The organism is Haloarcula taiwanensis, assembly GCA_002844335.1.
In the GTDB taxonomy this organism is placed as follows: Archaea; Halobacteriota; Halobacteria; order Halobacteriales; family Haloarculaceae; genus Haloarcula; species Haloarcula taiwanensis.
Map to the genome: position 1 here is coordinate 2,209,917 of CP019154.1, position 56,991 is coordinate 2,266,907.

At 64.4% G+C, this 56,991-nt stretch carries 53 protein-coding genes and 1 tRNA gene (2 of these 54 running past the window's edge); 33 read left to right on the forward strand and 21 right to left on the reverse strand.

Going from position 1 to position 56,991, the window contains the following annotated elements; all coding sequences use genetic code 11:
* The 4 genes in view from BVU17_11275 to BVU17_11290 are tightly spaced (each overlapping or abutting the next) and all read left to right on the forward strand, a layout consistent with a single transcriptional unit that may run on beyond the window.
* On the forward strand, window positions 1–985 hold the 3' portion of the coding sequence (locus BVU17_11275; protein AUG48072.1) for a urocanate hydratase. Its footprint begins 764 nt before the window's first position; 985 of the gene's 1,749 nt are visible here — the last part of the coding sequence; its start codon lies off the left edge, out of view; the stop codon is at window positions 983–985.
* Window positions 982–1,905, forward strand: coding sequence for a formimidoylglutamase (locus BVU17_11280; GenBank protein ID AUG48073.1), 924 nt, complete (start codon window positions 982–984; stop codon window positions 1,903–1,905). The genes BVU17_11275 and BVU17_11280 overlap by 4 nt, the downstream gene beginning before the upstream one ends.
* Window positions 1,902–3,164: an imidazolonepropionase gene (locus tag BVU17_11285; protein AUG48074.1), complete on the forward strand. Its 1,263-nt coding sequence runs from the start codon at window positions 1,902–1,904 to the stop codon at window positions 3,162–3,164. Before BVU17_11280 ends, BVU17_11285 begins: the two co-directional genes overlap by 4 nt.
* Window positions 3,161–4,735: a histidine ammonia-lyase gene (locus BVU17_11290; GenBank protein ID AUG48075.1), complete on the forward strand. Its 1,575-nt coding sequence runs from the start codon at window positions 3,161–3,163 to the stop codon at window positions 4,733–4,735. Before BVU17_11285 ends, BVU17_11290 begins: the two co-directional genes overlap by 4 nt.
* Window positions 4,736–4,742: 7 nt before the next feature.
* Here BVU17_11290 and BVU17_11295 read toward each other — a convergent pair whose 3' ends face one another.
* Both BVU17_11295 and BVU17_11300 read right to left on the reverse strand, forming a co-directional pair.
* Window positions 4,743–7,295, reverse strand: coding sequence for an endonuclease (locus BVU17_11295; GenBank protein ID AUG48076.1), 2,553 nt, complete (start codon window positions 7,293–7,295; stop codon window positions 4,743–4,745).
* Entirely contained in the window at window positions 7,292–8,041 is a 750-nt protein-coding gene (locus BVU17_11300) for a hypothetical protein (GenBank protein AUG48077.1), read from the reverse strand. Before BVU17_11300 ends, BVU17_11295 begins: the two co-directional genes overlap by 4 nt.
* Before the next feature lie 134 nt (window positions 8,042–8,175).
* Between BVU17_11300 and BVU17_11305 the strand changes: the two genes are divergently transcribed.
* The 10 genes from BVU17_11305 (at window position 8,176) to BVU17_11350 (ending at window position 19,576) form a co-directional block, all read left to right on the forward strand.
* Window positions 8,176–9,087, forward strand: a complete 912-nt coding sequence (locus tag BVU17_11305) for a PhzF family phenazine biosynthesis protein (protein AUG48078.1) — start codon at window positions 8,176–8,178, stop codon at window positions 9,085–9,087.
* Between the two features lie 121 nt (window positions 9,088–9,208).
* Window positions 9,209–11,518 carry a phosphoenolpyruvate synthase gene (locus BVU17_11310; GenBank protein ID AUG48079.1) on the forward strand — a complete coding sequence of 770 codons (2,310 nt, stop codon included), beginning with the start codon at window positions 9,209–9,211 and terminating at the stop codon, window positions 11,516–11,518.
* Between the two features lie 55 nt (window positions 11,519–11,573).
* A complete protein-coding gene (locus BVU17_11315) occupies window positions 11,574–12,476 on the forward strand; it encodes a chemotaxis protein CheY (GenBank protein AUG48080.1) in 903 nt (300 codons plus the stop codon).
* 136 nt (window positions 12,477–12,612) lie between these two features.
* A complete protein-coding gene (locus tag BVU17_11320; GenBank protein ID AUG48081.1) occupies window positions 12,613–13,665 on the forward strand; it encodes a tyrosine decarboxylase MnfA in 1,053 nt (350 codons plus the stop codon).
* Window positions 13,666–13,778: 113 nt separating this feature from the next.
* Entirely contained in the window at window positions 13,779–14,363 is a 585-nt protein-coding gene (locus BVU17_11325) for a hypothetical protein (protein ID AUG48082.1), read from the forward strand.
* A gap of 66 nt (window positions 14,364–14,429) precedes the next feature.
* On the forward strand, window positions 14,430–16,577 hold the full coding sequence (locus BVU17_11330) for a methionine--tRNA ligase (GenBank protein AUG48083.1): 2,148 nt from the start codon (window positions 14,430–14,432) through the stop codon (window positions 16,575–16,577).
* 45 nt (window positions 16,578–16,622) lie between these two features.
* Window positions 16,623–16,991 (forward strand): hypothetical protein, encoded by a 369-nt coding sequence (locus tag BVU17_11335; GenBank protein AUG48084.1) that lies wholly within the window; start codon window positions 16,623–16,625, stop codon window positions 16,989–16,991.
* Window positions 16,992–17,061: 70 nt separating this feature from the next.
* Complete coding sequence (locus tag BVU17_11340) at window positions 17,062–17,658, forward strand: protease (GenBank protein AUG48085.1); 597 nt, start codon at window positions 17,062–17,064, stop codon at window positions 17,656–17,658.
* Between the two features lie 71 nt (window positions 17,659–17,729).
* Window positions 17,730–18,920: a phosphoesterase gene (locus BVU17_11345; GenBank protein AUG48086.1), complete on the forward strand. Its 1,191-nt coding sequence runs from the start codon at window positions 17,730–17,732 to the stop codon at window positions 18,918–18,920.
* A 50-nt stretch (window positions 18,921–18,970) separates the two neighbouring features.
* The gene (locus tag BVU17_11350) at window positions 18,971–19,576 is read left to right on the forward strand and encodes a MarR family transcriptional regulator (GenBank protein AUG48087.1); all 606 of its coding nucleotides are present in this window, start codon (window positions 18,971–18,973) and stop codon (window positions 19,574–19,576) included.
* Between the two features lie 37 nt (window positions 19,577–19,613).
* Here the strand turns inward: BVU17_11350 and BVU17_11355 are convergent, their stop codons facing one another.
* Window positions 19,614–21,482, reverse strand: a complete 1,869-nt coding sequence (locus tag BVU17_11355) for a hybrid sensor histidine kinase/response regulator (GenBank protein AUG48088.1) — start codon at window positions 21,480–21,482, stop codon at window positions 19,614–19,616.
* 160 nt (window positions 21,483–21,642) lie between these two features.
* The gene (locus BVU17_11360; protein AUG48089.1) at window positions 21,643–21,885 is read right to left on the reverse strand and encodes a hypothetical protein; all 243 of its coding nucleotides are present in this window, start codon (window positions 21,883–21,885) and stop codon (window positions 21,643–21,645) included.
* Window positions 21,886–22,133: 248 nt separating this feature from the next.
* Between BVU17_11360 and BVU17_11365 the strand changes: the two genes are divergently transcribed.
* On the forward strand, window positions 22,134–22,532 hold the full coding sequence (locus BVU17_11365) for a deoxyribonuclease (protein AUG48090.1): 399 nt from the start codon (window positions 22,134–22,136) through the stop codon (window positions 22,530–22,532).
* 2 nt (window positions 22,533–22,534) lie between these two features.
* Here the strand turns inward: BVU17_11365 and BVU17_11370 are convergent, their stop codons facing one another.
* Genes BVU17_11370 through BVU17_11380 form a run of 3 tightly spaced genes read right to left on the reverse strand, consistent with a single transcriptional unit; the run spans window position 22,535 to window position 24,358 of the window.
* On the reverse strand, window positions 22,535–23,260 hold the full coding sequence (locus BVU17_11370) for a zinc/iron-chelating domain-containing protein (protein AUG48091.1): 726 nt from the start codon (window positions 23,258–23,260) through the stop codon (window positions 22,535–22,537).
* A gap of 33 nt (window positions 23,261–23,293) precedes the next feature.
* Window positions 23,294–24,079, reverse strand: coding sequence for an MBL fold hydrolase (locus tag BVU17_11375; protein ID AUG48092.1), 786 nt, complete (start codon window positions 24,077–24,079; stop codon window positions 23,294–23,296).
* A gap of 9 nt (window positions 24,080–24,088) precedes the next feature.
* Window positions 24,089–24,358 carry an ArsR family transcriptional regulator gene (locus tag BVU17_11380; GenBank protein ID AUG48093.1) on the reverse strand — a complete coding sequence of 90 codons (270 nt, stop codon included), beginning with the start codon at window positions 24,356–24,358 and terminating at the stop codon, window positions 24,089–24,091.
* Between the two features lie 249 nt (window positions 24,359–24,607).
* Here BVU17_11380 and BVU17_11385 point away from each other — a divergent pair, with 249 nt between their 5' ends.
* Together BVU17_11385 and BVU17_11390 are read left to right on the forward strand one after the other, a co-directional pair.
* Entirely contained in the window at window positions 24,608–25,312 is a 705-nt protein-coding gene (locus BVU17_11385; protein ID AUG48094.1) for an SAM-dependent methyltransferase, read from the forward strand.
* Between the two features lie 93 nt (window positions 25,313–25,405).
* On the forward strand, window positions 25,406–26,311 hold the full coding sequence (locus BVU17_11390) for a glycosyl transferase family 2 (GenBank protein AUG48095.1): 906 nt from the start codon (window positions 25,406–25,408) through the stop codon (window positions 26,309–26,311).
* 44 nt (window positions 26,312–26,355) lie between these two features.
* On the opposite strand, the gene BVU17_11395 is transcribed toward BVU17_11390, so the two are convergent.
* Window positions 26,356–27,165 carry an amidohydrolase gene (locus BVU17_11395; GenBank protein AUG48096.1) on the reverse strand — a complete coding sequence of 270 codons (810 nt, stop codon included), beginning with the start codon at window positions 27,163–27,165 and terminating at the stop codon, window positions 26,356–26,358.
* Between the two features lie 176 nt (window positions 27,166–27,341).
* Between BVU17_11395 and BVU17_11400 the strand changes: the two genes are divergently transcribed.
* Window positions 27,342–28,901 (forward strand): thermosome subunit, encoded by a 1,560-nt coding sequence (locus BVU17_11400; protein AUG48097.1) that lies wholly within the window; start codon window positions 27,342–27,344, stop codon window positions 28,899–28,901.
* Window positions 28,902–28,974: 73 nt separating this feature from the next.
* Here the strand turns inward: BVU17_11400 and BVU17_11405 are convergent, their stop codons facing one another.
* On the reverse strand, window positions 28,975–29,406 hold the full coding sequence (locus tag BVU17_11405) for a hypothetical protein (GenBank protein AUG48098.1): 432 nt from the start codon (window positions 29,404–29,406) through the stop codon (window positions 28,975–28,977).
* 308 nt (window positions 29,407–29,714) lie between these two features.
* Here BVU17_11405 and BVU17_11410 point away from each other — a divergent pair, with 308 nt between their 5' ends.
* From BVU17_11410 to BVU17_11420, 3 genes are all read left to right on the forward strand, one after another.
* Window positions 29,715–31,559, forward strand: a complete 1,845-nt coding sequence (locus BVU17_11410) for a hydrolase (protein ID AUG48099.1) — start codon at window positions 29,715–29,717, stop codon at window positions 31,557–31,559.
* A gap of 265 nt (window positions 31,560–31,824) precedes the next feature.
* Window positions 31,825–32,715, forward strand: coding sequence for a phosphoserine phosphatase (locus BVU17_11415; GenBank protein ID AUG48100.1), 891 nt, complete (start codon window positions 31,825–31,827; stop codon window positions 32,713–32,715).
* Window positions 32,716–32,752: 37 nt separating this feature from the next.
* On the forward strand, window positions 32,753–33,451 hold the full coding sequence (locus BVU17_11420; GenBank protein AUG48101.1) for a lysine transporter LysE: 699 nt from the start codon (window positions 32,753–32,755) through the stop codon (window positions 33,449–33,451).
* Here the strand turns inward: BVU17_11420 and BVU17_11425 are convergent.
* On the reverse strand, window positions 33,446–34,162 hold the full coding sequence (locus tag BVU17_11425; protein AUG48102.1) for a phosphohydrolase: 717 nt from the start codon (window positions 34,160–34,162) through the stop codon (window positions 33,446–33,448). The two genes, BVU17_11420 and BVU17_11425, sit on opposite strands and share 6 nt — an antisense overlap.
* Before the next feature lie 275 nt (window positions 34,163–34,437).
* Here BVU17_11425 and BVU17_11430 point away from each other — a divergent pair, with 275 nt between their 5' ends.
* Complete coding sequence (locus BVU17_11430; GenBank protein AUG48103.1) at window positions 34,438–34,635, forward strand: hypothetical protein; 198 nt, start codon at window positions 34,438–34,440, stop codon at window positions 34,633–34,635.
* Here BVU17_11430 and BVU17_11435 read toward each other — a convergent pair whose 3' ends face one another.
* The 4 genes from BVU17_11435 to BVU17_11450 form a co-directional block, all read right to left on the reverse strand.
* On the reverse strand, window positions 34,636–35,364 hold the full coding sequence (locus tag BVU17_11435) for a GNAT family N-acetyltransferase (GenBank protein ID AUG48104.1): 729 nt from the start codon (window positions 35,362–35,364) through the stop codon (window positions 34,636–34,638).
* 376 nt (window positions 35,365–35,740) lie between these two features.
* Window positions 35,741–35,813: transfer RNA gene (locus BVU17_11440), tRNA-Gln, on the reverse strand.
* A gap of 134 nt (window positions 35,814–35,947) precedes the next feature.
* Window positions 35,948–36,382, reverse strand: coding sequence for a transcriptional regulator (locus tag BVU17_11445; GenBank protein AUG48105.1), 435 nt, complete (start codon window positions 36,380–36,382; stop codon window positions 35,948–35,950).
* Window positions 36,379–36,861, reverse strand: coding sequence for a rubrerythrin (locus BVU17_11450; protein AUG48106.1), 483 nt, complete (start codon window positions 36,859–36,861; stop codon window positions 36,379–36,381). The genes BVU17_11445 and BVU17_11450 overlap by 4 nt, the downstream gene beginning before the upstream one ends.
* Window positions 36,862–37,017: 156 nt before the next feature.
* On the opposite strand from BVU17_11450, the gene BVU17_11455 reads away from it, so the two are divergent.
* The gene (locus tag BVU17_11455; GenBank protein ID AUG48107.1) at window positions 37,018–38,649 is read left to right on the forward strand and encodes an alpha amylase; all 1,632 of its coding nucleotides are present in this window, start codon (window positions 37,018–37,020) and stop codon (window positions 38,647–38,649) included.
* A gap of 88 nt (window positions 38,650–38,737) precedes the next feature.
* Here the strand turns inward: BVU17_11455 and BVU17_11460 are convergent, their stop codons facing one another.
* From BVU17_11460 to BVU17_11475, 4 genes are all read right to left on the reverse strand, one after another.
* Window positions 38,738–39,949: a Fe-S cluster assembly protein SufD gene (locus tag BVU17_11460; GenBank protein ID AUG48108.1), complete on the reverse strand. Its 1,212-nt coding sequence runs from the start codon at window positions 39,947–39,949 to the stop codon at window positions 38,738–38,740.
* Between the two features lie 2 nt (window positions 39,950–39,951).
* Window positions 39,952–41,382, reverse strand: coding sequence for a Fe-S cluster assembly protein SufB (locus BVU17_11465; protein ID AUG48109.1), 1,431 nt, complete (start codon window positions 41,380–41,382; stop codon window positions 39,952–39,954).
* 36 nt (window positions 41,383–41,418) lie between these two features.
* Window positions 41,419–42,348, reverse strand: a complete 930-nt coding sequence (locus BVU17_11470) for an ABC transporter ATP-binding protein (protein ID AUG48110.1) — start codon at window positions 42,346–42,348, stop codon at window positions 41,419–41,421.
* A 125-nt stretch (window positions 42,349–42,473) separates the two neighbouring features.
* Entirely contained in the window at window positions 42,474–45,281 is a 2,808-nt protein-coding gene (locus tag BVU17_11475; protein ID AUG48111.1) for a DNA polymerase elongation subunit, read from the reverse strand.
* 107 nt (window positions 45,282–45,388) lie between these two features.
* Here BVU17_11475 and BVU17_11480 point away from each other — a divergent pair, with 107 nt between their 5' ends.
* Genes BVU17_11480 through BVU17_11490 form a run of 3 tightly spaced genes read left to right on the forward strand, consistent with a single transcriptional unit; the run spans window position 45,389 to window position 46,472 of the window.
* Window positions 45,389–45,580: a hypothetical protein gene (locus BVU17_11480; GenBank protein ID AUG48112.1), complete on the forward strand. Its 192-nt coding sequence runs from the start codon at window positions 45,389–45,391 to the stop codon at window positions 45,578–45,580.
* Window positions 45,581–45,620: 40 nt separating this feature from the next.
* The gene (locus tag BVU17_11485) at window positions 45,621–46,022 is read left to right on the forward strand and encodes a hypothetical protein (GenBank protein AUG48113.1); all 402 of its coding nucleotides are present in this window, start codon (window positions 45,621–45,623) and stop codon (window positions 46,020–46,022) included.
* 27 nt (window positions 46,023–46,049) lie between these two features.
* Entirely contained in the window at window positions 46,050–46,472 is a 423-nt protein-coding gene (locus BVU17_11490) for a hypothetical protein (protein ID AUG48114.1), read from the forward strand.
* A gap of 25 nt (window positions 46,473–46,497) precedes the next feature.
* Here the strand turns inward: BVU17_11490 and BVU17_11495 are convergent, their stop codons facing one another.
* The 3 genes from BVU17_11495 to BVU17_11505 form a co-directional block, all read right to left on the reverse strand.
* Window positions 46,498–49,173, reverse strand: coding sequence for a chromosome segregation protein (locus tag BVU17_11495; protein ID AUG48115.1), 2,676 nt, complete (start codon window positions 49,171–49,173; stop codon window positions 46,498–46,500).
* A 13-nt stretch (window positions 49,174–49,186) separates the two neighbouring features.
* The gene (locus BVU17_11500) at window positions 49,187–50,443 is read right to left on the reverse strand and encodes a DNA repair exonuclease (GenBank protein AUG48116.1); all 1,257 of its coding nucleotides are present in this window, start codon (window positions 50,441–50,443) and stop codon (window positions 49,187–49,189) included.
* An 84-nt stretch (window positions 50,444–50,527) separates the two neighbouring features.
* Window positions 50,528–50,893 carry a hypothetical protein gene (locus BVU17_11505; protein ID AUG48117.1) on the reverse strand — a complete coding sequence of 122 codons (366 nt, stop codon included), beginning with the start codon at window positions 50,891–50,893 and terminating at the stop codon, window positions 50,528–50,530.
* Window positions 50,894–51,291: 398 nt separating this feature from the next.
* Here BVU17_11505 and BVU17_11510 point away from each other — a divergent pair, with 398 nt between their 5' ends.
* The 7 genes in view from BVU17_11510 to BVU17_11540 are tightly spaced (at most 34 nt apart) and all read left to right on the forward strand, a layout consistent with a single transcriptional unit that may run on beyond the window.
* Complete coding sequence (locus tag BVU17_11510; GenBank protein ID AUG48118.1) at window positions 51,292–51,792, forward strand: hypothetical protein; 501 nt, start codon at window positions 51,292–51,294, stop codon at window positions 51,790–51,792.
* A complete protein-coding gene (locus BVU17_11515) occupies window positions 51,789–52,262 on the forward strand; it encodes a hypothetical protein (protein ID AUG48119.1) in 474 nt (157 codons plus the stop codon). The genes BVU17_11510 and BVU17_11515 overlap by 4 nt, the downstream gene beginning before the upstream one ends.
* Window positions 52,255–54,117, forward strand: coding sequence for a type II secretion protein (locus BVU17_11520; protein ID AUG48120.1), 1,863 nt, complete (start codon window positions 52,255–52,257; stop codon window positions 54,115–54,117). Before BVU17_11515 ends, BVU17_11520 begins: the two co-directional genes overlap by 8 nt.
* The gene (locus tag BVU17_11525; protein AUG48121.1) at window positions 54,114–55,859 is read left to right on the forward strand and encodes a type II secretion system protein; all 1,746 of its coding nucleotides are present in this window, start codon (window positions 54,114–54,116) and stop codon (window positions 55,857–55,859) included. Before BVU17_11520 ends, BVU17_11525 begins: the two co-directional genes overlap by 4 nt.
* A gap of 34 nt (window positions 55,860–55,893) precedes the next feature.
* On the forward strand, window positions 55,894–56,355 hold the full coding sequence (locus BVU17_11530; GenBank protein ID AUG48122.1) for a hypothetical protein: 462 nt from the start codon (window positions 55,894–55,896) through the stop codon (window positions 56,353–56,355).
* The gene (locus BVU17_11535; protein AUG48123.1) at window positions 56,336–56,731 is read left to right on the forward strand and encodes a hypothetical protein; all 396 of its coding nucleotides are present in this window, start codon (window positions 56,336–56,338) and stop codon (window positions 56,729–56,731) included. Before BVU17_11530 ends, BVU17_11535 begins: the two co-directional genes overlap by 20 nt.
* Window positions 56,732–56,739: 8 nt before the next feature.
* Window positions 56,740–56,991 carry the 5' portion of a hypothetical protein gene (locus BVU17_11540; GenBank protein AUG48124.1) on the forward strand. The gene runs 609 nt beyond the window's last position, so 252 of the gene's 861 nt are visible here — the first part of the coding sequence; it begins with the start codon at window positions 56,740–56,742; its stop codon lies off the right edge, out of view.

Genomic DNA, 56,991 nt, shown 5'->3' on the forward strand with positions numbered 1-56,991 from the left:
CATGAACGCCGCCGACATGCTCGCGGAGATGTTGGACATGGGGTTCGTCCCCGATGTAGTGACCGACCAGACGAGCGCACACGACGAACTCGAAGGGTACTACCCCGCTGGCTACACTGTCGAGGACGCCGACCGGCTCCGCGAACGCGACCCCGAGACGTATGTCGCAGAGAGCCTCGATACGATGTCGCGACACGTCGAGGGCATTCTGGAACTGCAAGACAGGGGAGCCATCGCCTTCGAGTACGGCAACAACATCCGTGGACAGGTCGAGGACCAGCGCGACCTCGACAGCGCGTTCGACTTCCCGGGGTTCGTTCCCGCGTACATCCGCCCACTGTTCTGTGAGGGCAAGGGGCCGTTCCGCTGGGCCGCGCTCTCGGGCGACCCCGCGGACATCCATCGGACTGACGACGCAGTCAAGGAGCTGTTCCCGGAGAAGGACGACCTCCACCGCTGGATCGACCTCGCTCAGGAGCAGGTATCCTTCCAGGGGCTCCCCTCGCGAGTGTGCTGGCTTGGGTACGCGACCGAGGACGGGCTGACCGAGCGTGCCCGCCTCGCGCTCCGCATCAACGAACTCGTCGCTGACGGGGAGATTTCGGCACCCGTCGTCGTTACGCGGGACCATCTGGATGCCGGGAGCGTGGCCTCGCCGAACCGGGAAACCGAGGCGATGAAAGACGGCACTGACGCCGTCGCCGACTGGCCGATTCTGAACGCCCTGCTGAACTGCGCCGCCGGCGCGGACATCGTCAGCGTCCACGACGGCGGCGGCGTCGGCATCGGCAACTCCCTGCACACGAACAACCACGTCGTCCTCGACGGGTCTGATCTCGCAGCCGAGAAGGCCCGCCGTGTGTTCACGACCGACCCCGGGATGGGCGTCATTCGCCACGCCGACGCCGGTTACGAAATCGCACAGGAAATGGCCGACGAGAACGACGTCGCGGTCCCGATGCGTGACCGCAACCGCGACCGATGACTGACCTGACAGCCCCGTCGCCGTGGACCGGCCCCTCCGGCGACCCAAACGACGAGCAGTTCGGCGGCATCGTCGAGACGGCCACGCTCGCGACCGCGTCTGAGTACGACGCTGTACTGGTGGGAGAGCCGTACGATAGGGCCGTCATCGGACGGTCGGGCGCGCGTGCCGGTCCGGCGGCTCTCCGACGCGAACTCGGCGGAGCGAAGACGCATCACATCGAACGCGGACCGGTCCGCTCGGTCGCCGACCTCGGCGACATCGAGATTCCGGCCGGCGGCGTCGAACGGGTCCAGAGCGCTGTCCGCTCGATGACTGCCGAGATTCACGCGACGGGCGCAGTACCGGTGTTTCTCGGTGGCGATAACTCACTGACGTTCCCGAACGCCGCGCCGCTGGTGGCTCACGAAACGGTCGGCGCAGTCAGCTTCGACGCCCACCTCGATTGCCGCGCCGTTCGGGACGAGCCGACGAGCGGGACGCCGTACCGGCAGCTGCACGATGCAGGCCTCGACGCACTGGCCGTTGTCGGCGCGCGCCACTTCGAAACCTCGACGGCGTACCACGACTACCTCGCCGAGCAGGGCGGGACAGTCCTGCCGCCGGCGTCGGTGGCCGGTGATCCAGCCGGCGCGGTGGACGACGCGCTCGACGCGCTTGGTGACGTAGACGCCGTCTATGTTAGCTTAGACCTCGACGTGCTCGACGCCACAGCCGCGCCGGGCGTGAGCGCGCCGACGCCGGGCGGCATCTCGACACGGGAACTGTTCCGGATGCTGGGCCGCGTGGCGTCGGACAATCGTATCGCCGGCTTCGAGGTGGTCGAGTGCGCGCCGCCGCTGGACGCCGGGGACCGGACCGCCCGCGCCGGGGCCCGCGCCGTCGCACACTTCCTCAGCGGCTTAGGAGGGAGCCGATGACAACCCTCGATGCGGTGGTCTACGGTGCGGCTGAACTCGTCGCAGGCCCAGCGGCGGACGGCCGCGGCCTAGAAGCCTATGAGGACGGCGCAGTCGCCATCGTGGACGGCACTGTCGCCGCTGTCGGTCCAACCACGGAGGTGACTGCCGAGTACCCGCCGGAGAACGCCGGGCACGCTGTCAATGCCGACGGTCAGGCCGTCGTTCCGGGCTTCGTCGACCCCCACACCCACGCGCTGTTCGCCGGCGACCGCTCGGACGAGTTCGCCGCCAAACTGCGCGGCAAGTCATATCAGGATCTCCTCGCAGCGGGCGGCGGCATCCTCAGAACGGTCCGAGCGGTCAGGGAAGCCGACGAGGAAACGCTGCTGTCGAACCTGCTGGCCCATCTCGACACCATGCTCGCTCACGGGACGACGACAGTCGAGGTGAAGTCCGGCTACGGACTCGACACGGAGACGGAGCTACGGATGCTCCGAGTTATCGACAGGGCCGACGACGTCCATCCCGTCGACGTGGTCCCGACGTTCATGGGCGCACACGCTGTTCCCGAGGGGTGGGACGCCGACGACTACACCGCGGCGGTCGTCGACGAGCAGCTTCCGGCTGTCGAATCGCAGGGCATCGCCGAGTTCTGCGACGTGTTCTGCGAGGAAGGGGTCTTCTCGGTCTCGCAGTCCCGACGGGTCCTCGAAGCAGGCGCGGCCGCGGGGCTGACACCGAAGGTCCACGCCGAGGAACTGGCCCATATCGGCGGGACGCAGTTGGCGGCGGACGTGGGCGCGGCCAGTGCCGACCACCTCCTGCACGCGACCGGCGAAGACATCGACGCGCTTGTCGACGCTGGCGTGACGCCGGTGTTGCTACCCGGGACAGCGTTCGGTCTCGGCGCAGCGTACGCGGACGCGACGGCGTTCCGCGACCGGGGTGCGCCCGTCGCGGTGGCGACGGACTTCAATCCGAACTGCCACAGCCACAGCATGGGCTTTGCGCTGTCGCTGGCCTGCGTCGAGATGGGACTGACGCCGGCCGAAGCGCTGGTCGCTGGGACGAGCCACGCCGCGCTCGCACTGAACAGGACCGGCGGACTTGGGACGCTTCGTGCGGGTGCGCCCGGTGACGTTGTCGTCCTTGCCGCGCCGAGTCACGTCCACATACCCTACCAGTACGGGACCAACGTCGTCGACACTGTCCTGAAAGACGGCTCAGTCGTCAGCACCCCAACGCATGAGTCATACGACCGGGGGGTCAACCCATGACCGCCGAAGTTGTCCTCGACGGCGAGTCGCTCACGCCCGCCGACGTGGTCGCCGTCGCCCGGAACGGCGCGACCGTCACGGTTGCCGAAACCGCTCGCGAGCGAATCCGTGAGTCCCGCGAACGCGTCGAGAGCGTGCTGGACAGCGGCGAGGCGGTGTACGGCGTCACTACCGGCTTCGGCGATCTCGTCGACGAGCGCATCCCACACGCGGACCTCGACGACCTCCAGCGGAACCTCCTGCGGAGCCACGCCGCCGCTGTCGGCCGGGAGTTGACGACTGCGGAGGTCCGGGCGATGCTGGTCACGCGAGCGAACACGCTGGCGAAGGGGTATTCCGGCATCCGCGAGTCCGTCGTCGATCTGCTGGTGGCGATGCTCGACGCTGGTGTCCACCCGGTCGTCCCATCGCGAGGCAGTCTCGGTGCGAGCGGTGACCTCGCTCCGCTCGCCCATATGTCGCTGGTACTCATCGGCGAGGGGGAAGCCGAGGTGAAGGGGGACCGACTCCCCGGCGACGAGGCACTCGACGCAGCCGGCCTCGAACCGGTGACGCTCCGGGCCAAGGAGGGGTTGGCGCTCATCAACGGGACGCAACTGACCGTCGGCGTGGCCGCGCTCCTCCTCACCGACGCCGAGCGACTGGTCACTGTCGCCGACATCGCTGGTGCGCTCACGACGGAGGTGACTCTCTCTTCGACAGTACCCTCACACGAAGCCATCACCGCCGTCCGGCCCCACGCCGGTCAGGCCGCAAGCGCGCGAAACGTCCGGCGACTGACGGCCGACTCCGACGTGGTCGAGTCCCACCGCAACTGCGACCGCGTGCAGGACGCCTACGCGATGCGCTGTCTGCCACAGGTCCACGGCGCGGTCCGCGACGCCGTCGCCCATCTCCGGGAGGCCGTCGAGGTAGAACTCAACAGCGCGACCGACAATCCACTGGTATTCCCCCGCGAGGCGGTTGGGGACCGGGCCTCCGGCTCCGACAGCGCGGGCGTGCTGTCCGGCGGGAACTTCCACGGCGCGGTACTCGCCATGCGCCTCGACTATCTGACGAACGCGCTCACCGAACTCGCGGCCATCTCGGAGCGCCGGACGGACCGGATGCTCAATCCGAATCTGCAGGAGCCACACCTCCCGCCGTTTCTCACCGAGCGAAGCGGCGTCCGGTCGGGCTACATGATCGCACAGTACACCGCTGCCGCACTGTTGAACGAATGTCGGTCCTTTGGCCGGCCCTCGATGGACAACACGCCCGTCAGCGGCAATCAGGAGGACCACGTCAGCATGAGCGCGCAGTCGGCCTATCTGGCCCGAAACGCGGCCCGAAACGCCGCCGCGATTCTCGGCGTCGAGCTGTGCTGTGGGGCACAGGCCGCTGATTTCGTCGATGACGCCCTCGAACTGGGCGTCGGGTCGGCCGAGGCCTACGACGCCGTCCGTGCAGTGGTCCCGAAGCTGACCACAGACCGACCGGTCCACGAGGACATCGAGGCCGCGGGCGCGCTTGTCGAGTCACCGGCCTTCACCGAGCGGGTTGCTGCGGCCCTCGACGAGGAGCTAGAGTGAGCCGTCCTCAGGGCCCGAGCCCCAGGTCCGCGGTGCCCTCAGCCCCCTGATAGCGGTCGCGGTCGTCCCAGTCGGCAATGCTCGAATGCGTTTCCCAGACGGCGGTTTCGAGGTGCGCCTGCGTTATGTCCGAGCCGTCTCGCAAGGCGTGACGCGCCGCGTCCTCGGCGACGAGTTCGAGGTCGCTGGCGGCGTAGCCAGCCGTCGGCTCGACGATGGCGTTCCAGTCGATGTCGCCGGCGACGGGTCGGTCCTGTAGATGAATTTCCAGAATCTGTCTTCGAGCCTCAGCATCCGGCGGCGGGACCTCCACGCGCTCGTCGAAGCGGCCGGAGCGCCGGAGCGCTGCGTCGATGTCCTCGACGAAGTTCGTCGCGGCGACCACGACGATGTCCTCGGCCGCCGCGCCTTCGAGTTCGGTGAGCAGCTGATTGACCAGCTGTTGCTCGCTCGTGTTCATCGAGCCGCGTCGCGAGCCAGCGATACCGTCGATCTCGTCGATGAACAGCACGCAGGGAGCGTTCGCGCGGGCCACCTCGAACACCTCGGCGACGTTGCGGGCCGGCTCGCCCATCCACTTGCTCGTCACGTCTGCCGGGCTAATTTCGACGAAACTGTGGCCGAGTTCGCCCGCGAGCGCACCGGCGAGGTGGGTTTTTCCGCAGCCGGGCGGGCCGTACAGCAACAGTCCGGACAGCACGTCGATGCCGTACTCGGCGTAGGCGTCGGCGTTCTCCAGGGGGTCGATGACCGTCTCTTCGAGCCGGGCCTTCAGTTCGCCCATCCCGCCCACGTCGGCGAAGTCGCGTCCGGGGTCGGTCTCGACCAGCGAACTGGCCTGCAGGTCGACGCCGTCGGGCTGGACGACACCGTTTTCCGCGACCATCTCGGGGTCGACCCAGTCCGGGATGCTGGTGTCGGTCTCCGCGGCGGCCTGCAGCAAGTGGTTCGTCCCGATGGGGGCGTCCGCCCGCAGTGCCTTGCGGGCGGCGTCCTCCGCGAGGAGTTCGATGTCGCTGGCGGCGAAGCCGGCGGTCTCCTTGACGACTGGGTCCAAATCGATGTCGTCGGCCGTCGGCCGGCCGGCGAGGTGAATCTCGAGAATCTGTTTTCGGGCCTGCGGGTCCGGCGGCGGGACTTCCACCCGCTCGTCGAACCGCCCCGAGCGGCGGATGGCGTCATCCACGTCTTCGACGAGGTTCGTCGCGCCGAGCACCACCACGTCCTCGTCGGCGATACCCTCTAGTTCGGTCAGCAGTTGGTTGACCAGTTGCTGCTCGCTGCTGTTCATGTTGCTATCGCCGTCACGCGCGCCAGCGATGCCGTCGATTTCGTCGATAAAGAGGATACACGGGGCGTTCGCGCGGGCAATCTGGAACAGCTCCTCGACCTTCTGTGCGGGTTCGCCCATGTACTTGCTGGTCACGTCGGCGGGCGTGACCTCGATGAAGGCATGGTCGACCTCGCCCGCAAGCGCGCCGGCGACGTGGGTTTTCCCGCACCCGGGCGGGCCGTGCAACAGGACGCCGTTGACGACACCGATGCCGTACTCCTCGAAGGCACTCGGGTCCTGCAGCGGCCGGACGACCTTGTGGTTGAGCGTCTCCAGTAGCTCTGACATCCCGCCCACGTCGGCGAAGCTTCGGGACGGGTTCGGGTCGACCAGCCCGTCGGCCTCCATGTCGACGCCGTCGGGCTGGACCACCGTCCCATCGTCCGAGGGTCGCTCGCGGTTTATCGAGGGCGCGCCGTCGGCCCGGCCCGGGTCGGTATCGCCGCTCGTCTCGGCCGAGCCGGAGTCGTCGGACTGGTCGATCCGCTCCCGAATGTTCCGTTCGAGCCGGTCGGGGTTGACCTCGTAGCCGTACTCGGCCAGCCGTCGGGGTTCGGCGCTCAAAAACTCCGCGAGCCAGCCGTGGCGTTTGAGGTCCTCGGTTGAGGCGTCCGGGTCCCGGAACGTGACGAGCTTGACATCCGTGCTGTCAGGCGAGTGGTACTCGGCGAGCCAGAAGGGGAGGTAGAGCCGGTCGACGGCGGTCACGCCGTCGAACCCGTCGGGGTCGAAATCACCGGGCAGGCCGTAGGACTCGCGCAGCTTCCGGAGGAACACGTTCGCCGCGCCCGAGGCGGAGTCGTGGCGCTGTTCGCGGTACTCCGCGACACGCTGGGGCAGTAGCGACCGGGCGTCGTCGTCGGTGACCTGGAACTGCAACAGGACCGAGCGACCGAGCGCCGGGTCGCTACGGCCGAAGTCGTAGTCGCTGGTCGCCCGCCGGACCACCGCGTCGGTGTCGTCGACGTACTGGGCGACGGCCCGGTCGTTGTCCGCCCAGAGGCCGTCGAGAAACGCCGTCTCGGATTTGCTCGTCGTGCCGAACAGTCTGCCCTCGCCGGTCTCGTACTCGTAGTCGACCTTGAACACCGGATAGAACACTCGGTGGAGCCGTTCGAGTCGCTCGGTATCGCCGAAGGCCGTCATCGTCCGCTGGTCGAGCGTCTCTCTGACGGCCTCCTCGTCGGGGACCCGCCGGTCGGCGTAGATGTACGGCGGCAAGCTCATTCGAGGTCGCCCTCCCGAATCCGCCGCTCGGCGGCGGTCAGGGCGCTGTCGGCGTCGAACGTGTCGATAGCGTCCTGCTGGGCGGCCGGGTCGCCGCAGAGGTCACGGGCATGCTCGGTGATGTTCGGTATCGCGCGAATGATGTTGTCGATGATGGGGACCGCCGCCACCTCTGCCGAGCGGCTCTGAGGGTTGAGGTCAATGACCAGTTCCGTCTTCCCCATCTCGCCCAGCGCCTCGGCGCGGTCGCCGTCCTCCAGCGGGACGAGCACCACGTCCGCCGCGCCGATGCCGTCGGCGTCGACCTTCGCGCGCTCGTGGTCGAGGCCGGGGATGCGCCCGTCGGCGGTCAGCCCCTTCACGTCTGTCGCGCCGTGTTCGCGGAGGTACTCGGCGATGGCCTCGATGCGCTCCTCGGTTCGGTTGAACAGGTTCACTTCGAGGTCAGCGCCGGTCACCTCGGCCAGTTCGACCAGTTCGCCGGGGACCAGCGCGGCGGCGTTGCCGTTGACCGAAATCACGGCGTGGTCGGCGGAGAGGATGTGTGCCGCAGCGGCACGCTCGGCGTCGTCGGCGCTGTCGAGCGTGTGTTCACCCAGCAGGTAGTCGAAGGCCTCGCCACGGCCCTGTGCGATGAGGCCCTGTCGGGAGGTGATACCGCGGTCGACGCCCGCCTCGATCCGGTGGCGGGTCAAAAGCGACTCGTAGCGGGGGTGGCTCTCAGGGAGGTCGACGTCATCGCTCATGCGTTCCAGTGATACCTCCCTGTACTAAAGTCGTCCGTCAGGGGTGCGTCCCGGTCATCGACGCATGTCTCACCACCGGACGGCCACGGCTAGCTCCGGAAAAGGTTATCTGCGGGTCAGCACAACTCCGTGCCATGGATACCCGACAGGCGCTGCTTGTCGACGCGTTCGCTGCGGAGCCGACGGCCGGCACACCGACCGGCGTCGTGCCCGATGCCGACGGACTGACTGCAGACCAGATGCGGGCCGTCGCCAGCGAACTGAGGGCCGCCGAGACAGCGTTCGTCTTGCCGGCGGAAGACATCGACCGCCAACTTCGCTGCTTCTCGCCGACCGAGGAACTGGCACAGGCGGAGACGGCAGTGGTCGCCGCGCACGCAGCGCTCTCCGAGCGTGGTGAAATCAGCGACGGCGAGTGGACGGTCGCTACCGCCGCCGGCGAAGTCGCTGTCGAGACAAAACAGAACGGGATGGTCTGGGTCGAACAGGGCCGGGCCGACATCACCGAAGTCGACCTCCCCTACAGTGATGTTGCGGACGCACTCGGTCTCGACGAAGCCACGCTCAAGGACGTGGGCGCTGATCTCCCGCTCGTGACGGCCGACACGGGCGAGCCGTGGCTCATGGTCCCAGTCAACTACTTCGAGCATCTGAGCGCTCTCAGCGTTGACGTGGCCGCCGTCGCCTCACTCTGTGACCGCTTGGACGTAGCCGGCGTGTATCCGTTCACGTTCGATACCGTCGGTGCCGACGCGACGCGCCGGTCGACGTTCCACGGACGCGCCTTCCGAGCGGGGAGCCGGACCGAGGAACCGGTGACCGCGGCGGCCTCGGGGGCCTGTGCGGCGTTTGTCCGCCGCTACGGCGCGCTTGATGACACTATCGAGCAGATTATCGCTGAGGGCGGGCACTTCCGTGACAGACCCGGGACGGTATCAGTCGATACTGACGGGACCGAGGTGTGGGTCGGCGGGCGCGCCGTCACTGCACTGGACGGCACAGTGACCGTCCCCGCTGTCGACGACGATGACATCATCGAGGCGTGACCACGCAACCGCACCGGCGGCGTGACCGCCTAATTCACTCGAAATCGAGTGAAGAGCGGCCGCATCACTGGCTGTAACCGGAACTTCCTTAATTGTCGTTGGAGATGGTACGAGTGAGTCCATGCCAACACTGTGGCTCGATGAAATCGGTGCCGACGACCTGGCGCGGGTCGGCGGCAAGGCGGCGTCTCTCGGAGAACTGACCGGAGCGGACCTGCCCGTTCCGTCGGCGTTCGTCGTTACCGCCGACACGTATCGGTCGTTCATCGAAGCAACTGGAATCGACGAGCCGTTATTCGAGGCCGTCGATGTCGACAGCGACGACTCGCAGGCACTGGCCGAGGCGGCTGAACGCGCCCAGGAGTTGATCCTAGAGACCGACACCCCGCCGTCGGTCCGCGAGGACCTGCTGGCCGCCTACGACGAGATGGGGGACGAGGACGTGGCGGTGCGGTCCTCGGCGACCGCGGAGGACCTCCCGGACGCCTCCTTCGCGGGCCAGCAGGACACGTACCTGAACGTCTCGCGTGCAGACCTCCTGCAGCGAGTCAAGGAGTGCTGGGCGTCGCTTTTCACCCAGCGGGCCATCTACTACCGCAACGAGAACGACTTCGCCCACGACGCCGTGGACATCGCCGTCGTCGTCCAGCAGATGGTCGACGCGGAGAAATCGGGCGTCATGTTCACCAGCCATCCCTCGACCGGTGGTCCGACGGCCATCATCGAAGCTGCCTGGGGACTGGGTGAAGCGGTCGTCTCCGGCGCGGTCTCGCCCGACAACTACATCATCGACCGCGAGACGGGGACCATCGACGAGGTGACTGTCGCCGACAAGAAGGTAATGTGTGTACGGGGCGAGGACGGCGAGACCATCGAACGCTCCGTTCCCGAAGAGAAGCGCAACGAACGAGTCCTCTCCGACGAGGAGATACACCGGCTCCTGGAGGTCGGCGAGCGCGTCGAGGACCACTACGACACTCCACAGGACGTGGAGTGGGCAGTCTACGAGGGCGAGGTGTATCTGCTCCAGTCCCGCCCGATTACCACCATCGACGACCCCGAAGGAAGCGCCGGCTCGGCCAACGAAGCCGAGAGTCAGCCGCCGGGGGCGCAGTCGGGCGTCGCCGACGGTGGGGCGATGGAGAGCCAGTCGGAGTCGGTCCGGCTCTCCGGCATCGGCTCCGCGCCGGGCCGGGTCACCGGCGTCGTCCGTATCGTCGACAAGCTCGACAACCTCGACAAGGTCGAGGACGGCGACATCATCGTCGCCGAAATGACCACGCCGGACATGGTACCGGCGATGAAACGGGCAAACGGCATCATCACCGACGAAGGCGGGATGACAAGCCACGCCGCCATCGTCTCCCGGGAACTCGGTGTCCCGGCCGTTGTCGGCGCGGAGGACGCGACACAGAAGCTCCGTGACGGCGAGACGGTCACGCTCGACGGCGACAAGGGCACAGTCGAGAAAGGGGCGAAGGTCCCGGAGACGAGCGAAGACGAGGACGACGCCGGCGCGGTCGAGGGACACTCGCCGGTCAAGCCGATGACCGGAACGGAAGTCAAGGTCAACGTCTCCATTCCGGAGGCCGCCGAGCGGGCCGCCGCGACGGGGGCCGACGGCGTCGGTCTGCTGCGAATCGAGCACATGATTCTCTCGACGGACAAGACGCCCGCCCGCTACGTCGAGGACCACGGCGAGCGCGCCTACGTCGACGAAATCGTCGAGGGCGTCCGCTCGGTCGCCGAGGCGTTCTACCCGCGGCCGGTACGGGTCCGCACGCTCGATGCCCCCTCCGACGAGTTCCGCCAGCTCCAGGGCGGCGAGGACGAACCCAGCGAACACAACCCGATGCTGGGCTACCGGGGCATCCGGCGCTCGCTCGACCGGCCAGGCGAGTTCAAGCTCGAACTCCGCGCGTTCGAGCGCCTGTACGACCTCGGTTACGACAACGTCGAGCTGATGCTCCCGCTCGTGACCGACGCCGAGGACATCCTGCGGGCGAAGTCGCTGATGCAGGAGGTCGGCATCGACCCCGAGAAGCGCGACTGGGGCGTCATGGTCGAGACACCGGCGAGCGCGCTGTCCATCGAAGATATCTGCGAGGCCGGCATCGACTTCGTCTCCTTCGGGACGAACGATCTCACCCAGTACACGCTGGCCGTCGACCGCAACAACGGCAACGTCGCCGACCGCTTCGACGAACTCCACCCGGCCGTCCTCGAACTCATGCGCCAAGTCATCGGGACCTGCCGCGAGCACGACGTGTCGACGAGCATCTGCGGACAGGCCGCCTCGAAGCCACAGATGGTCGACTTCCTCGTCGACGAGGGAGTCACCTCCATCTCGCCGAACATCGACGCTGTGCGTGACGTACAACACGAGGTCAAGCGCGTCGAACAGCGCCTGTTGCTGGAATCGGTCCGCTGAGGCCGCCGCCTGACGTAGCCAGCAGGCTTTTTTGCGCCGTTCGCCTCGTTGCGGTATGGCACCCGAATCGACGCCGGAAGCCAAGAGTATCAGCTCCGGCGTGTCGTACATCCCATTCGGCATCCCTGGGCTGGACGGACAGGTCCGCGGGATTCCGACCGGGAGCACGGTCCTGCTGGCGGGGGCCTCCGACGCGGGAGGCGACGCCTTCACGTACACCAGCCTCGCCACGCTGATGCTCGCGAAACACCGCCCGGAAATGGTTCCGAACGGCATCGCCCGGCGCAGCGAGGCAATTCCAGAGTCGGTGACCTACATCACGCTCTCGCACGACCGCGAGCACGTCTACAGCGAACTCGACGCCGTGCTCGACGGCTACCAGTTCGATACGCTCACCGATAACATGGCCGTCGCCGATTTCTCCCAGCGGTTTATGGAGCTGTTGCCAGTCCCCGAACCACTGTTCGATGCCCGCCGGAGCGACGCCGAAATCGAACAGCCCGACGCGGAGCTACCGGAGCGAAAGCCTGCTTCGGAGACGTTCGAGAAACTTCTCTCCGATATCAGCGACCGGGTGAGCGACGCCGCAGAGACGCTCATCGTCATCGACTCGCTGACCGACCTCGAACGGGCGACGGAGTTCGGCCTGCCACAGAACCACGAGATCGCGTTCCTGATGGGGCTCCGGGAGGCGGTCGTCAACTGGGGGAACGTAGCCTTCGTCAAACTCGACCGACCCGCCGGCGACGTGCGGTCGGACGCGCTCATTCATGGGCTGTTGCACGGCAGCGTTTACTTCTACTCCAACGACAAGGGCTTCGAGACGTATCGGACCATGCGGGTCGGCTCCTTCGGCGGCGCGCTCGACTCTGAGCGCCAGACTGTGTTCGAGTCGCTGATCGGTCCCACAGGCTTTCGCGCGAAGGCGACGAAGAAAATCGGGCCGTCGAACTGGTAAGTCGGCTGTGAAGCGCGCTCCCGGACCGAGTACGAGTGGCTCTACCGCCTGACTACGGTCAGGAAGAATAAACAGCAGACAACGGACACGCCCGAGCACAACGGCTAAACCACTCCCCCCTCTATACTGGCGATAGATGCTCCAGCGGGCAGAGCCACAGGACTTCGAGCGCGTCCTCTCGTCGATGTGTACCGTGCCACACCCGTCGGCACGCGAAGCGGCGGAACGCTTCCTCGCGACGAACCCCGGAGACCCGGGTACGTACGAGACCATCGCCGATCTGGAACGCGAGGCCGTCGACTATCTCGGCGGGATGACCGGCCTCTCGGACCCCGCGGGCTACGTCGCCTCGGGCGGGACAGAGGCCAACCTGCAGGCGATACGCATCGCCCGTAATCGCGCCGATACAGACGACCCAAACGTGGTCGCGCCCGTCCACGCGCACTTTTCATTCACGAAGGCCGCTGACGTGCTCGGGGTTGAGTTGCGGACTGCGCCGGCAACGGACTACCGTGTCAACATGGCGGCGATGTCGGAACTCGTCGACGAAGACACGGTGTGTGTCGTCGGCGTCGCCGGCTCGACCGAGTACGGCTACGTCGACCCGATTCCGGCCATCGCCGACCTCGCAGAAACGGTCGATGCCCTCTGTCACGTCGACGCCGCGTGGGGCGGCTTCTACCTTCCGTTCACCGACCACGACTGGCACTTCGGCCACGCGGACATCGACACGATGACCATCGACCCCCACAAGGTCGGACAGGCGGCGGTTCCCGCCGGCGGACTGCTGGCTCGGGACCGGTCGCTGCTCGACGAACTCGCCGTCGAAACGCCGTATCTGGAATCGACGGACCAGCTCACGCTGACGGGGACGCGGTCGGGCGCTGGCGTGGCCTCGGCTGTCGCGGCGATGGAATCGCTGTGGCCGGCAGGCTACGAGCAACAGTACGAAACGTCGATGGCCAACGCCGACTGGCTGGCTGACCAGCTATCAGCGCGGGGCCACGACGTGGTCGGGCCCGAACTTCCGCTTGTCGCGGCCGACCTCTCGATGCCGATGACCGACGAACTGCGGGATCGCGGCTGGCGGGTCTCGAAGACCGGGGCCGGTGAGATGCGCGTCGTGTGTATGCCCCACGTCACGCGGTCGATGCTACGCTCATTTGTCGCGGATCTCGACTGGTACTGAGCCGCTGGCCTCGATTGGTACTGAATCGCTTCTCTAGTGTCAAACGTATCCGTACTGAGCGCTCCCGAGAAGACATACGAAGGTTTAGAAGTGCCTGTTTGCTACAGAGAGACGTGGACTTGGTAGTACCGACCGCAGCGTTCATCGCCTTCATCGGTGACTGTACGACCGCTGGCACCCCACTGTCGCCGCTCGAAGAAGCCGTCTGTACGGCCACTGGTCCGACCGGACTGGGTATCATCGCGGTGTACTCGTTTCTGATCGCGTTCATTCTCCCGCTTCCGAGCGAGGTCGTGCTGGTTCCGGCCGAAACCCTTCGACTTGGACTCTCCACGAACGGGAATCTGGTGGCGATTATCATCGTCAGTGGTCTGGGGAAGGCGTTTGGCAGTCTCGTCGCCTTCCATATCGGTCAGGAGGCAAAGGAGTACGGCCCGCTCGTTCGCCGAATCAAGCGCTCACGGTTCAACATCATCGAGTGGTCGGAAAAGAAAACGGTCCAGCTAGCACAGAAGTACGGGTACGTCGGTCTGGCGCTCGCGCTCTGTGTGCCGTTTTTCCCCGACACCATCTCTATCTACGCGTTCACCGTCCTCGAACGCGACTACTATCGGTTCGGCGCAGCGACGTTCTTCGGCAGTGCCGGACGGCTCGTCGTGACACTCGGGCTGGCAGGCGGTACGCTCGCGTTGCTGTGACCCCGGAGCGCGGCCACCACGCCGAAACCAACCCCCTTTTGACCCGTCGGTGGCACACGAACAGGTATGAGCAACGACGAGTTTCCGACGGACCAGCCGGCGGTCGTGACCTGTGGGTTGCCCTACGCGAACGGTGACTTGCACGTCGGCCACCTCAGGACGTATGTCGACGGAGACGCGCTGTCACGCGCTCTCCGACGGATCGGTCAGCAGACGGCGTTCGTTTCGGGATCGGACATGCACGGCACGCCAGTAGCGGTCAACGCCGCCGAAGCAGGCGTCGAGCCGCGAGAGTTCGCGCTTGACTTCCATGAGACCTACGCCGAGACGTTCCCGCAGTTCAACATCGAATTCGACAACTACGGGCACACCGACGACGAGACCAACGTCGAACTCACTCAGTCGTTCGTCCGCTCGTGGGTCGAAAACGACCACGTCCACGAGAAGGAAATAGAGGTCGCCTGGGACACCGAGGAGGACCAGCCCCTCCCCGACCGCTATGTTGAGGGGACCTGTCCCTACTGCGGGGAGCAGGCCCGCGGCGACGAGTGCGATGAGGGATGCCAGCGCCACCTCGAACCCGGCGAGATCGAGGACCCCGTCTCGACGCTGACCGGGAATCCCGCCGAGTACCGCACCCGGGAGCACAAGTTCCTCCGACTGTCGGACTTTCAGGAGTATCTGCAGGGCTTCCTCGACCGTCTCGAAGGGACCGACAACGCCCAGAACCAGCCCCGCGAGTGGATCGAGGGTGAACTGCAGGATCTCTGTATCACGCGGGACATGGACTGGGGCGTCGACTATCCCGAGGACGTCGACGGCGGGGAGGATCTGGTGCTGTACGTCTGGGTCGACGCACCTATCGAGTACGTCGCCTCGACGAAGCAGTACTCCGAGCGCGTCGGCGACGATGAGTACAACTGGGAACAGGTCTGGAAGGTCGACGGCGAAGAGCGCCACGATACCGAGTGGGACGACGACTGGAGCGAGGACAACGGCGAGATAATCCACGTCATCGGCCGTGACATCATCCAGCACCACGCCGTCTTCTGGCCCGCCATGCTGCGGGGCGCGGGCTACAACGAGCCCCGGGCCATCCTCGCGACCGGCTTCGTCGGCATCGACGGCAAGGCCCTCTCGACCTCGCGCAACCGCGCGGTCTGGGCCGACGAGTACCTGGAGGCCGGCTTCCACCCCGACCTGTTCCGGTACTACATCGCCACCGGCGCACAGATCGACACCGACGTGGACTTCTCCTGGGACCGCTTCCAAGAGCGGGTCAACGGCGAACTCGTCGGCAACGTCGGGAACTTCATCTACCGCTCGCTTTTGTTCGCCGAGCGCAACTACGACGGCACGCCCGACGCGCCCGTCAGCGACGACGTGCGCGAACGCATCGAGGCGGCCATCGACGACTTCGAGGCCGCCGTCCGCGAGTACGACGTGCGCGCCCTCGCCGAAATCGCCATCGAGCTGTCGAACTACGGCAACGAGTACATCCAGCGCAACGAGCCGTGGAACCTCGTCGACGACAACCCCGAGGAAGCCGAGCAGGTCATCCGCGACTGCGTCCAGCTGACGAAGGCCGTCGCGGTGCTCATCCAGCCCGTCCTGCCGGGCAAAGCCGAGCGCCTGTGGGGCCAGCTGGGCGAGCAGGGGTCGGTCGCCGACGTGACCCTCGACAGCGCGCTCGAAGCGCCGCCGGCCGAGTTCGGCGAGCCCGCGGAGCTGTTCGAGCAAGTCGAGGACGACCACATCGAGGCGCTGAACGAGGAGCTACAGGAGCGCGTTGAGGCGGCCGGCGACGACGAGTCCGAGGATGATGACGGCGAGGACGCCGGCGACGAAGCGGACGACGGGGATACAGACGCCGCCGACCTCCAGCCCCTCGTCGAGGACCGCATCAGTTTCGAGGACTTCGAGGGCGTCGATATGCGCGTCGGCGAGATTCGCAGCGCCGAGCCGGTCGAGGGCGCGGACAAGCTCCTCAAACTGGAGGTCGACATCGGCCACGAGGTCCGGCAGGTCGTCGCCGGCCTCCGACAACTGCACGACGCCGAGGACCTGCCCGGGACGCGGGTCATCCTGCTGGCGAACATGGAGAAAGCCGAGCTGTTCGGCATCGAATCCAACGGGATGGTGCTGGCCGCCGGCGACGAGGCGGACCTGCTGACGACGCACGAGGACGCCCCACTGGGGACCCGAATCAAGTAATCGCAGTCGCCAGCGCTTTTGTAGTCACGGCACGTACCGCGGACCATGGATGACGACGGGGCCGCACGAGACGATGCGGCCGCTACGGGTGATACGTTCACCGAGGAGTACGAACTGGCGACGGAAGCCGACGTTATTCAGCTCGAGGACGACCCAGATAGCGACGCGGCTGACGACGTGGAGGGCGCGGTCGCCGGCTCGCTCGCTCCGGACCTCGAGGTGACGCCCGACGCGCCGAAGCCTGAGAATGTCGTCTTCGTCGCGCTGGGGGTCTGTATCGCAATCCTCGCGCTCGGACGGATGTTCCTCGGGGCGGAGATGTACACACCGTCCGTACTCGGCGGCGTAGTCCTGTCCGTCGCGCTCGGAACCGCAGTACTGTACGGGTTCTTCGTCCGGACGAGCGACGCGTAACGCTACAGCAGTGCCGGGCGTGTCACGCCCGACCCCGACACTTAATCCTGCTCCGACACTAGGTGAGAGCATGGTGAATCCGCTGGCGACAGTTGCCCTGCTGCAGGCCGAACCACTGTTAGGTATGTCGCTCTCCATTCTGCTGTTTCTGGCCGGCGCGGGCCTCATCGTGGGCGAGGCGCTCGCCCCCGGAACCCACTTTTTCGTTCTCGGCGTGGCCCTGCTGACGGCAGGGCTGGTCGGGCTGTTCATTCCAGCAAGCCTCGGTATCCTCGCCCCACTCATCCTTACTGTCGTTGTCCTTGCAACGACAGCGGTCACGCTCTGGGGGTATCGAAAGCTCGACTTCGCCGCACCGGGCCGGGGCCAGACGCTCAGCTCTGACTCGCTTACGGGCCAGTTCGGAACGGTTACCGAGCGCGTAACCCGAAGCGACGGCGAGGTCAAACTGGAAGACGGCGGTTTCAATCCCTATTATCAGGCTCGCAGTTCCGGCGATCCCATCGAGGAGGGGACGGAAGTAATCGTCATCGACCCGGGCGGCGGGAACGTCCTGGAAGTCGAAGCGGTGGAGGCGGCAGGCGACGAAATCGACCGCGCGCTCGAACGTGACCGAAACCGGAGCGATGCGGACGCCGAGCCGGAGCGAGAGTCCGAGCGGGCGTAGGTGTGCAATTCGGTAGTTTGTGACAGGGACACCGAAGCCTTTTCATTGCGCGCTCCGGAGTTCTGATTGTCATGTTCCCCGCGACAGCACCGCTGCAAGGTCTGGGAGGACTCGTCGGTTTCGTTACCGTAATCTTCCTCCTGATCGCCATCGCGCTGGTGTACTCCAGCGTCGTGATCATCCGCCCGTACCAGAAAGGTGCCTACACGGTCCTTGGTACCTATCGCGGCGTCCTCGACCAGGGGATTCACTTCATCTATCCCTTTGTCTCCGACGTGACGCGGTTCGATATGCGTACCCAGACGCTTGACGTGCCGCGGCAAGAGGCTATCACCCGCGACAACTCGCCGGTGACCGCCGACGCCGTCGTCTACATCAAGGTGATGGACCCGAAGAAGGCGTTCCTCGAAGTCGACAACTACGAACGTGCCGTCTCCAACCTCGCCCAGACGACCCTTCGTGCCGTCCTAGGTGACATGGAACTGGACGACACGCTGAACAAGCGGGGTGAAATCAACGCCCGCATCCGGAAAGAGCTGGACGAACCCACCGACGAGTGGGGTGTCCGCGTCGAGAGCGTGGAGGTCCGCGAGGTCAACCCGTCCAAGGACGTCCAGCAGGCCATGGAGCAACAGACCTCCGCCGAGCGGAAACGCCGTGCCATGATTCTGGAAGCCCAGGGTGAACGGCGCTCCGCCATCGAGACGGCCGAAGGTGACAAGCAGTCTAACATCATCCGCGCACAGGGTGAGAAACAGAGCCAGATTCTGGAAGCACAGGGTGACGCAATTTCGACCGTCCTGCGTGCGAAATCCGCCGAGTCGATGGGCGAGCGCGCCGTCATCGACAAGGGGATGGAGACGCTCGCGGAAATCGGTCAGGGCGAGTCGACGAAGTTCATCCTCCCGCAGGAGCTTACCTCGCTGGTGGGCCGCTACGGCAAGCACCTCCAGGGCTCCGACGTGAAGGAGAACGGTCACTCGCTGGAAGCGCTTGACTTCGACGACGAGACCCGCGAGATGCTTGGTCTGGACGATATCGAGGAAATCCTCGGCCAGATCGACGAGGAAGCGCAGGTCGATGTCGAAGCGATGGAAGAGGAAGCCCAGAAGATCAAACACGGCGAAGACTCCGGCGTCGACAGCGCCGACGACGTCATTGAGGAGATGGACGCTGAGATAGACAACGACTCGGGCACGACTGACGTGGCCGGCGGTCCCGACGACACGACGCGAACGTCGGAAGTCGACAAAGACAACTAACTGAGAATCAGGCGAAGACGTTTTATTACCGACCCACCTTTTCGGTAGCAATGACGCGTGAGGGCGACGTGGACGAGGATAAACGAGCGACACTCCGTCGCTTTGCCGCCCTCGGTGCAGCAAGTCCGTTTGCCCGCTTCGGCGACAGCGGAAGCGAGAGCGACGCGCCCGACGCCATCGCCGGATACGTCTCGACACACCCCGGGACCCACTTCTCGAAGCTTCGTGACGACCTCAAACTCGGGACTGGTGAGGCCCAGCACCACCTCCACCGGCTGGAAAACGAGGCCGTCGTCACGTCACAGAAGGACGGCGACTACCGCAGGTACTTCCCGGCCGGGCAGTTCTCCGAGTTCGAACAGGTGGCGCTTGGCTACCTGCGGCGGTCCACGGCTCGCGGGATGCTCGTCACCCTGCTGCGCCGCCCGGACGCGACGGCGTCGGAACTGGCCACTGAACTGGACGTCTCACGACCGACGGTGAGCAACTACGCCGCCGATCTGGAGGCCGCCGGGCTCCTGTCCAGAGAAGACGGCTACGCAGTTACGGAACCCGAAACCGTGCTGACACTGCTGATTCGGTACGCCGATTCGTTCGGCGACGATGTGGCCGCGTTAGCCGGCGAGGCCGACTCGCTACTGCGGTACGACCCGTGACGCTCGGGTTCCGGCTGTCAACCCAGCCGCGTCCGTCTCACCCCCCTTCGACGATGCTTGTTATCTCGAACCTGGCCCCGCCCGCCTCGCTGTCGGTCACGCTCACATCCCATCCGTGGACGGCGGCGATGTCAGCGACGATTGCGAGGCCGAAGCCGGTGCCGTCGGACGCGGTCGAGTAGCCGGCTTCGAACACCGCGTCCCGCTCGTCCTCGGGGACGCCCGGCCCGTCGTCGGCGACGTAGAACCCGCTTTCGTCGTCGATGTCGCCGACGGTGACCGTCACGCCGTCGCCGTGCTCGACGACGGCGTCCGACTGGGGCGGCGTGGTGCTGTGTTCGACATCCCCATCCTGTCCCTGGGTGGGAAGGGATCCGTGTGCGACGCTGTTCCGGAACAGGTTCTCCAGCAGGCGACGCAGCCGCCGGGGGTCCGCGACGACGACGCTGTCGGTGTCGGTCTCTAAGGTCGCGTCCCCAGTTTCGACGGTCTGCCAGCAGGCGGTCGCGGCGGTGTGTAAGTCGACCGGCTCGGTGGTCGTCGCCTCGCGGCCGTCGCGTGCGAGCGTCAGGATGTCGTCGATGAGCGTCTGCATCCGCTGGTGGGCGCTGTCGATGCTGTCGAGGTGGTCGTCGGTCTCCTCCTGGCGAGCCAGCTCCAGGTGGCCCTGCGCGACCGTCAGCGGCCCCTGGAGGTCGTGGCTGACGACGCTGGCGAAGGATTCGAGCCGCTCGTTCTGGACGCGGAGCCGGCGTTCGCGCTCCTTCTGTTCGGTGATGTCCTGGATGAACCCCCGGACCGTGCGGTGCTCCGCGTCCTCGACCCGCTCCCCGCGGGTCCGGACCCACCGGCACTCGCCGGTCGCGGTGATGAGCCTGGCCTCTACGTCGTAGGGCTCGCCGTCTTCGAGGGCCGCCTCGACGGCGTCCGCGACCCGCTCCCTGTCTTCGGGGTGGTAAAACGACAGGCCGTCCTCGACTGTGGGGTCGAAGTCGTCGCCGACCTCGTGGATGCGGCGGGTCCCCTCCGTCCAGGTCGAGACGCCGGTCTCGTCGAACTCCCAGGCGCCGAGGTCGCCCAGTTCCTCCGCCTCGGCGAAGAAGTCCCGTAGCTGGGCGAGGTTCCGCTCGCGCTCGATGCGCTCGGTGACGTCCTTGCAGTGTGAGAAGACGGTGACGGCATCGCCGGAACTGTCGGTGACGAGGCGGTTGTGCCACTCGACCATGATGCGCTCGCCGTCTTTCCGGACGTTCTCGTCGACGCTGTGGTAGCCGCCGCTGGCCTCACTGAGGGCAGAGGTGACCGCGTCGACGTCGTCGTAGCTGTCCGGACTCACGAACACCTCCCACGTCTCCCCGAGCAGTTCGTCTTCGGTGTAGCCGAATATCTCGGTGAGGGTGTCGTTGACCCGGACGATTTCGAAGTCGGAGTCGAACTCAACGAAGCCCAGCGGCGACTGGTCGATAAACAGCGACAGCCGGTCCGTGCTCTCTTCGAGGGCGCGCTGTGACCGGTACTGTTGGACGGCGTTGGTGATGCGGTTGGCCAGAAGTGCGTAGTGGCTGGTGTCAGACGTCTTCTGCAGGTAGTCGGTGACGCCAGCCGAAATAGCATCCCCGGCGACTGCTTCGCTGCCTCGGCCCGTGTACAGAATAAAGGGTAGCTCCGGGTACGCCTCGCGGACGGATTCAAGGAGGTCGATGCCGCTTTCGCCGGGCATCTCGTAGTCCGAGACGATGCAGTCGAACGTCGCCGATTCGAGTCGGGCCAGCCCCTCCGATGCACTCGTCGCGGTCTCGATGTCGAACGCGGCCCGCTCTCGTTCGAGAAACGCCGCCGTCGTCTCCGCGTACTGCAGGTCGTCGTCGACGTGGAGGACTCGAATCGGGGAACCAGCCTCTCCCATTACTGGGTCCGACTATGCCGTCAACTGTTATGAATATGCACATTCAGCTCGGCAGACAGAAGCATGCATCTCAAGGGGTCGTGACTGACGGAAAAGTGAGCGACGACACCGAACCGTCTCTGCGCGGGGGACAGTACCGCTCGTTCGGCGGAGTCCGGGCTTACGCTTCGACCATCCACGTTGTCGAGGAGGAGTAGCCCCACTTCTCGACGGCCACGTCGTGGTCGCCGTCGGCGATTGCGGTCATGTTCGTGCCGACTTCCTTCGCCGAGAGCCCGAGTTCGTCGCCGATAAGCCGGGACTTGAAATACGTCTGGTCGTCAGCATTGGAACGGAGATACTCCAGAATACGTCGCTGCTTGTCCGAGAGCGGACTGTCGGTGGGTTGTGCGGTGGCGCTCATTAGTACAGTTACTAGCAGCACCGAGACACCCTTATTGGATTTGGTACAGACGGTTAACGGCCCGCAGTCTTGCGGTTTTCTCTCATTCGAAGCGGACATACTGCCGCGAGTTGGGCCACGCGACAGTCGGTTGGTACAGGCGGGAAACACCGCGGTCGCCCGTTGAGTCCCTGGGGCCGCCAGCGGTCGCTCGCTCCGGCAGTTCTTTAGTAATGGGCCGTTTTGTGGCCGAACGGAGGTCTATCACATTGGAAATCTCGGATCAACTGCTGTGTCTGTTCAGTGCCGATATCCGCAGCGAGGGGGACCGGTACGTCGTAGAGATCCCTCGTCGAGAGGTCGAGACGGGCGCAGTCGACTCGGGCAGTACCTACCGCGTTGCGCTTATCTCCGCAGACGAGGGGACAGAGGCGGACGAGGAGACAGTGGCGGAGACGCCACCGGATCAGCCACAGCCGCCGGTCGAACCGGGTGAGACGCGCTACGTCGAGATTGAAGACATCGGCAAGCAGGGCGACGGCATCGCCCGCGTCGAGCGCGGCTATGTCATCATCGTTCCGGGAGCCGAAATCGACGAACGTGTCAAGATCGAAGTGACCGAAGTCAAGTCGAACTTCGCGGTCGGCGAAATCATCGACGACGTCTGAAGCTACTCGTAGGCACTGCCGTCGGGGCGCTTTGCCCCTTCGGAGTCGTGGACGACGACCTGTCCGGCTGACGGGTCGACGGGCCGGTAGTTGTCTCGGACGCCGATTGCTTCCGTCAGTTCTCGAACGGCGCGCTCCTTGAGCGCTGCTGCCAACTCCTCGGCGTCGGCTCTGGAGATATCCCGACCGAGCCCCTCACATTCGTGGGCCCGGACAATCCCCGCCTCGTCGACGGCTTCGCCCATCGGCTGGCTCGTCCCGCCGAGCGCGACGCTGAACGGGTAGGTCCGGCAAATGAGCGGGCGGTCACCGTGGACCGTACAGGCACCCGTGCCGCCGTCCTCAGCGTAGAACGTACAGTCGCCGCAGTCATCGGTCTGGAGCGCCCACTCAAACGTCTCGCCTTCGGGGCCGTCAGGGCCGTCAGCCAGTCCGTACGGCATCGGTCGAGCCACGTCGCGGAAGTCGTACTCCCCGGTCGCCTGTAGCTGCCGGATCTCGTCGGGAAACACCGTCGCAGTGTGGGGTTCAGCATCGGTTTCAGCGGACTTGGGCTGCACGTCGGACCCATCGGGTCCGTCACTCGCGCCACCCGCACTACACGCTGACTCGGCCTTGCAGCAGGCTCCACAGCGGGTGCATTCGAACCCGATCGTCTCGATTGCGTCGGCCAAGTCCGACTCGTCGAGGGCACGGGCCCGTTCAAGTTCGGTTTCCAAGGAGTCCACAGCATCGCTAGCGGGCCGACGGGCAAAAAGGCGTCACTCCGCCGGGTTCGGCACGGCCCGGTCGCCGTCCCACGAGAGCACGCCTTCGACAGCGAGTTTCTCAATGTGGGCCAGCACCGTCGCGCGGGCCAGGTCGCGCACGCCGGTGAGGTCCTTTTCGTAGGCGGCGTCGAGGATTTCGTCCAGCGTAGTGGCGCCGTGGTCGACAGCGTCCCGAACACGCCGCTCACGCTCCAGTCGGTGATTGATGAGTCGTGCACAGGTCTCCCGTGGCGTCTCGATACGCGGGCCGTGACCCGGTAACAGCACGTCGGGGTTTCTGGCGTGGAGGCGGCGCAGTGACGCGAGATAGGCCCGAACGTCGCCCTCGGGTGCACCGACGACGACGCTGCCCTCAGCGACGGCGAGGTCGCCGGAGACGACGGCCCCGTCTGTTGCGAAGGCAACGTGCTCCGGCGCGTGTCCCGGCGTATCGATGACGGTCACTGGGCCGGCATCAGTCGGAATCGTCGTCCCTCCGCTGAACAGTCTGTCCGGGGAAACGCCGGTCGTAGCTTCAAACGCGCCTGCTCGACCGTGGCGCGCCCACACCGTCGCGCCCGTCTCTCCGGCGTAGTGTGCAACGGCACCAGCGTGGTCAGGGTGATGGTGCGTGAGCGCAATGTGTGCGAGGGTGCGGTCGCTGAGAAGCGAATCGAGCGCATCGTTCGTCGCCGCAGGGTCCACGAGAAGCGCCGCCTCGTCGCCACAAACGTATGCCGCCGTGTTGCCAGTTGGTGCCCGTGTCGAGACGGGTACGTCGGCCCGCTGCCAGTTCATGCCGGCCGGTCAGACCGTGAGGAAATAAACCTGTTTGCGTGCGTCGGTGAAACTATACCGCGAGTCTACCAGATCAGACTCCTCCAGCCGGTTCAGGGCATACCTGACAGTACGGTCCGGGAGCAGCGAGTTCTCGGCCAGGTCGCCCTGTGACAACGGAGCATCGTCTTCCAGCACCTTCGCGACGAGCTTCGCGCTCGGCGGGAGTTCACGCAGCGTGTCGCGGAACTCCTCATCGGTGAACGGTGCCGGTGCAGCGTTTTCAGTTAATGCGCTCATAGTGGCTGATATTCCAGACTTACTGGTAAAACTTGGCTATATGCATGACCAAACAATACAGATTCTATGAAGTGTTTAATGTGTCCTTATACAAAACCGCCATCGTGCGGTTCCGGCCGGTAGCAGGAATACGTGCCCGGAACTTTCAGGGCCAGGAGTGTGGCCGGTTCCGGATGGACTGGAAAACAACCCGACCGATGAAAGGGGATTCCAGTATCGTTTTATCCCCCGCGGGGTGAGCAATACACCGTGAAAGGGCAGGAGTGGTATCAGGCCGACACCGTGGCCGAAGAGTACGAGGCCAAGCGGTTCTCCCGTGGTGGTCGGCTGATCGACCGACGCGAGAAGCAGGCCGTCCTCGACGCAATCGGCCCCGTGGCCGATAAGGACGTATTAGAGGTAGCTTGCGGGACCGGCCGGTTCACTGTGATGCTGGCCGAGCGCGGCGCGAATATCACCGGGCTGGACATCTCGGGACCGATGCTCCAGCAGGGCCGTGAGAAAGCACAGGCGACCGGTGTCGACGACCACGTGGAGTTCATGCGGGGCGACGCCGCCCGACTCCCGTTCCCGGACGACCATTTCGACACTGTGTTTGCGATGCGCTTTTTCCATCTGGCGGACACACCTGCGGCGTTTCTCGCGGAGATGCGCCGCGTCTCGAAGGAGCAGGTTTTCTTTGATACGTTCAACCGGTTTTCCACCCGGTCGATATACAACTGGGCGCTCCCGATGGGGTCGCGGCTCTACTCCCGCTGGGAGATCGACCGGCTGTTAGACGGGGCCGGACTGGAACTGACCGACGCGAACCACGACTGGCTCCTTCCGTACGGGTTTTATCGGAAGATTCCGAACGAACTGGCCGCCTCGTTCCGCTCGCTCGATACGGCGCTTGGCGGCACACCGCTCGGCGAAAAGTTGGCGTCGGTGTCGTACTGGAACACCCACGTGTAGCGCATCGCCGCTCAAACGCTCCCGGTTTTGTAGCGGAGAGTTCGCGTCCGCCTCCCGCGACTTTTAAGCGCCTTCGCCGTCCTACCCAGAGGTATGGATATCTCGGTAGTGGTCCCGACGTTGAACGGCCGGGAAGAGCTGGCCGGCTGTCTGGACGCACTCACCGAGCAGGTTCCGGATGCGGAAGTAATCGTCGTCAACGGCCCGTCAGCCGACGGGACGACTGGCATGATCCGCGACCGGGACGACGTGTCTATTCTCGTCGAAATCGCCGACCGCTCGGTGACAGTCGCCCGCAACGCTGGCATCGACCGGGCGACGGGGGACGTTATCGCGCTCGTCCATCAGTCGCTCTCAGTCGAGTCCGGCTGGGCTGACGCCGTGAGAGACGGGCTTTCGGGGACCGCGCAAGCCATCACCGGACCGACACACCAGCAACTGTGGGCCGGGATGACGACCGAAACAGAAGAAACACGGACGATAGCCGGCCGCGACGTGACGTATTTCAACCCCGGCAACGTCGCGTTCGATGCCGAGGTACTGGAAGCACTGGACGGATTCGACGAGTATCTGAATGTCGGCAGCGCCCGGGACTTCGCACACCGGATGGCCGCCAGTGAGTACGGTGTCGACTGGAGCACAAAAATGTGTGTCAGCCGCGAGTTCGAGGCCGACGGCGGCATCGCAGAGACCGACTGGAACTGGAAGTACCGCTCGCTCGCGTATCGACTTGTGAAAAACTACAACGTCCGGCCGACTGTGGTGCGGCGACTCCTCAGCCACGCGATCGGTGACGCGAAAGACGCGCTGGTCGATGTCGTGCGCGGGGAGACGACGCCGTCGCAGTGGCTCGGCAACGGGCAGGACGTGTTCGGCGGCGTCGGGTCGGGAATCGTCGACGGAGTCAGGGCACGCGTGACCGACCGGACACTCCGCCGGAATCCGAACGGTCGGTCCGCGCGTGCGGACCGCGCAGTGACTGTGTACGACTGGCGGTAACCCACGACTGTCGCCCGTTCTACCGGTGTGGCGGCTGCCGGCGATCAGGGCGCCAGCGCTTCGATGACGCGGTTTGGATTGTTCGAGAACACCTTGCGCATCGCGTCTTCGGGGACATCCAGTGTCAGAATCTCCATGACAGCCACGTTCGGGTGAACGCTGGGGACGCCGCTCCCGAAGAGAACACGGTCAGGATGTTCCAGAACCGCCCGTTCCATCGGCCCCCGGTAGCGGACCGCGCTGGTGTCGAGATACAGATTGTCGTGGGCCGCCAGCAGGTCGATGGCTCGTTCCATCAGGTCCTGCCGAAGTGGATGCGCGCCGAAGTGTGAGAGAATGACCGGGAAGTCGTACGATAGCAGCGATTCGGCGACAGTTTCGGGCGGGAACCCTTCGCCGCCGTGGACGATAACGGGCAGCGACACTGACTCCAGTTCTGCGAGGACTTCGTCATCGGGTAGCCCGTCGGTCGGTGGATGGAGCTTGAAGCCGTAGAACCGGTCGTCGTAGGCGTACTGTTCGATGTCCGCAGGCGAGGTATGGTCATCTGTGCGACTACTTGCGAGGTTGCGAAGCGCCGACCCGGGGCCGGACCCCGGGTCCCGAGCGCCGTTGACTCTGGCGAAGGCGACCATCGGTCGCTCGACGGTCATCCGGGCGACGGCGTTGTTCGCTTTCAGATACGACCCGTCTCGCTCGCCAGGGAAGACGACGGAGCGGACGACGCCGGCCTGGTGCATCTCCCGTTCCAGTTGCTCCGGGTCACCCATGCCGTCTCGGGGCCGGCGCTGCTCGTCGGGTTCCAGCCGTGCGTGCACGTCGACGACCCGAAAGCCGTGCTCCAGCTCCAGCATCTACTATACGGTGTGTATAGACCCATATTAAAAGATGTGTAGGTCCGGCCAGGATTACAGAGACAGGAACCGCGCTGTCGCCCAACGAGCGGTCTGCGCCGTTAGAAAGTTTTATATAGAACCGCTTGCCTTGTCTTAAGTGAGGTTCAACACATATGTCATCTGGCCAGCGACGCATGGGCGGCCAGCCTCTTTTCATCCTTGATGAGGACGCCCAGCGCACACACGGAAAGGACGCACAGTCATCGAACATCTCCGCCGGAAAGGCCGTAAGCGAGTCCGTACGGACCACGCTCGGTCCCCGCGGCATGGACAAGATGCTCGTCTCCGACGACGGTGATGTGGTCATCACCAACGACGGGGCGACCATCCTTTCCGAGATGGACATCGAACACCCCGCGGCCCAGATGATCGTCGAGGTCGCCCAGACCCAGGAGGACGAAGTGGGCGACGGAACGACGACCGCGTCCGTGCTGGCCGGGGAACTGCTGACGAAAGGCGAGGACCTGCTCGACGACGACGTCCACCCGACGACAATCGTCGAGGGATACTCCGCTGCCGCCGAACTCGCACAGGAGGCCATCAACGAGATCGTCCTCGATGTCGACCTCGACGACGAGACGCTCGTCGAGGTCGCCGAATCATCGATGACCGGCAAGGGCACTGGTGATGTCGAGGCCGAGAAACTCGCCGAAGTCGTCGTCGACGCCGTCCGTCACGCCAAGAGCGACAACGGCGTTCGCCGGGACAACATCGAAGTCCACACCCAGACGGGTGCGGCTTCCTCCGCGACCAAGCTCGTCGAAGGCGTCATCGTTGACGAGACGGCCGTCCACGACAACATGCCGTCCTCGGTCGAGAACGCGTCCATCGCGGTCATCGACACCGAGCTCGACGTCCGTGAGAGCAACATCGACGCCGAGTACAACGTCTCTAGCGTCGACCAGCTCAACGCCGCACTCGACGCCGAAGAGAGCGAACTGCAGGGCTACGCCGAGGAAGTCGTCGAGAGCGGCGCTGACGTCGCCTTCGTCACCGAGGACGTCGCCGACCGCGTCGCCTCCCAGCTCGCCAAGGAAGGCGTCTTCGTCGCCGACAGCATCAGCTCCTCGACCGCGAAGGACATCGTTGAGGCGACCGGCGCAAAGCGCGTCGGCTCCCTCGAAGCTCTTGATGAGGACGCGCTCGGCCACGCTGACAGTGTCGACGTGGAAAAGCAGGGCGACGACGACGTGACGTTCATTACCGGCGGCGCGACCGCCGAGTCCGTCACAGTTATCGCTCGCGGCTCCACCGAACACGTCGTCGACGAACTCGAACGCGCGCTCAACGACGCGCTCGACGTGGTCATCGCCGCGCTCGACGCTGGCGGTGTGGTCCCCGGCGCAGGCGCCACGGAGATTGCCATCGCCGACCACATCCGCTCCGAAGCGGCGTCAATCGAGGGCCGCAAGCAGCTCGCCGTCGAAGCGTTCGCCGACGCTGTCGACGTCCTGCCCCGCACGCTCGCCGAGAACACGGGTCTCGATGCCATTGACGCGCTCGTCGACCTCCGCGCCGAACACGAGAGCGAGGGCATCGCTGGCGTCATCAGCGAAGGCCAGACTGGTGTCGTTGCTGACCCCGTCGAGTACGGCATCCTCGACCCCGCCGCTGTCAAGCGCGAAGCGGTCGACTCCGCCACCGAGGCGGCGACGATGATCGTCCGCATCGACGACGTTATTTCGTCGAGCTAAGCTGGTTTAGACGTCAAACCTGTTTTCTTTTGACCGCGCCAGAGAGCGGCGCGACCGCTGTAGAAACCACCGCTCAGTCGCCGCTGGGCTCGACAGAAAGCGTCAGCGTCGCATCGGCCCCGTCAGCGAGCGCTTCGACGAGGTCCCGGTCCACGTCGCCGGCCGCCGCGTCGGCGTTTACCATCACAGTCCGGTCATCGACGTAGTCGCTCGTCCGCAGGACGTGGCTCCGGTCGTTCTCGAAGGAGAGGTCTGGATGGCCGGTTCCGGTCACGGTAACAGTGTGGTCACCAGCCTCGATAATCGCCGTAATCGTCGCGTCGGCGTCCTGGCAGGCCGCTACGAACTTCTCATCGAAGTCGGCGGGGACGCGGTCAGCTTCGATAGCTAGAATGCAGTCACCGGCCGGTGTCAGAAAGTCGTCGCTCGTCACTTCTAGCGTGCTCGCGTGCTCGCCGGCGACGTTCTCGTGGCCCTGTGCGTGGACCACTTCTTCGAGTGTCATACCTCTCGCTCGCCGCCGGGCATACTTCAGCGGGACGACTCGGAGCGGACGACGGTAACCGTCACCGCACCGCAGACGCACTCGTGCGCTTCGCGGCGGCCAGCGTCGGTCTCGAACACCAGCGCCGGCTCCCCGAGCGAGCGCTCGCAGTGCTGGGCCTCGCAGGTCGGTGTCGCTGCCTTGTGCAGTTCAGTGAGCATATCTGGATAATAGGTGGCTACCTATGTCAAAGCGAGCCGTCCCCGCAGTGAAAGTGAAAGTGAAGGCGTGGGGCAAAGGATATGCCCTCGGGGAACGGGCCACAAGGTATGTCGCTGGAGTGGCGCGGCGCGGCGGTTGCGCCGGACGACGAGATGCCGTCCCCGGAGGCGTGGGAACCGGTGTCGGTACCCGGCCGGCCAGAACAGTTCGCCGGCGCCGAGGCCGTGGCCTACGAAACGACGTTCTCGGACCCGCGGGACGAGAGCGACGCACACGCCCTGCTCGTACTGAACGGAACATACGCGCACACACGCGTGTGGTGCAACGGTGATTTACTCAGCAGCCACGATGCCTACTTCGAACCGCTCCGGATTCGCCTCCCCGAGAGCGAGGAGTACAGGATCGTCGTGGAGTGTCGCACGCCAGAGGACCGCTTTGGCGGCCTGCACGCGACCGACCAGCTTCCGCCGGAGCGCTGCGTCCCGGGCATCTGGTGGGATGCGAGCATCGAAACCAGACCGGACCCCTGCGTGAGCGAGCTTTCAGTCCAGCAACAGGTGTCGGAAGAAGACGTGTCCGACGCGACGGTCGAGGTGTCGGCGACCGTCCTGACCGAAGAGCCGCTCGACGACCGGATAACCCTCTCTCTGCGGCCGGAAGGCGACGTGCGTGGCGGCGGAATGATGGATCGGGCCCGCGTCTCGACCAGTGACGAGCGGACAACGGTGGCCTACACGATGGACGTGCGCGACCCGTCACTGTGGTGGCCCCACGACCGCGGCGCGCAGTCCCGCTACGTTCTCAGGGCGAAGCTCGGCGACGACGAGCACTCGGTGACGACGGGACTGCGCACCGTCTCCTACGACGACGGCCTGCGGGTCAACGGCGAGGCCGTGCCCGTTCGCGGCGTAACGCTGCTGGACCCAACTGTTGAAGATGTCGCACGGGCTGTCGACGCCAATGCAAATCTGGTTCGGATTCGGGCACAGGGAACGCCGCCCGAAGTGGCCCGCGCCTGTGACGACCACGGCGTCCTGCTCTGGCAGGACCTCCCGCTGTCGGGCCCTGGTTCATTCGACCGCGAACGAGGAATTGCCCTCGCAACGCGGCTCGATACGACCTACGCACAGCATCCCAGTTTCGCGGCGGTCGGTGTTCACGACGAGCCAGTATCTCCGTACGCTGACGGGCTGGGCTCTGGGTTCCTCGACAGACTTCGCGTCCGATGGCGCGCTTGGCGAGCCGGCTACGACAGCACGGACGCCAAGTCAGTGGCCGGGAGCGTCGACGCCGTTCCGACGTTTCCGGTGGTCGGTCCGCCCGGAATCGGTCCCGACGCGGCCACGCTGTACCCGGGGTGGCAGTATGCCGACACGGCCGACCTCCCGTGGCTCTGTTCCACGTTCGGCGTTGGCGATGTCGTCGCCGGTTTTGGTGCCGGTGCGCTTGGGCGGCCGGACCCGGGCGACAGTCCCGGGTTCGATCGCGCCTGCCACGACCGACACGTCGACGGCGGCCTCGACGCGTCACAGGCGTATCAGGCCAGCGTCGTCCGCGAGGTTGCCGAGTCGCTCCGGCGCCGCGCCACGCCACTCATGATCGTGGATAGCCTCCGAGATGTCGGTGACGCCGGTATGGGTCTGCTCACCACGGATGGCACCGAGAAGACGGCGTTCAGTGTTCTTGCCGACTGTTACGAGCCCACGCAGGTGATACTCTCGGACCCAGCGCCCGGCGAGCGGGATGTCGTCGTCCTCCACGACCGTCCAGAAAAAGCGGACCTCACCGTGGAATGGGACTGCAACGGGGACCGCGAACAGGCCGAACACACTGTCGGTCCGTTCGCCCGCGTCACCGTCGACACGCTTACTCTTTCAGCCGGTGACGACGTGACGCTCGCCGCCACCGACGGCCAGACTGTCGTCAAGAACGAGTACCGTATTAGCGAGTGATATATGCCCGTGATATACAAGGGAACCACAGACGATAGTGACCGTCTCGCCCCCGAAATAGGGCGTGTGAGACGTTGACGCGGTATTCAGTGCACCGGAATGTTTAAACAATATCCACCTCTATTCGTAGACACCAGAACGCTTCCGCGTTCAGGCAGTATCGCTTTCAGCCCAACATGAGAGGGAACCCTTGTTATTGGTGTCAGCCCCTCAGTAGTGGGCCGACTGTCTGTGCTGAAGCGGTGATGGCATAGAGGATTCAACAATGGCAGACTCGATAGACGAATCAAAGAACGTTACAGTAACCGAAGAGGATCTCGAAAACAAATCGAAAGGCGAGCTCATCAAACTCGCCGGCCAGCTCCGCGACCGACGGAACGAGCTGAACCAGATGGCGTCCGAGCGGGCCTCCGCCCGCGACGACCTGAACGCGAAGACTCGCGAGAAGGTCGACGAAGCCCAGGAACACCGCGAGAAACGCGACGAGCTCAACGAGCAGGTCCAAGAGCACAAGGACAAGCGAAACGAGCTCAATGCGGAAGCAAACGAGCTGTTCGACAAAGTCGATAACCTGAAAAACGACCTCGAACTCGACGAGGGCACGTCGGTCGAACAACTCAAAGAGGAGATCGAAGATCTCGAGTTCAAGCAACAGACCGAAGTGCTCTCCTCGGAGGACGAGAAGGAGCTCATCGAGAAAATCGAGACCAAGCGCGAGAAGCTCCAGGAGAAACAGGAGAAGCTCGACCAGGGCGGCGACCTCGAAGAGCTCAAAGAGGAAGCGGAAGAGGTCCGCTCGGAAGCCTCGAAGCACCACCAGAAGGTCACGGAACTGGCCGACGAGGCCCAGAAGCACCACAACGAGATGATCGAGGCCTACCGCGAGGCCGACGAGATCCGTGACGAGGCCGACGAGAAACACGAGGAGTTCGTCGAGGCCCAGGAAGCGGCCGACCAGCACCACGAGGACTTCGTCCGCGTCCAGAAGCGCCTCCGCGAGCTCGACAAGAAGGAAGAAGAGCAGGAGCGCTCCCAGCGTGAAGAAAAGCAGGAAGCCGCTCGCGAGGAAGCCGAGGAGATTTACCAGAAGTTCAAGGAAGGCGAGACCCTCGACACCGAGGACCTGATGAAGCTCCAGAAGGCCGGCAAGCTGTAAGTCTGCGGGATTTTCTCTCTGTTTTCTCGGACCATAGATGCATCACTCACCTGGCCTGCTCCAGCTCGGCGCGCTCTCGCTCGTCCCGACAGCTCTCGGTGGAATCCTGTTTGGCCTCGCGCTCGCCGCGCCACCGGGTCCGATGAACGCCGTTATTGCCGAGGAGAGTGCACTGCGGGGCTGGCGGGCCGGCTTCCTCGCTGGCCTCGGCGCGATGACTGCTGACGCCTGCTTCCTTGTGCTCGCTGTGCTCGGCGCCGCTACGATCATCACCGAGACGCCGGGACTTCGACGAGTGATGATCGGTGCCGGCGGGCTCCTGATGCTCTGGTTCGCGTACGGAGCAGTTCAGGAGGCCAATACAGTAGTTACCGAGGGGGAGTCGTCGGTCGCGTCCGGGGACAGCCGGGGCTTTCGCAAGGCGCTCGTGCTGGCACTGACAAACCCCTATCAGGTCGCCTTCTGGCTCACCGTCGGCGTGGGCCTCCTTGAACCGGGTGTGGTCGACGTGGCGTCGTACGTGCCCGCGGTCGGGTCTGACGCATTAACCGTCCAAACCGGCCACCCGGTGCTGTTGGGTGGGTTTTTCGGCGGGATCGGTATCTGGATTACGGGATTTCCGGCGGCGATTGTCGCCGCGAGAACGCGTATCGAGCGGCTCGCACCGCTGGTCGCGTGGATTAGTGCCGCTGTTCTCGCCGGGACTGGGGTTCTGTTCCTGCTGCGGGCGCTATGAATCGCCCATCCCAGTCGCCACCTCGTCGAGGTCGTCTTCGACAGCCATGTCGGCGACTTCCATCGTTAGCCACTCCTGGAACCAACGGGTCCGCTTGAGCCGCTGGTGGACGATAGACTCGGCGGTGTCACTCTGCACGCGCTCGCGCGCGTCCTCACCGCGCTCGATGACACGGTCGACCATCTCGGCCGCGTCCATATGCGTCCGGGACTCATAGCCCATGCGCAACAACATCAGGGCGGTCCCGTTCGCGCCGACTTTGTCTAGGATGTCCGCCTCGATGAGACACTGTACTTCCAGCGGCAGGTCGTCCAGCGGCCCCTGGTACGAGTGAGCCTCGACGGCGGCGCAGACCTGTTCGATGAACGATTCTGGGTAGTCACCGTGTGCCCGCAGATACTCGCGTGCGATCCGAGCGCCGGCTTCCGCATGGAGGTCCTGCTCGGCTTCCAGTTTCGCGATGTCGTGAAACAACGCTGCAACGCGAGTCACGTCCACGTTTGCGCCCTCCTTGCGGGCGATTTTTGTCGCGATGTCGACGACGTTGAGGATGTGGTTGAAGCGATACTCCGCGGAGTGCCACGGATACCAGCGCATCCGGCCGCCCTCTTCTTCGTTTTCGACGCTCGCCGCGAGGTAGTCGTGGACGAACTCCTTCATTTCCTCGAACGCGTCGGCTGAGACAGGTGACTCCCTAATCTCGACGCCCACAGCACCACCTCCCGAAACGGATTTCGATAGTCATCTTACACATATAGACGTACGTTCGACTCTTTAGCGTTACGACAGGGAGAACGGCTGCTACACCGGCATTTTCAGATGGAGATAGCGGGGTAAACCCCGTCGTCGCAGTCTCCCGAAGGGACGCATTACTATCTCGGACGCTGTGTCAGGTAGGGTCATTACTGGGAGCCAGCCAGCGACTGGTTCTCAGCGGCTGGGAACATCAGTCCAGCTTTTTACATCTAATAGATAAATCAGCATACATGCCTCTCCAGCCACTCCACATGCCCGTCGGCGATGTGTCGATCGTGACCCACGCGGCGAACGAACACGCGGTGACTGATGTGCTCGTCGGCGTCGGTATCGCCCTGTGCCTGTTCGGCCTGTACTACAAGCTGATACTCCTCCCGGCAAACAGACAGGAATCGTCACAGCGCACAGGGGACCAGTCGCCGCCGTAGTTACAGATAGGCGGCGTCCCACCGCATCGGCTTGCGAACGTTCCCGCAGTTGTTACATTCGATACGGCCCATCGAATCCATCGCGTTCGCCAGCGTCTCACAGTTACTACAGAAGTACCCGTAGCGGTCGCTTCCCTCTTCGGTGACGTGGACCACGTGGAACGGCGCTATCGACCCGGACTCGTGGTTGTTGTGGTCGACGTAGACCGTCCGGCCGTCGTCGGTTATCGGTTCGCGGCCGAGCTCTTCGGCGTCGGTGTAGAGGTTCTCGACGTAGGTCCGCCCAGCGATGTCGACCTCGCCCGTGCCAGCGCGTTCGAAGCCGCGGTCCTCGTAGAAGCTGTTGCCTTCGACGTTGTCGGCCAGCACGCGCCCTTGGAGCGTCTCGGCACCGCGGTCGTGGAGCTCTCCGTGGGTCTCGTCAAACAGTGCCGACCCGATCCCTTCGCCGCGGTACGCTGGGTCGACGTGCAGCCAGAGTATCGTTCCGATGCTATCCCCTGAGAGGACGCTCTCGGAGAGACCGACCACCTGCCCATCCTGCTCAGCGACGAGAATCAACCGGTTACTCTCCTCGGTAAGTATTTGATTGATACGCTCTTCGTCGTACCACTCCTCGATAGCGCTCGTGATCGCCTTCGGCCCCAGCGAATACGACGCCTCTAACGAGCGACGCGCCACGTCACGGATAGCCGGCCTGTCCGACGACACTGCCTCCCTGATTTTCATATGCCACTAGTTGGCACGAAACATCATAAATCTACAGTTCGGTGTCAGAATTTGGGACACTCGTTGGGCTATTCATGTGAGGGCACTGCGATTTGTTGCCTCGAATGGGGCGTGTCAGCCCGTTAGCGCTGCTATCGCACCCTCTAGAAATGTGACCGCTGTTTGTGTTCTGGTAGCCGACACTTCAGTGGAATTCAGACCACGGGGACTCGAATTTTCTCGTCCGCTGAGTTCGACTCGCCGAGGATATCTACGGTTCACAAGCTTGCTCTGAATAGTCCCGGGCGGATTCGAACCGCGAAGACTCGAATCCTCTCGTCTTCTGAATATCGAATCCGCGAGAGCCACCCACTTCTCACGTTCGTTTGTCGGAGGATAGTCCCGGGCGGATTCGAACCGCCGTCAAGGGCTCCAAAGGCCCTTATGATTGGCCACTACACCACGGGACTTCATTCACTTCGTCTGTCCCGTGTACCGCGCAAATCCACAGGATTTGCTCACCACCACGGGACGTCACTCGCTATGATCGATCCGTATGCAGGATAATCGACGGAACGCACTTGAACGCTTCGAGAGCGGCCGGTCAGTCGCTGGTGACTTCAGCCTCGACTTCGAGCAGGCCACAGACATCCCCCTCAGGGTCGAAACAGTCGGGACACTGCGGTTTACGGTCGATAATCGTATCGAGACGGTCAGCGACCGTTTCGTCGATGACGCCCTCCAGCTGCTTTGCCTCGGCCCGGAACTCCTCGACCTCTAGCACCTCGATGAGGAACCGTTCGATGATACAGTAGTTCTGGAGCGCCTCGCGAGCCTGTGCGATGCCGTCGTCGGTGAGGTCGACGCCTTTGTACTTCTCGTGGTTCAGCAGCCCACGGCTTTCGAGTTTGCCGATCATCTCGTTGGCGCTCGCCGGACTGACATCAAGCATATCGGCCACGTCGCCGGTGGATGCCGGACCGTCTTCTTGCTGTTGCGTGAGATAGATCGCTTTCAGATACTGGGCCTGCGTGTTCATTGATAGTCCTCCATCAGGTCGGTCACGTCTTCGACACCTTCTGCCTCGTCCTCGCGGATATCCGACAGCACGGCAAGCAGCCGTTCGCGGTCGATAGTGAATGTCACGTCGGACGCCTCGATGGCTTCGATGAGGTCGTCGTAGAACTTGTACGCCGTCTCCTCGTTACAGAGCTGGTCGTACAACACGCCGTCGAAGTCCTCGTCGGCCTCGTACTGGGCCTCGACTAGCATCTCGATTTCCTCGAACGGAACGGTGTCCGCTTCGAGGTCGTCGATGAGTGCCTCCAGTTGCCGGCGGTGCTCGGCCGACTCCGTCTCGGCGTGCGCGAGGAGGTCGAGCACCGCCTGTTCGTGCTCTCCGCTCGTTTCCTCGGCGTGCTTGGCCGCCCGTGCCTCGACGACCTCTTCGAGGACGATGCCGATCTGTAGCAACCGGGCCAGCTGATGATCGGACACCACTGGCTGTGTGAGACTCACGGTACAACCCCCACTCGGTGCTGTGCTCCAGTCATACACGTAGTTCGGGGAGGGCCGGACTTAAGCGGTTCCCTGTCGTCGAACTGAAGCCGTTCAGGCTCGGTCCGCGGACGGACCCGAAACTACCAGAGGCTGGGACTCGATGGCACACACGAGATGGTCGAACACGGCTGGCACGAGGACGCGGTCATCTACACACTGGACGTAAAGACGTTCAACGACAGCAACGGCGACGGCTGGGGCGATTTCCGGGGCCTCATCGAGAAGCTCGATTACATCGAGGACCTCGGCGTGACCTGCCTCTGGCTCCGCCCGTTCTATCCGAGTCCACTCCGGGACAACGGGTACGACGTCGCCGACTACTACAGCGTCCACGACCGGATGGGAACACTGGCAGACTTCCGAGAACTCACCGACCGCGCCCACGACCGCGGCATCCGTGTCCTCACCGACCTCGTGTTCAACCATACCTCGATCGACCACGAGTGGTTCCAGCGCGCCCGCGGGGACCCGGACTCGAAGTACCACGACTACTACCTCTGGACTAGCCACCTCGACGATGCGTACCAGACGACCAACATTTTCCCCGACCGCGAGGACGGCGTCTGGAGCTACGACGAGGTCGCCGGCAAGCACTACTTCCACCAGTTCTACCACCATCAGCCGGACCTCAACGTCGCCAACCCCGCTGTCCGCGACGAAATCCACGACGTGATGCGCTTCTGGCTGGACCAGGGAGCAGACGGTTTCCGTATTGACGCCGCCCACCCGATGCTGCTGCCGAAGGGGCACAACGGGACAACCGAGGACATCGAGCTGTTCAAAGAACTGAAACGCGTCGTCAGGGAGACGAAGGACCACGCCATCCTCATCGCCGAGGCCGACGACCAGCCCGAACACCTCGATTACTACTTCGGTGACGGCGAGGCGTTCGACCTCCTGTTCAATTTCGTCCTGAACGCTCACATGGTGTACGGCGTCGGCGTCAGAGACACCTGGCCACTCCACCGCGCGAACGAGGTCCTGCCGGACATCTCAGGGATCGGACAGTGGGCGAACTTCCTCCGGAACCACGACGAGTGGAACCTCCTGAAACTCCCCCACGAAGCGCTGGAACACGCCCGGGAGTACTTTGGCCCCGATGACGGTTCCTCGTGGATTTTCGGTCGGGGTCACCGGCTCCGGCTGGCAGACCTCCTCGGCCACGACCACGACCGCATCGCGATGGCTCACAGCCTCCTCTTTGCGTATCCGGGGACACCGGTCATCCTCTCCGGCGACGAGATCGGCATGGGCTCGGACCTGTGGCTCGACGAACGGGAGTCTGTCCGGACGCCGATGCAGTGGGACGACACCGAGAACGGCGGCTTCTCGACGGCCGCTCGCGAGGACTGCTACAACCCGCCGGTCGTCGGGAAGGAGTACAGCTTCGAGCACATCAACGTCGCTGACCAGCAAGCCGACCCTGACTCGCTGCTGTCACACATCCAGCGTCTCGTCGCGGCCCGCAAGCGCAACCCAGAACTCAGCGGCGGCGACCTCCATCTGATCGAATCGGGCCACAAGGACGTGCCCGTTCACCGCGTCGACACCGGTGACACCGCCTTCATCTTCGCCCATAACTTCGCCGACGAGTACCGCGAAGCCGTCCTCCAGTGGGAAGTCCCCGACGCCGACACGTCGAAGGCAGTCGGTGACGGCGGCTATCACATCGAGGACGGCGGCGTCACCTTCCTGCTGGATCCGTGTGACTACGTCTGGCTCCGTGGCGATAAGCGCGACTGGTGACTGACTGCAGACGGTCACAAAAAACAGCAAAAACAAGCCGCGTCTCGCGGGCCGGTCCGTTGCAGTTCGAGGCCGCTGTGGGACCTCGTTACTCCCGAAGACGCTCGTAGATGAGCTGGTCGAGGTCTTCGCGGAGTTCGTCGACCTGCACCTCTTCGAGTACCGGGACGTAGAACCCTTCGACGAGCATGTTCTTCGCGCTCTCGGGGTCGACACCGCGGGAGGTCATGTAGAACATGTCCTCTTCGTCGACCTGCCCGACCGTCGCGGAGTGGGAGGCCTCGGTGTCGTGGTTGTTGATGATGAGCTTCGGCGACGCGTCGGCCTCGGAATCGTCGGAGAGCATGAGCGTGTTCTCACGCTGGTAGGACGACGTGTCCCAGGCCTCACGACCGACATCCTGCACGCCCTCGTACACCGAGCGGGCGTCATCGTCGAGGACGCCGCGGGTGACGAGGTCGGCGATAGTGTGTTCGGCCTCGTGCCAGACACGCGACGCGATGTCGAAGTGCTGGTCCTCGTGGCCGAAGAAGGCTCCGAGAATCTGGGACTCGGAGGAGTCACCCAGCAGTCGGGTCTCGACGTTAGACTTGGTCAGTCGGGAGCCGATGTTGCCGTCGATCCAGTTGACCGTGGCGTAGGTGTCGGCGTGGCCGCGCTTGACCTGGAAGTTGTAGGTCTCTTCCGAGAGGTTCTGGAGCGCGCCGTACTGGACGTAGGCGTTCTCCTCGGCGACGACCTCGACGATACCAGAGTAGTACTGGTCAGCGTCGGTCGTCTCGCCGGTCTGCTGGCGTTCCAGAATCGTGACCGAGGAGGACTCCTCGGCGAGGACGAGCGTGTAGTTGAACAGCGACTGGCTGTTCATCGTCGTCCGGATCTTCACGTCCTCGGCATCGACGCCCTCGGGGACGTAGACGACCGTCCCGGCCGAGAACAGGGCCGTCGACAGCGCGGTGAGGTAGTCTCGCTGCGGGTCGACGGTACTGCCGAAGTGCTCCTCAACGAGGTCTTCGTGCTCGTCGAGCGCCTCGCTCCAAGAGAGGACCTCGACGCCCTCGGCGTCGACGCGGTCCTTGTCCTGTGCGTAGTCGAGCGGGTCGACCAGCGACTCGTATTCGAGCGCGTCGAGGTTCGTCCACGTCCGACCCGGCGTCCGGATAACGTCCGGCATTTCGAGCTCTTCGAGCGCCGCGAGCGCGTCCTTTCGCGTCTCAAGCAGCCACTCCGGCTCGCCGAGATCGTCTGAAATCTGTTCCACTTGGGCCTCTGTGAGATTGGCGTGTACCTGCGTACTCATGGTTATCCGAGCGACCCCTCCATCTCAAGCTCAATGAGGCGGTTCAGCTCAACGGCGTACTCAATCGGCAGTTCCTCCGTGATCGGCTCGATGAAGCCGGCGACGATCATCTGCTTTGCGTCGTCGTCGTCCAGTCCGCGGGACTGGAGGTAGAAGACGTCCTCGTCACCGATCTTGCCGACAGTCGCCTCGTGGGCAACGTCGACCTTGGACTCCTGAATCTCCATGTACGGCATCGTGTCCGACGTGGACTCGTTGTCGAACATCAGGGCGTCACACTCGACGGAGGTCGAAGAGTCTTCGGCACCGTCAGCGATGTGGACGAGACCGCGGTAGTTCGTGCGGCCGCCGTCCTTGCTGATGGACTTGGACTCGATGGTGGACTTCGTCTCTGGGGCGTTGTGGTAGACCTTCGCTCCCGTGTCGATGTCCTGGCCCTCGCCGGCGAAGGCGATGGTGATGTGGTTGTCCGTCGCGCCGGGCCCTTTGAGGACGGTCGAGGGGTACAGCATCGTGGCCTTCGAGCCCATGCTGCCCGAGACCCACTCCATCGTGCCGTCGGCCTCGCAGATGGCGCGCTTGGTGTTGAGGTTGTACGTGTTCTTCGACCAGTTCTGCACGGTCGAGTACTGGACGTGAGCGTTCTCCTTGACGAACACTTCGACGCCGCCGGAGTGAAGGTTGAACTCCGAGTACTTCGGGGCGGAACAGCCCTCGATGTAGTGGACTTCGGAGTTCTCCTCGGCGATGATGAGCGTGTGCTCGAACTGGCCCATGCCGTCGGAGTTCATGCGGAAGTACGCCTGGACCGGCATATCGACCGTGGTGTCCTCGGGGACGTAGACGAACGACCCACCGGACCAGATAGCGCCGTGCAGCGCCGCGAACTTGTTGTCGCTCGGCGGCACGGCCTTGGTCATGAAGTACTCTTTGAGGATGTCTTCGTGTTCCTGGACGGCCTTGTCCATGTCACAGAAGATGACACCCTTCTCCTCCCAGCGCTCCTGCATGTTCTGGTAGACGATCTCGGACTCGTACTGCGCGCCGACGCCTGAGAGCGCGTTCTTCTCGGCTTCCGGGATGCCCAGTTTGTCGAAGGTGTCCTGAATCTCCTCTGGGAGGTCGTTCCAGTCGTCGACGCCGCCGCGTGTCTCGATGTCGGGGCGGATGTACGGGACGATTTCGTCCACGTCGACCTCGGAGAGGTCGGGCGCGCCCGGCCAGCCGTCCGGCATCGGCATCTCCTTGTACTGTTCGAGCGCGCGAAGGCGGCGTTCGAGCATCCATTCGGGCTCGTCCTTGTCTTCGGAGATGACCCGGATGGTCTCCTCCGTGAGGCCCTTCTCGGCTTCGAAGGCGGACTTCTCCTCTTTCTTGAACTCGAAGCGCTTCTCGGTGTCCGTTTCCTTGAGGTGGTCTTGATCTGAACTCATAGTGTGTGTAGTGTTATCGCTGTGTACGGAAGGGCGTTACGCGGCCTCGTAGGCTTCCTCTCGGACCCAGTCGTACCCCTCGTCTTCGAGCTTTTCGGCGAGTTCGGCACCACCGGAAGTGGCGATCTGGCCGTCGAGCATCACGTGGACGTGGTCGGGTTCGACGTAGTCGAGGATGCGCTGGTAGTGGGTAATCTGGAGGATGCCTGCGCCCTGCTCGTCACGGAGCGCGTTGATGCCGTTGGAGACGTCCTGCAGTCGGTCGATGTCCAGTCCGGAGTCGATTTCGTCGAGCACGGCAATCGAGGGCTCGAGAATCGCGGCCTGGAGGACCTCGTTTTGCTTCTTCTCGCCACCCGAGAAGCCAGCGTTGAGATACCGGGACGCGAACTTCTCGTCCATGTCCAGCTGCTCCATCTTCTCCTGGAGGATTTCCTGGAACTCGGCGACGCCGATTTCTCCTTCTTCGACGTTGCCCTCCATCGGGGAGGTGTCGTAGCCGGCGGCGTCCTCGTTGGTGTCGCCGCCCTCTGCGTCAGCTTCCTCTTCGTCGTCGTCCTCGAACAGTTCCTCGCGCTCTTCGAGCTTGGCGTTGAGCGCGGTGCGGAGGAAGTTCACCATGGTGACTCCTTCGATCTCGGCCGGGTACTGGAAGCCGAGGAAGATACCGAGCGCGGCGCGCTCGTTCGGTTCGAGGTCGAGCAGGTCCCAGGTGCGGAGATCTTCTGGGATCTCCTCGTCGCCGAACTCGTCCTCTTCGAGGTGGATGAGCACTTCGCCGTCGGTTACCTCGTAGGCAGGGTGGCCGGCAATGATCTTCGCCGTTGTGGACTTGCCTGAGCCGTTTGGACCCATCAGCGCGTGGATCTCACCGGACTCGACTTCGAGGTCGACACCGCGGAGAATCGTCTCACCGTCCTCTTCTGCGACTTCTGCGTGGAGATTGTTGATTTCGAGTTTCGCCATAGGTATCTCTTAGGTCAACCGAAAGAAGGTACGTTTCACCCATGAAGCTTTCGCATTGCTGCGAACTCAACTTCTGTATATAGAAATAATATTTCTTGCAGCAGTAAGCCCCTGCTTTCTGTGGGTTACATGAAGCTGCCGAGTCCCGTCTGTTCCTGCCCGGACTTGACCTCCTCCCAGGAGATATCCATGGCTTCCAAGATCCGAGCAATCGGTCCTTTCAGTGTCTTATCGAGCATCTTGTCCCAGTCGATTTCGAACTCCTCGGGGATCTGGTCCGCGTACTCGAAGCAGATAACGTCGGGGTCCCGTCGGAACTCGCCGTACAGCGGGTCCCGCTGGGGGTCCAGTCCCTCCTCTTCCTCGATGCGCTGGAAGAAGTCCGAGTGGACTCGGTCGAGATAGAGGCGCTTGGGTTTCGAGCCGCTCTGGAAGTTCGTCCCCAGCAGAAGGTTGGCGTACTTCGCGCCCCGGACCTGCGCAGTGTCGGTGTCGTAGTTGTCGAGTTTCTTGCCGATGCCTCCGGGGATGCCCACGTCGTCATAATTGACGTTGCCGTCCTGATAGTCCTCGATGACATCGCTGACGTACTGTTTGATGGACTCGGCGTCTTCGCCGCGGACGATGCGGTCGATAACCTCCTTCTGGACCCGCTTGGTGATGGGCGCGATGTCCGAGCGCTGGTACTCGAAGCCCGTGATGTCGATGTCGTCGACGTGCTTGCCCTCCTTCCAGACGATGTTGCCCGCGTAGCGCTTCTTTTTGCCGGCCTGGAAGAACCGCCGGTAGAGCTTCTCGAACTCTATCTGGAAGCGATGCTCGTCGGCGTTGAGTTCCTCCATCGCGAACTCGTCGTACGAGTCGTTGATGGTCTCCTCCAGTTCGAACCCCTTCCCGATGGTCGCGGCGATGAGTTCGAGTTCGTCGTCGCTCATCTCCGGGTGTTTCTCGCGCATCTCGTCGGTGACGGTCACGTCGCCCTCGACGTCCGCCGGGCCGATGTCGCCCAACTGGAGCATGACAGAGTCGGTGTCCCCGTAGACGACCTCGTAGCCCTCGCTCGCGACGACCTCGTCGGTGTAGTCGATGACCTCGCGGCCGGTGGCGGTGACCGCCGCACCCATCTCCTTGTCGTAGAGGCGGAAGCGGTCCCACCCAAGTACGCCGTACAGGCTGTTCATTATCACCTTCACTGCCGCTTGCTGACGGTCTAAGCGCTCGTACTCCGGATTTTCGGGGTCAAAACTGTTCCGGCGTTCTTTCTTCTCCTCGCGCTCTGTCAGGAGTTCGTCGACCATCTCCCGGATGACGCCGTCCGGTTCCTTCCGGAAGTGCGTGCCGTTGGGCGCGCAGTAGGTGTCACCGTCGTAGGTCTCGGGGTCGACCTTCGTCTCCGGGCTGGCGTTGGTCGTCACCATGCACATCGGGTACAGCGACTTCAGGTCCAGCACGGTGACGTTCTCGCGGACGCCGGTGATGGGGTCGAACACCGCGCCGCCCTCGTAGTCCTCGCTCTCCTGTTGGCCCTTCGAGGGGAGCGCGAACTCGCCGTGGAGCTTGTGCAGGACGTACATGTCGACGGCGTCGCCAGGCGTCGTCGCGTCCTCCAGTTTGCAGCCGACGAAGGTGCGGACCTCGTCCCAGAAGTCGACGATGTCCTGCTCGCGGTCGAGTTCGACACACAGCTCCACGTCCCGGAGGTTGTACTCCAGCAACTGCTCGGGGTCTTGCTCCCAGAGGTCGCCGATGTCGCCAGTGTAGCGCTCCTTGCCGACGCCGAGTTCCTGCTCGCCGACGGCGTCGAGCCGGTAGGATTCGAGTTCGGTGAACTGCGTACGCTTGTAGGCATACAGGAGGTCGAAGACGACCCGGCCCTTGATATCGGGGCCGCCCCAGCCCGACCGCCAGACCTCGTCGACGCGGGAGAGGCGGTCGACGGACAGGTCGTAGTCGTGGTTGTAACTCTGGAGTTCCTCTAGGCGGTCGAGGAAGTACGGCGCGTCGAAGTCGTCGAAGTTCCAGCCCGTCAGCACGTCGGGGTCGGTGTCGATGATGTAGTCGACAAAGGCCTCCAGCATGGCCTCCTCCTCGCCGAAGACGCGCACGTCGGCCTCGAAGTCCTCCCGAATCGGGTCGTAGCCGGCCAGCGCCTCGGGGCCGTCGATGCCGTCGGGGGACTCGTACAGCCAGACGACGTACTCGTCGCGGTAGGAGTCGTGGGAGGTAAGGCAGATGATCGGTTCCTCGCCGTCCTCGGGGAACCCCTGCCTGTCGTCGACCTCGATATCGAAGGTGTTGACCCGCGGGTCGGCGTGGGCCTCGACCGGTTGAATCTCCTCGTGGTGGACCTTCAGGCTCCCGTCGTCGAGTTTGCGGGCGGGGACGCGCACGCCGCTCGTAATATCCTTGTCGATCAGCAGCCGGTTGGGAAAGAGGATGTCCGCCTCGTAGTGGTCGAAGTCGTCGCGTATCTGCCCCACGTCGCGTGGCGTCTGGCCGAATATCTTCGTCAGGCGCTCGCCCCGAATCGATTCGTAGGGCTCGCCGTCCGCGTCGGCTTCTTCCCAGCCAGTGATGCTATCGTACTGACGGAGTCCGTCGTCGGTGACGCTGTCGGTCGGCGCGTAGAAGTACGGCTTGAAATCGAAGACACGAGCGTGAACCGGTTCGTTGTCGTCGGTGCGGCCGAAGACGTGGACGACCGGGAATTCGTCGTCGCCCTGGCCCTCGATGGTGTAGTCGACCTGCGTGACGACGAACTCGACGGTCTCCTCGACGGGCGGGAACTGACGCTCGTCGAGATCGACGACGCTCGTCCCGCCGTCGCTCCCACCGTTGCCCGCGATGGCCGCCGCTTCGTCGGCGACCGGGCGGTCGTCTGTGCCCGCGTCCTGCCCGAAGTCCCCCAGCGTGCCCTGGGTGCCGTCACTCATTCTTGGCCTTGTTTCGAGATGCCGCATAAAAACACCGGCGGTCGACGGGGTATTGCCACAGGCAGAAAGTATATGCCATCGAGTAACATACCCAAGTTTGACGGCCAATGTCGCACCACGCATCCCCCCACGGCGAGGCGGATAGGTCCGAAGAACTGCGGTCGGAGCCGGCGCTCCCGGACGCCATCCAGACGACCGAGACCTACGAGACCGAGGAGGGGACAGTGTTTTACGACGCCGAGAACCCGCTCGCGTGGCTACAGACTGATACGGCGCTCACTTTACAGGAAATCGCCTGACAGGAAGTACTTTTAGCGTCCACGCGTCGTAGCTAGTGTGATGGACATCCCCGGCGAGGACGACCCGAACGAGAGCGGCGGCGTCCTCTCGGAAAAGAGCGAGTACGAACCAGAGGAGTTCGACCCGGAGAGCCTCGGACCGGACGTTCCGTCCCCGACGGACGGCGATTACAGCGGCGACACCACAGGGCTGTTCGTCAAACTCGTCATCGTGTTCAACGTCGCGCTGCTTGCCCTCTCGCTCGGCCCGATGCTTGCGTACTTCGAGGGACAGGTCGACCTCGGGGTCCGGATATTCCTCGTCGGCGTCATCGCCTTCGGCTACGGAACGTTTCGGTACATCCAGTTCGAGCGCGAGCGCAAATCGGACGACGAGGGCGACACAGCCGAGACCACACATACGCAGTCCGACGGCACAGAGTCAGGCGACCACAACGGCTAACCGGTCCGGCCAGCTACGAAGCATTATATGCGTACTGTGCGGGACGACGACGGCACGCGGTACTTACTGCTGAAGGAGTCCACCGATTCGAGTCTGGTCAGGGACCCTGAAACCGGTGAACAACGACACGTTCCGAACGCCGACCTCGAACCTGTGGATGGCGACTCACCGCTGACCACGGCCGCCAAAGCCGTTCCCGACGCCACCCGTCAAGTCATTACGGCGGCCCATGATGAGCGCGCGCTAGGCCTGCTCGTGGAACTCGACGAGCGCGGGCCGCTCCCCGTGGCGGAACTGCTCTCAGCCTACGATCTCTGCGAGAGCGACCTGCACGGCTTGCTAGCCGAGTTTCGCGCCGCCGGCCTGCTCACGGAGGCCAGAGTCCACGGCCAGCCGGGGTACGACACGACCGACACGGCCAGCGATGGGCTGGCGCAGCTCCGCGACTGAGGTCTGGTCAGCGTCGTGACTGCGGTCAGGCCAGTTCCGCGACCGTCGCTTCGACCTGCTCGACCCGCGAGCGGTTGGTCGTTGCGTCCTTCTCGACACGGACGAGGTCGTCCGCTGCACCGACGAGTTCCTCGTCGTGACTGACCACGAGAATCTGTTCGACGCCAACCTCGTCGCGCATGTACTCCACAAGGTCAAGCAGTTGCGTGACGTGGCCTGAATCAAGGAATACCGTCGGCTCGTCGAGGATTAGCGGCGGCATCGGTGCGGCTCCTTCGATACCCTCCGCGAGCAGACGATAGATAGCACATCGCAGGCTGAGGTTGAACAGCGCGCGCTCGCCGCCGGAGAGCTGTTCGGGTTCCAGCGGTTCGCCGTCCTTCTGGTACACCGTCAGCTGGTACTGTCCATCAAGCTCGATGTGTGAGTACGAGTCGTTCTGGTACACCAAGTCGAACGTCTGATTGAGCATCCGTTCGAGGGTTTCGACATTGCGCTGGCGCAGTTCCGCTCGAAGCGCGCCGTACATCTCCTGTAGCTCCTCGGTCTCCTCGTACAGCGTTTCGAGTTTCTCCAGGGTCACTTCGAGGTTCTCGCGCCGGTCCCGCAGTGACTCCAGTTCCTCGATTTCGTTCGTGACACCGCCGATGGCGTTTTGTAGTTCGTCGCGCTTCTGGCGTTTCTCCGCCAGCGCCTCTTCGGCCTGCTCGATGTACTGTTCCGCGCGTTGCTTCTCGTTGCGGGCTTCATCAATTCGCTCTTCGTCGAACGATTCGGCCAGGTCCTGCTTGCGCTCGCGCTTCTCCGCGAGCTGTTCGCGGCGCTGGTCGTTTAGTTCGGCCTGCTGACTGCGCTTCTCCCGCAAGCGCTCGATGTCGTCGTCGCAGTCGTCGATCTTCCCAAGCAGGTCTTCGACCCGCTCTAGACGCTCAATCGACTGCTTGACCTGCTGGCGCTCCTGATTGCACTCCGCGACGACCGAGCGGCAGTCTTCCGCCTGCTCGCGGGCTTCGGCGGCTTTCTCACGTTTCGTCTCGGCCTCGGACTCGTGGTCCGCTGCTTCCTCTCGGAGGGTTTCGATACGCTCTTGATCCGCGTCCAGCCCGTTCGCCTTCTCCTCAACGAGTTGGACGATGTTCGAGCGGTTGTTTTCGAGCGTCGCCAGTTCGTCCGCTGTCTCGACCAGCTCCGCCGCCGTCTCGTGTTTCGACTCCAGTGTTTCGACTTCTTCGCGAGCGTCTGCGAGCGTCGACTCCAGCTCCGCGATTCGCTCGCGGTCGTCCTCGATGGAGTCGACGTGCGGTGACTCGGCCACGTCCTGCCCGCACTCGGGGCACTTGCCGGCCTCCAGCAGCGCCTCGGCCTCCGCGAGCGACTCGCGCTCGCTCTCCAGTTTCGTCTCCAGTTCGGTCACCTGCTGTCGGGCCTCTTCGAGGTCACTGGCGACAGATTCTTTGTACGACTGCGCCCCGTTGCGGTCGGTCGGCGCGTTCTCGAACCGGGCTTCGAGGGCAGCGATCTGGTCGTCGATGTCGCTGATCTGCTCCCGGCGCTCGGCGATGGCCTCCCGCGCGGCTTCGATGTCTGCTTCCAGTTCGTCGGCCTCTTTGCGTTTCTCCTCGGCCCGGGATTCGAGGTCGGCAGCGCTGTCAGCGAGCGCATCAGCCGTGCTGCTGTGTTCCTTTGCGTCGACGCGCTGGTCCTCGATGCGGCCCTGCAGGTCGTCGTCGCGAGACTGTCGCTCTTCGAGTCGCGCATCGACGGTGTCGGGGTCCGGCTCCGAACTGTCGAGGTCGGTCTCGGAAACCGTTTCCGCGAGTTGCTCCTGAAGCGATTCCCGGCGGTCCTGTAGCTCCCCGATGCGCTCTTTGAGGTCGGTTCGTTCCGTCTCCGTCTCTGTGATGGTCGTCTCCAGTTCTTCGATGTCGTCTTCCAGCGCCGCCAGTTCCTCGCGTTTCTCCTCGTACTCTTCGAGGACCGATTCGGCCTGCGTGAGCGTCTCCTCGGCAGTGGCCTTCTGGTCCTCAATGTGCTCGATCTCGTCCTGCAGTTCCGATTCCTTTGTTTCCAAGCTGTTCAGGCGCTCGTGGAGGTCTTTCGACTCTTTCTCCTGTATCTGCTCGTCGAGTTGTGAGAGTGCCCCCTGTTTGTCATCGCGCACGCGACCGACCCCGACGCGGGCGTCGCTGGCCCGCTCGCGGTACTCCTCCAGTTTCCCCAGTTGCAGGAGGTCGTCGAGCATATCTTGTCGGTCGCCGGGAGAGGCGTTGATGAGCTTGTTTACCTCGCCCTGACGGACGTACGCGCAGTTAACGAACGCCTCGCTGTCCATCCGTAGGAGCTCCGTAACGCGTCGGCGCACGTCGCGTGCCCCCTCGTAGTTCCCCTCGGGCGTCTCGAGCACACACTTCGCCGTCGTCGGTTGCGCCCCGGTCGCGCGGACCCGGCGCGTGAGGTGATAGTCGCCGCCGGCGTGAGAAAACCACAATTCGACAGTGCAGTCGTCGGCCCCGATAGTAACCACATCGCCGAGGTTCTCGTCCAGCGCCTTCGAGCCGTACAGCGCGAAGAAACAGGCCTCAAGTAGGGATGACTTCCCGCTCCCATTGAGTCCGTGGATGACGGTCACGCCGTTGTCCAGTCGCAGGTCGGCATCGTCGTAGCACTTGAAATTGGATAGCTTGACCCGTTGGAATTTCATTGTTGACCCTCCATCACAGGAACTCCTCGACGCTCGCTTGACTCTCGCTGTCTGTGCCGTCGGCTTCGTTCGCTGGTGCTCCGTCGTCGCCTTCGCCCTCGTTTGCACCCGCGGTGGCGTCGGTGTCGGACGCGCCATCGCTCGCCGCCGTCTCGGTGTCGGCTGCGAGGGCATCTGACTCCTCGGAAAGCAGTTCGCGGACGTGCCGTTCGACCTCGTCCTTGACGTTCGCGTCGGCGACCTTCGAGGCGCGTATCGTCTCGTCGATGTCGTGGGCGGCCTCGCTCAGTCCGAGCTCGCGGACGCGCTCGGTGACGGCGTCGTCAGGGTCGGCGAAGCTGATCTCCGTTTCTCGCTCCTCGGCCGTGATTTCCCGGTGGTCGGTGACGCGAGCCACGAGCGCACCCCGGTCAAGTGCAAATGATTCGACGCTGGCCGGAGTAACCGGGTCGCCGTCGCCGCTGATGGAGACGATGACGACGGCGTCCGCCAGGTCGTGCTGGCCGACGCGGCTCCGGACCCGTTCGACGCCTTCCTCGGGCCCGAGGTCCACGTCGACAAAGACGAACTCGCGGGTGTCGAGACCGCGACGTGTGATGCGTACTTCGTCGTCGAAGGTGACGATGTTGTAGCCGCGGTCCTCGCGTTCGCTCGCACTCGCGCGCTCGGTCGACCCGCAGTAGGTGACCCAGGTATCTTCGACCTGCTGTTTGCCGGGGTCGTGGTTGTCACCGAGCAACATCGCGTCGAACTCGACCGACGATTCGGTCAGAATTTCTTCGGCGTCCCAGTCGCCGTACTCGAAGGGCTGGAACAGGCCGTGGGTGACCAGCGCGGCGCTGTCTGCGTCGTGGGCGGCAAAATCATAGTCGAGGTCGTCGCGTTGCGAGCGTGGCACGAAATCGAGGCCGTAGAAGGCGGTGTCGCCGATGACAGTCGGCTCGTCGTTGAGCCGCGTCGCCTGGCCGAGTGACTCGTACAGGTCGAGCCACTGGGCGTCCCGCTTGGCCTCGTGGTTTCCTACGACAGCAAGGAAGGGGATACTGGCTTCAGAGAGTTCTTCGAGGACGCTCAGCGTGCCCATGATGTCGGCCAAAGCCGGACGGCGGTCGTGGAACAGGTCACCGGCGTGGACGACAGCGTCAGCGTCGTCCCCGATGGCGTCTCGGACCACCTGCCGGAACGCATCAAGGAAGTCGTCCCGTCGGTCAGGGACGTTGTACTGCTGATATCCGACGTGGGTATCGCCGGTGTGTATCACCCGTGTCATTTGCCCACCTGTAAGCCAGCGCCACCTAAAGGGGTATCGTGAGCGGAGTGAAAGTGGTCGACAGGACTGTAATTGACCCGGTGACTACGACCCATCGTTTGGCCCCGCCGCGGCGTCCCGGTACCGCCGGAACGCTCGCAAAGCCGCCCGCCCCTCATCTGCCAGCCCGCTCACTTCGTGTTCGGCCTGTTCGACGGCCGCTTGGAGTTGGCCGACGCCGAACGTCTCGACGAAGGCGACTGCTCTGTCTAAATCGTCGGTTGCCCGAGACGCTCGCTCGATGACCGTCTGGTAGCCGGCGTCACCGCCCGTCTCATCGGTCGCCATCCGGGCTGTGGTACTATCGCCCTCTCGGTCGGCTGCTCGGGTCGCTTGGCCCCTGTCGTCGCTGTTGCCCTCACCGGCAGCGAGCGCCGAGAGTGCCGCTTTCACCTGGTCGCTATCGGCCATAGCGTGGCGTGGCCACGGCATCCTATATAAATGTTCACCGGTACCGAGGCAGATAATGACGCTGTGGAGACAATCGCCCAACCGAACTGATCGAGAACGCGTACAAGATAGTGAGGTGATTCGTTCGATAGAACTAACGGTCCTGCGATAGTGCTAGCTGACAACGAAATAATAGTATTTTATCATGCCGCTGTGCAAATTTCGCTCCGACGACACGGCGCTTTCGTCAATCACAGTCGTCGCGCTGCTGATTCTGGCAACCCTGCTCATCTCCGTCATCCTCGCGCTGTTCATCCTCGGCGGGTAGGGCGGGGCGAACGTTTTCTGGCAGCGACCGGTGCGTTTCCCGCAGGACCCCGTCCAAGCGTTCAAATAATAGCACGGGACCAGCGCCGAGCATGACAGATATCGAGACGCTGGCCGAACGGCTCCGTACGGTCGAACGCGCTGTCACAGACGGAACGACGGAGTTCCCGGAAGTGACGGAACTCGCTGAGTTGGAGAAGCGCGTGGACGCCCTTGAGCAGCGTATCGCCGACATCGACGAGCGGACGACGGAACTCGAAGCCGCTACACAGGCCCTCCGCGGCTACGTGGGGAATGTTCGCACGGTCAACGAGGATATCGAGCAGCGCGCCGATGCGGCGCTGGCGGCCACTGACCGACTGGAGGAGCAACTCAACGACGCACTGTCGTCGCCGTCGGCATCTAGTCTACAGGCGGCTGAGAGCGATCAGAATCGAACCGAGGGAGTACAGACTGCTCCACGTTCGTCGGACGGCACCCATGCAGCGCCCGACACCGCGACCGACTTCTCCGCGATCACTGACAGCAGCACCCACGACAGGGACGAGACGCCTGATTCGGGCGTCGTCAGCCGCATTCGCGCGCTGCTGTGATATACCGGCTGGTCCTTGCCGTCGTGGTCATGACCGCACTCCTCGGTGTAACAGCCCCGGCACTGTCGACAGCCCGAGCGGACGCAGCCAGCGGCACGATGGAGCGTCAAGTAGACGGGCTGAGGACCGAATTGACGAGGCTAGTCGAAACCGACGCCGCGACAGCGAACGGCGACGCACGGCGAACAGTATCGGTACGAATTCCCGCAGGGACCTACACGAATGCCGGCGTCAGTCAGCTACAGTTCGTGGATCGGGGCGGTGTCGGCGTCGCGACTTGGACGGTCGAGTCCCGGAAACAGACCGAACGGCTGGTCAGCATTCCGATCCGAACGACAGCCGCGACCGACAGACTCGACGAACCCGGCACACATCGGCTCGTATTCGTGCTGACGCGGTCAAACGGCCAGCGGATGCTGCGGGTCCATCGGTTTAAGTTCGAAGCCGCGGCGAGGCGTAGTCATGCGTGAGTGGCTCTTCGGGTCATCGACAGCGGCCGACTGTCGCTGTGAAACGACTATCGAGAGTGGGCGGCTGGTGGTGACGGCCGACGAGTGTCCGGGCGGCGGCGACCTCGCCGCGTCGGCTGACTGCCGGGCGACAGTCGTCGATTCGCTCTCGTCGGCCGGTATCGAGACAGTCGTCACAGCGCAAGCGGGACAGGCGCGAGTGTACGTCGACCGAGCGGCGGCGGTACTCGCCGCGGCAGGCCGGTTCGCGACCAGAGTCGCCTCGCTGGACGACCGCCTCGCAGCCCGTGCCCGACGGGACCCCGTCGCTGCCGCGACAGAGGCAATCGGCCGAGCGGGGCCGGTCGCCGACTTGGCGGCAGAGACCGGATTGGCTGTCGCCACCGAGGGCTTCGACACCAGCGAACAGGCGCTTACTGCCTACACCGGGCCAACGATTAGCGACGCCCGTGTCGGGACAGCGCCGCCGGCGGATGCGACGCTCCGGGGCCAGCAGGCGCTCCCGACAGATGCCATCGTTCGGAGATACGACGCGCACGGCGACCAACTGCCGGTGTATCATATCGAGCCCCGCGAACAGCGGTTCGACCCAGACACGATGGAGACGCTTGTCGAAGCGTACAGGCGAGTCGCGACCGCTGCCACCGACGGCGGCTGTCACCCGTACGATGCAGCTGCCGCGGTGGCCGGTGACAGTACGACGGCAACCGCGGTCGGTGCCGTGCTCGAAAAGCACACGGGCGGGCTCGGGATCTTGGAAGATATCTTCGCCGATAAGCGGGTGTCCGACGTGTTCGCCACAGCCCCAGTGAGTGACATCCGGCTCCGAGTGCGTTGTAACGGTGAAACGATGCGAACGAACGTCCGGCTGACGCCTTCAGGTGCGGACACGCTTGCATCGACATTCAGGCGGTCGAGCGGCCGGGCGTTCTCGCGAGCGAACCCGACGCTCGATGCAACGGCGACGGTGGCTGACCGGCAGATTCGTGTCGCCGGTGTGAGTGAACCGGTCAGTGACGGCCTCGCCTTCGCCTTTCGCGCCCACAACAGCGACGTGTGGCGGTTGGCCGACTTCGTCGACAATGGGACGATGCCGGCCGCCGTCGCCGGACTGCTCTCCGTCGCCGTGGAGCGCGGCGGGGCCTGCCTCGTCGCCGGTCCCCGCGGTGCGGGCAAGACGACAACGCTCGGGGCGTTGCTCTGGGAACTTCCCCACGAGGTCCGGACAATCCTGATCGAGGACACGCCCGAACTTCCGGCGTCGTCGTTGCAGTCCGACGGCCGGGACGTGCAGGCGCTTCGGACCACCAGCGGAGACGGACCATCAGTAGATGCTACAGAGGCCCTGCGGACCGCGCTCCGACTCGGCGAAGGCGCGCTCGCCGTTGGAGAGGTCCGCGGCGAGGAGGCCGGCGTTCTCTACGAGGCGATGCGTGTCGGTGGCGGCGACGGGGCCGTCCTCGGGACGATTCACGGCAACGGCCCCGAAGCCGTTCGGGAACGGTTGGTGTCGGACCTCGACGTCCCGGTCCAGTCGTTCGCCGCGACAGACCTCGTGATAACGCTGGCTCCGCCCGCGTCGGCGCACGGCCGCGGTATCGAATCTGTCGCGGAAATCGTCTCTCATGGCGATTGTGTATCTTTCGAGACACTCTACGAACGCGACGGACCGACAGCGACAGCTACCGGTCGCCTGACGCGGGGTAACAGCCGTCTGGTGGAGTCCATCGCCGCGCCCGACGAGTCCTACGCCGAGGTACTCGACACTATCGAGGCGCGAACCAAACGATTCGAGGAGTCGGTGGCTGTCGAGACACGCGGGAACGAGCCGCCCACAGACGAGGCCCAGCCGTGAGCTACGCCAGCGGTTCAGACGACTCCGGCGACAGCGCGAGCACGGCACCAGCCGCACCGCTCACAACCGCGGTCGTTGCGGCCTACCTGGGCACTGTCGAGGTACCAGACGACTACCGGCGAGCGTGTCAGTTGCTCTCGGTTACGACTCCGCCTGAGGCACTGCTGGCGGCGAGTTACGTCGTTGCCGTGTGTGGCTCCCTGCTCGCACTGCTCGTCGCTGTGACGGTGACCGGACTGCTGGCGACAACCGTCAGCCTCGGGTTCCTCGCCCTGTCTCTGAGCGTTGCGGCGCTGGGACGGTACGGCGTGCCGTTCGCCGCGAAAGCAAAGCGGATTCGAACGCTGGGGGCCGCACCCTCGCTTGTCACGACGCTGGTGCTCGGCGTGACACTGTGGCCAAGCGCCGAACGGGCGGCGGCGTTCGCCGGACGAACCGGACGCGGGCTCCTCGCCACACGGCTGGACCACCATCGGCAGCGAGCCGCGGGCACGCCACGGAGCGGTCTGGGAACGTTCGCGGCGGCTTGGAGCGACCGGTTCCCGGCGCTCGAACGCGCAGTCGGATTGGTCGAGAACGCGACGGCGGCCCCGGCCGAGGAGCGGCCCGAGATCCTCGAACGTGCACGGCGATGCATCCTCGACGGGACGCGCGACGAGATGGCGGCCTTTGCGGCCTCGATTCGCGGACCGGCGACCGGCCTGTACGCCTTCGGTGTGCTCTTGCCGCTGGCGATGGCGTCACTGCTGCCCGCCGCCGCTGCCGCAGGTGTGCCAGTGACAGCTCCCGTGTTGGCTGGGACCTACGGCGTCGTCATGCCCGCCGCGCTGCTGGTCGCCTGTTGCTGGCTTTTAGGACGGCGACCGGTCGCGTTCCCGCCTGCAACAATCCCGCGAAGCCACCCGGACGTGCCGGCGTCGGCACTCCCCTCAGTTGTGGTCGGAATCGGCGCCGGAATCGGGGGGTGGCTCCTTGCCGGCGCGCTCGTCGCTGCGTGGGCGTCTCCTATCGGGGCACTCGGGGCCGGCGTCGGGAGCGCGCTCGTCAGCTACTACCGACCCGTCGCCGAGGTCCGGGACTACGTCACCGACGTTGAAGCAGGCCTGCCGGACGTGCTATCGGCTGTCGGTCGACGGCTGGGTCGCGGCGAGTCAGTCGAAACCGCGCTTGTCGAGGCCGTCGATGAGACACCCACACCGACAAGTGCCGTCATCGAAGCCGCCGTCGCGCGTCAGGAATGCCTCGGGACCAGCGTCGAGGGAGCGTTTCTGGGTCCCGGCGGGGCGCTCGCTGACGTTCCGAGCCGTCGCACCCATCGTGCGGCAATCCTGCTGGATACGGCCGCGACAATCGGGCCACCGGCGGGAACATCCGTGACGGCGATGGGCGAGCATCTCGACGCGCTCCGGGCCATTGAGCGCGAGACGCGCCGAGACCTCGCACAGATAACCGAAACGCTGTCAAACACCGCTGCGCTGTTCGGTCCGCTTATTGGCGGTGCGACCGTCGCGCTGGCCGGGTCGATGGGCGGCGGCGAGCAGTTCGCTACCGTTTCGAGTGCGCTGCTGGGGCCGGTTGTCGGCTGGTACGTGCTCGTTCTGGCTGTGTTGCTGACGATGCTATCGGCGGGGTTGCATCGGGGCCTCGACCGCGCGCTCGCTGGGTACCGAACCGGTCTGGCGCTCCTCTCGGCCACGGCCACCTTCCTCGCCGCCGTCGTCGCGACCGGGCTGCTGGTCTAAGTGTTTAAACCGGAGAACGCGGCCAAGACGGTCCATGTTCGAGACGCACGTCGACACGCTGTCTCTCTGGGTCGGCCTAGGAACAGTGAGCGTGGCCGTCCTTGGTGTCGTCGTCGGCCTCCCGACGACCGCAGCGCCGGACGCGACGGCGGCAGCGGCGACTATCGATGAGGTCACGACCAGCCCGCCCGGGTCCGTCGCACATCGACGACTCGTCGCTACAGAGTGGGCGTTCGATGGCAGCGAAATCCGTCTCCGCAACGACGGCGGGTCAGCCACCGCGCGACTGACTCGAACGGCCGTCCCGGCACAGACCGACCGGCTACAGAATGTGGTGAACGGCGAGCGCCCGGAGGCCGTGTACGAATCACCGGTCGCGTTCAGTCGAGCGACCCGACAGGCACGGACCGCGAACGACGGGTGGCGACCGGCTCCGGACCGGGTGACTGTCAGGCACGTCGCCTGGGGAGGAACCGATGTCACGGTCGTCGGATAGAGCGACGACGGAACCGCTGGTCGCGCTTGTCGCTGTCTTCGCCGTCACGTTTGGCGTGTCCCTGTATGCCGGTGTGGTAGACGACGCGTTCAGCACACTTGACGACGACCGAAATATCGCCACGCCGACCGCCGATACTGTGGAACAGCGGCTCTCGTCGGCTGGCGTCGTTCGGCCCGAAAAACTCGACGGTGCGCTCGAGGGCGTGCCAGAAAACTACCACGGAAACGCGACCATCACAGCGACGACCGGCGCGCGATGGAGCGGTGGCCAAAAGCCACCGACCAGCGCTGACATCGAAGCCAGAACAGTGAGCGTGCGAGTCGGAGCGGGGGCAGTCCGTCGCGGAACGCTCACGGTTCGGGTGTGGCGATGAACAGGGCGATGAGTGCCGTCGCCGACGTGACAGTATTCCTCCTGCTCGTTGGTGCGGCCGCAGGGACCCTCGTGAGCGGCGTCAGCGTCGAGAAGCCGGCGGCGACCACAAGCCCTGCAGCTGACCACGCGTCGACGCTGGCGACGAGTACCGCAAGCGTCGAGTACGATTTGCTCGTCCCACCGTCAGAGTACGGCAGGCCGCCCGACCACGCGACACGGCGGCAACGGACGAGTCACGGGACCGTCGCAGGACTACTC

Excerpts from the sequence above, each read along its gene's own strand:
- BVU17_11415 (AUG48100.1), top strand. The coding sequence starts at position 31,825 with ATGGCAGACTCGATAGACGAATCAAAGAACGTTACAGTAACCGAAGAG.
- BVU17_11495 (AUG48115.1), bottom strand. The coding sequence starts at position 49,173 with ATGAAATTCCAACGGGTCAAGCTATCCAATTTCAAGTGCTACGACGAT.
- BVU17_11445 (AUG48105.1), bottom strand. The coding sequence starts at position 36,382 with ATGAACACGCAGGCCCAGTATCTGAAAGCGATCTATCTCACGCAACAG.
- BVU17_11310 (AUG48079.1), top strand. The coding sequence starts at position 9,209 with ATGCCAACACTGTGGCTCGATGAAATCGGTGCCGACGACCTGGCGCGG.
- BVU17_11315 (AUG48080.1), top strand. The coding sequence starts at position 11,574 with ATGGCACCCGAATCGACGCCGGAAGCCAAGAGTATCAGCTCCGGCGTG.
- BVU17_11465 (AUG48109.1), bottom strand. The coding sequence starts at position 41,382 with ATGAGTTCAGATCAAGACCACCTCAAGGAAACGGACACCGAGAAGCGC.
- BVU17_11410 (AUG48099.1), top strand. The coding sequence starts at position 29,715 with ATGTCGCTGGAGTGGCGCGGCGCGGCGGTTGCGCCGGACGACGAGATG.
- BVU17_11290 (AUG48075.1), top strand. The coding sequence starts at position 3,161 with ATGACCGCCGAAGTTGTCCTCGACGGCGAGTCGCTCACGCCCGCCGAC.
- BVU17_11405 (AUG48098.1), bottom strand. The coding sequence starts at position 29,406 with ATGACACTCGAAGAAGTGGTCCACGCACAGGGCCACGAGAACGTCGCC.
- BVU17_11485 (AUG48113.1), top strand. The coding sequence starts at position 45,621 with ATGGACATCCCCGGCGAGGACGACCCGAACGAGAGCGGCGGCGTCCTC.
- BVU17_11520 (AUG48120.1), top strand. The coding sequence starts at position 52,255 with ATGCGTGAGTGGCTCTTCGGGTCATCGACAGCGGCCGACTGTCGCTGT.
- BVU17_11355 (AUG48088.1), bottom strand. The coding sequence starts at position 21,482 with ATGGGAGAGGCTGGTTCCCCGATTCGAGTCCTCCACGTCGACGACGAC.
- BVU17_11475 (AUG48111.1), bottom strand. The coding sequence starts at position 45,281 with ATGAGTGACGGCACCCAGGGCACGCTGGGGGACTTCGGGCAGGACGCG.
- BVU17_11500 (AUG48116.1), bottom strand. The coding sequence starts at position 50,443 with ATGACACGGGTGATACACACCGGCGATACCCACGTCGGATATCAGCAG.
- BVU17_11400 (AUG48097.1), top strand. The coding sequence starts at position 27,342 with ATGGGCGGCCAGCCTCTTTTCATCCTTGATGAGGACGCCCAGCGCACA.
- BVU17_11430 (AUG48103.1), top strand. The coding sequence starts at position 34,438 with ATGCCTCTCCAGCCACTCCACATGCCCGTCGGCGATGTGTCGATCGTG.
- BVU17_11460 (AUG48108.1), bottom strand. The coding sequence starts at position 39,949 with ATGAGTACGCAGGTACACGCCAATCTCACAGAGGCCCAAGTGGAACAG.
- BVU17_11340 (AUG48085.1), top strand. The coding sequence starts at position 17,062 with ATGGTGAATCCGCTGGCGACAGTTGCCCTGCTGCAGGCCGAACCACTG.
- BVU17_11390 (AUG48095.1), top strand. The coding sequence starts at position 25,406 with ATGGATATCTCGGTAGTGGTCCCGACGTTGAACGGCCGGGAAGAGCTG.
- BVU17_11470 (AUG48110.1), bottom strand. The coding sequence starts at position 42,348 with ATGGCGAAACTCGAAATCAACAATCTCCACGCAGAAGTCGCAGAAGAG.
- BVU17_11320 (AUG48081.1), top strand. The coding sequence starts at position 12,613 with ATGCTCCAGCGGGCAGAGCCACAGGACTTCGAGCGCGTCCTCTCGTCG.
- BVU17_11330 (AUG48083.1), top strand. The coding sequence starts at position 14,430 with ATGAGCAACGACGAGTTTCCGACGGACCAGCCGGCGGTCGTGACCTGT.
- BVU17_11300 (AUG48077.1), bottom strand. The coding sequence starts at position 8,041 with ATGAGCGATGACGTCGACCTCCCTGAGAGCCACCCCCGCTACGAGTCG.
- BVU17_11395 (AUG48096.1), bottom strand. The coding sequence starts at position 27,165 with ATGCTGGAGCTGGAGCACGGCTTTCGGGTCGTCGACGTGCACGCACGG.
- BVU17_11535 (AUG48123.1), top strand. The coding sequence starts at position 56,336 with ATGTCACGGTCGTCGGATAGAGCGACGACGGAACCGCTGGTCGCGCTT.
- BVU17_11380 (AUG48093.1), bottom strand. The coding sequence starts at position 24,358 with ATGAGCGCATTAACTGAAAACGCTGCACCGGCACCGTTCACCGATGAG.
- BVU17_11280 (AUG48073.1), top strand. The coding sequence starts at position 982 with ATGACTGACCTGACAGCCCCGTCGCCGTGGACCGGCCCCTCCGGCGAC.
- BVU17_11285 (AUG48074.1), top strand. The coding sequence starts at position 1,902 with ATGACAACCCTCGATGCGGTGGTCTACGGTGCGGCTGAACTCGTCGCA.
- BVU17_11490 (AUG48114.1), top strand. The coding sequence starts at position 46,050 with ATGCGTACTGTGCGGGACGACGACGGCACGCGGTACTTACTGCTGAAG.
- BVU17_11455 (AUG48107.1), top strand. The coding sequence starts at position 37,018 with ATGGTCGAACACGGCTGGCACGAGGACGCGGTCATCTACACACTGGAC.
- BVU17_11420 (AUG48101.1), top strand. The coding sequence starts at position 32,753 with ATGCATCACTCACCTGGCCTGCTCCAGCTCGGCGCGCTCTCGCTCGTC.
- BVU17_11530 (AUG48122.1), top strand. The coding sequence starts at position 55,894 with ATGTTCGAGACGCACGTCGACACGCTGTCTCTCTGGGTCGGCCTAGGA.
- BVU17_11305 (AUG48078.1), top strand. The coding sequence starts at position 8,176 with ATGGATACCCGACAGGCGCTGCTTGTCGACGCGTTCGCTGCGGAGCCG.
- BVU17_11335 (AUG48084.1), top strand. The coding sequence starts at position 16,623 with ATGGATGACGACGGGGCCGCACGAGACGATGCGGCCGCTACGGGTGAT.
- BVU17_11480 (AUG48112.1), top strand. The coding sequence starts at position 45,389 with ATGTCGCACCACGCATCCCCCCACGGCGAGGCGGATAGGTCCGAAGAA.
- BVU17_11510 (AUG48118.1), top strand. The coding sequence starts at position 51,292 with ATGACAGATATCGAGACGCTGGCCGAACGGCTCCGTACGGTCGAACGC.
- BVU17_11345 (AUG48086.1), top strand. The coding sequence starts at position 17,730 with ATGTTCCCCGCGACAGCACCGCTGCAAGGTCTGGGAGGACTCGTCGGT.
- BVU17_11435 (AUG48104.1), bottom strand. The coding sequence starts at position 35,364 with ATGAAAATCAGGGAGGCAGTGTCGTCGGACAGGCCGGCTATCCGTGAC.
- BVU17_11295 (AUG48076.1), bottom strand. The coding sequence starts at position 7,295 with ATGAGCTTGCCGCCGTACATCTACGCCGACCGGCGGGTCCCCGACGAG.
- BVU17_11350 (AUG48087.1), top strand. The coding sequence starts at position 18,971 with ATGACGCGTGAGGGCGACGTGGACGAGGATAAACGAGCGACACTCCGT.
- BVU17_11360 (AUG48089.1), bottom strand. The coding sequence starts at position 21,885 with ATGAGCGCCACCGCACAACCCACCGACAGTCCGCTCTCGGACAAGCAG.
- BVU17_11505 (AUG48117.1), bottom strand. The coding sequence starts at position 50,893 with ATGGCCGATAGCGACCAGGTGAAAGCGGCACTCTCGGCGCTCGCTGCC.
- BVU17_11375 (AUG48092.1), bottom strand. The coding sequence starts at position 24,079 with ATGAACTGGCAGCGGGCCGACGTACCCGTCTCGACACGGGCACCAACT.